This is a genomic window from Pseudoalteromonas sp. NZS100 (assembly GCF_015864815.1).
In the GTDB taxonomy this organism is placed as follows: Bacteria; Pseudomonadota; Gammaproteobacteria; order Enterobacterales; family Alteromonadaceae; genus Pseudoalteromonas; species Pseudoalteromonas distincta.
In genome coordinates, this window is the sequence record NZ_JADYWM010000016.1 from 1 (window position 1) to 57671 (window position 57671).

The following is a 57671-nucleotide window of genomic DNA, read 5'->3' on the forward strand; positions in this document are numbered from 1 at the left end:
ATTGCTTTATATTGTTAAAGAACGTTTTGAGTCGCTTTAGCGTCTCAAGGGATGCGAATAATACACCCTTTATTTTTTGAGTCAATACTTTGTTTTAAATTTTCTTTTGGAAGATTTAAAACCGAAGTTTTATTTAACTCTGTGAGTAGTTCGTGCCTTGCTATGCTTCGGCGTTTCCCGTCTCAGTGGGGTCGCATTATAGGGAGATCCGAAAACAGATCAACCCCTTTTTTGAAGAAAACTTTAAATAATGTGCTGTTCGCTGAGTATTTGAGCTAAACGCTCAAAAACACAACTAAACCACCTGTATTGAGAGGTTTATAGAGCTATTTAAAGTCAAAGTTATGGTAACTAGTGATCAGTAGAGACATATTTGGATCATCAATGCTGAAAAAGCCAACCAATAAGTTAAGAGTCGTGTTACTAAAATCATTTGAAATAGTCAAAAGCTGAGATTTAAATTCATTGGGCTATATTTTTATTTGAGAAGTGAGTTTACTAAGGCCCCAATGGTTAGCTTTACTATGAGGTTCTTAGTACCGGTATATAGATAAGAGAGCGACCCTTATATCTTCTGATCAGCTCTAATCAATAAAAACTTCGTTAGGGATTGCTTAATGGCAGTTAAATTCGAAGTGCTATTATTAATAACTGTAAATCACTATATAAAATAAAAATGCTCTTTAACTAAAACCGGATAGGCTATTTTGGATCGATGGTAAGTAAAGGGTAACTAGGCAGGGCTATTAAAATAACTGTAAAAACAACCTATCGATTCAGAATCTATGAGTCGATGCACATAATAGAAGGTAATTACTGGTTCATATAGTTTGACAAATTTTAGGCAAGAAAAAGCCGAGCATAAGCTCGGCTTTTAGGTTTCTTTAAGACTTACTCTGCAGACTGTGCGTCTTCTTGAACTGCTTCGCTAGTCGCTGGGCGACCAACTAGTTCAATATAAGCCATTGGTGCATTATCACCAGTACGGAAGCCACACTTAAGAATACGAGTGTAACCACCTGGACGATCCGCGTTACGTGGACCGATTTCACTGAATAATTTACCAACAACTTCATTATCACGCGTGCGAGCAAACGCTAAACGGCGATTTGCTACACTGTCAGTCTTAGCCAGTGTGATTAAAGGTTCAATTACACGACGTAACTCTTTCGCTTTTGGCAAAGTAGTTTTGATGATTTCATGTTTCACCAAAGAACCTGCCATATTGCTAAACATCGCTTTACGATGGCTACTGTTACGGTTTAATTGACGACCACTCTTACGATGGCGCATGACCCTATCCTTCTAACTAAACTAATATAGTGATTTAGATTATTCAGCTAAGCTTGCAGGTGGCCAATTTTCTAGGCGCATGCCTAGAGAAAGTCCACGTGAAGCTAGCACGTCTTTAATTTCAGTTAGAGACTTCTTACCTAAATTAGGCGTTTTAAGAAGCTCAACTTCAGTGCGCTGAACTAAATCACCGATATATTGAATTTGCTCGGCTTTCAAACAATTTGCTGAGCGTACTGTTAATTCAAGATCATCAACTGGACGAAGTAGAATAGGATCGAATTCTGGCTTCTCTTCTTTCTCTTCTGGCTCAGTTACATCACGTAAATCTACGAATGCATCTAATTGCTCAGCTAAGATAGTAGACGCACGGCGGATCGCTTCTTCTGGATCTAAAGTGCCGTTTGTTTCCATATCAATGATTAACTTGTCTAAATCTGTACGTTGCTCAACTCGAGCTGATTCAACCGAGTACGCAATACGTTCAACTGGGCTAAATGATGCATCAAGCAACAATCTACCAATTGGACGCTCATCGTCATCAGAGGATAAACGACTAGATGCCGGCACATAACCACGACCACGTTCAACACGAATACGCATGCTGATCTCGCTGTTATTTGTAGTTAAATTACAAATAACGTGATCTGGATTAGCAATTGTTACATCGCCATCGTGCTGAATATCAGCCGCAGTAACAGGGCCTACACCAGATTTAGTCAGGGTCAGAAAAACTTCATCTTTGCCTTCTAACGTTACTGCTAAACCTTTAAGGTTTAATAGTATTTCAATGATGTCTTCTTGAACGCCTTCTTTCGCGCTGTACTCATGTAATACACCGTCGATTTCAACTTCAGTTACTGCACATCCAGGCATAGATGAAAGTAATATACGGCGTAAAGCATTACCCAGAGTATGGCCAAAGCCACGCTCTAATGGTTCTAAAACTATTTTAGAACGCGTTGGGTTGATAGCGTCGATGTCGACTAACCTTGGTTTTAGAAATTCTGTAACAGAACCCTGCATTTTATCCTCTCTTAACTCTTAACTTTACTTAGAGTAAAGTTCGACGATTAGTTGTTCATTAATGTCCGCAGACAGGTCTGAACGCTCAGGTAGACGCTTAAAGCTGCCTTCCAATTTCTTACCGTCAACTTCAACCCAAGTCGGCTTTTCACGTTGCTCAGCCAACTCTAGAGCAGCGATGATACGTGCTTGCGTCTTAGACTTCTCACGGATTACAACAGTATCTTCTGGAGTAATTACGTATGAAGGAATGTTCACAACACGACCATTAACTAAAATCGCTTTATGGCTTACTAACTGACGTGCTTCTGCACGTGTGCTAGCAAAACCCATGCGATATACAACATTGTCTAAACGTTGCTCTAAAAGCTGTAACAAGTTTTCACCTGTGTTGCCTTTAAGGCGAGCAGCTTCTTTGTAGTAGTTACGGAATTGCTTTTCTAATACACCGTAGATACGACGTACTTTTTGCTTTTCACGTAATTGTAAACCGTAATCAGATAAGCGACCTTTACGAGCGCCGTGCTGACCAGGTGCAGTCTCAAGTTTACACTTAGAGTCGATAGCTCTTACGCCGCTCTTAAGGAACAGGTCAGTACCTTCACGACGACTCAGCTTGAGCTTAGGGCCCAAATATCTTGCCATGTTATTTCTCCTAACCTATTGTTAAACGCGACGTTTCTTCGGTGGACGACAACCATTATGTGGTATTGGCGTCACGTCAGTAATGTTGGTAATACGGTAACCAGCAGCATTCAAAGCACGTACAGCAGATTCACGACCTGGACCTGGACCTTTAATGAAAACTTCTAGATTTTTTAAACCGTATTCTTGAGCAGCAGTACCTGCACGCTCTGCAGCAACCTGAGCAGCAAATGGTGTAGATTTACGTGAACCACGGAAACCTGAACCACCGGCAGTAGCCCATGATAGTGCATTACCTTGACGGTCGGTAATCGTTACAATAGTGTTGTTGAAAGACGCATGAACATGAGCCATACCATCAGCAACTTGTTTTTTAACCTTTTTACGACGAATTGGTGTCTTAGCCATAATACTATCCCCTTATCGCTTAATAGGCTTACGAGGACCCTTACGGGTGCGCGCGTTAGTCTTAGTTCTTTGACCACGTAATGGTAAAGAGCGACGGTGACGTAGGCCACGATAACAACCAAGGTCCATTAGGCGCTTGATATTTAAAGTAACTTCACGACGAAGATCACCTTCAACAGTGTACTTGCCAACTGCATCACGCAGTACGTCAAGAATTTCGTCTGAAAGTTCACCGATTTTTGTGGTTTCGGCGATACCAGTCGCTTCTAAGATAGCCTTAGAGCGAGTCTTACCTATGCCATAAATAGCTGTTAAACCAATAACTGCATGTTTATGATCAGGGACGTTAATGCCAGCAATACGGGCCACTAACACATCTCCTATATTCGAATTTGGTAATCAAAAGTTTGAAAAGCCCGTAAGGATACTCAAACGAAGACCAAATCACTACTAAAAACACAGGCCGAGAAAACTCAGCCTGCACGACTGTTTACTTAGCCTTGCCTTTGCTTATGCTTAGGCTCACTGCAAATTACGCGTACTACACCAGCACGTTTAATAACTTTACAGTTACGGCATATTTTCTTAACGGAAGCACGTACTTTCATTGCTCAACTCCGTAAACTGACCTTATCGACCGTAGCCTTTAAGGTTCGCTTTTTTCAGCACAGAATCATACTGATGAGACATCAGGTGAGTCTGTACTTGTGCCATAAAGTCCATGATTACTACAACGATAATCAAAACTGATGTACCGCCGAAGTAGAATGGCGTTTGCCACGCCATCGTCATGAATTCAGGCACCAGACAGATAAAGGTTATATACAAAGCACCTGCCAATGTCAGGCGTGTCATCACTTTATCAATGTATTTAGATGTCTGCTCACCTGGACGAATACCTGGGATAAATGCGCCAGATTTCTTAAGGTTATCTGCTGTTTCACGTGGGTTAAAAACCAACGCTGTGTAGAAAAAGCAGAAGAAGATAATAGCCGCAGCTAAAACAAGCGAGTACAACGGTTGACCTGGAGTCAACGTAGTAGCAACAGCTTGTAATACATCAGCGACTGGACCTTCACCTTGGCCGAACCAGCTAGCAATTGTACCAGGGAACAGAATTATACTGCTAGCGAAGATTGGTGGAATAACACCCGCCATATTTACTTTTAGTGGTAAATGCGTGCTTTGGGCAGCAAATACTTGACGACCTTGTTGGCGTTTAGCGTAGTTAACAACAATACGACGTTGTCCACGTTCGAAAAACACTACAAGATAAGTAACAGCGAATACGATTACCGCAACCATCAACAGTACAAAAACATTCAAATCACCTTGGCGCGCCATTTCGACTGTCGAACCAATAGCAGACGGCAAGTTAGCTACAATACCAACAAATATTAGAACAGAGATACCGTTACCGATACCACGCTCTGTTATTTGTTCACCCAACCACATAAGGAACATAGTACCAGTAACTAAACTCACCACAGCGGTGAAATAGAAACCCATACCAGGGTTAACAACTAACCCCTCCATCATGCCCGGTAAGCTAGTAGCAATACCGATTGATTGAATAGTAGCTAGCACAAGCGTGCCATAGCGTGTGTACTGGCTAATTTTTTTACGCCCTTGCTCACCTTCTTTCTTAAGCTCTATAAACGGAGGATACATATGCGTTAATAGTTGCGTAATAATCGAAGCCGAGATATACGGCATAATACCCAGTGCTAACACTGAAGCTCGCTCAAGTGCACCACCACTGAACATGTTGAACATTTCAACAATGGTGCCCTTTTGTTGCTCGAAGAAATCGGCAAGTACAGCGGCGTCAATCCCAGGGATCGGCACAAATGAACCTAGACGGTAAATTATGATAGCACCCAATACGAAGAGTAATCGGCGCTTCAATTCCGAAAGTCCACCTTGTGCACTTTTTGTATCTTGACCTGGTTTAGCCATTAGTACTTCCTTAGTCTTCTACCTTGCCTCCGGCAGCTTCAATAGCTTCGCGAGCACCTTTAGAGGCTTTAAGGCCTTTAACGGTAACAGCGCGTGAAACTTCGCCAGATTTAACAACTTTAACGAAAAGAACGTTCTTTTTAACTAGACCAGCTGCTTGTAACGCGCTTAGGTCTACCACATCGCCTTCAACTTTAGCGATTTCAAAAAGGTTTATTTCTGCAGATACTAAAGATTTGCGAGAAGTAAAACCAAATTTAGGTAGACGACGTTGCATAGGCATTTGACCGCCTTCAAAACCAACGCGTACTTTGCCGCCAGAACGTGATTTTTGACCTTTGTGACCACGACCACCAGTCTTACCTAGACCAGAACCGATACCACGACCAACACGTTTTGGAGCAGTTTTTGAACCTGCAGCAGGTGAAAGTGTATTCAAATGCATCGAATTAACCCTCTACCTTAACCATGTAAGAAACCTTGTTTATCATACCACGTACACATGCTGTGTCTTCTAACTCAACAGTGTGGTTGATACGACGTAAACCAAGACCGCGTAATGTAGCTTTATGTTTCGGTAAACGACCGATAGAGCTTTTTACTTGTGTTACTTTTACAGTTTGATTTGCCATGGTTACCCCAGTATTTCGTCTACGCGAAGGCCACGTTTTGCAGCGATTGACTGTGGAGAATTCATATTCTCAAGAGCCGAAATCGTTGCACGTACTACGTTGATTGGGTTAGTAGAACCGTAACATTTAGAAAGTACGTTCTGAACACCAGTCACTTCTAGTACTGCACGCATAGCACCACCTGCGATGATACCAGTACCTTCAGAGGCTGGTTTCATGAACACTAGTGAGCCAGCATGACGTCCCTTAACAGGATGCTGTAATGTATTGCCATTTAGGTCTACATTGATCATGTTGCGACGTGCTTTTTCCATTGCTTTTTGAATAGCAGCTGGAACTTCACGTGCTTTACCATAACCAAAACCTACTTTACCTGCGCCGTCACCAACTACAGTTAGTGCAGTAAAGCTAAAGATACGACCACCTTTAACTACTTTAGACACACGGTTCACCGCGATTAGCTTTTCAGCTAGATCAGGCTGTTGTTGCTTTGCTTCTACGTTAGCCATAGTCTACTCCTAGAATTGCAAACCGGCTTCACGCGCAGCATCAGCTAGCGCCTTCACACGGCCGTGATATTTAAAGCCACTGCGATCAAAAGCAATCTTTTCGATGCCTTTGTCAGCCGCACGTTCAGCAACCGCTTTGCCAACTGCTTGCGCAGCTTCAACGTTACCGGTGCCTTTAACTGTTTCGCTAATAGCCTTTTCAACAGTAGAAGCAGCAGCCAGTACATTACCCTCAGCATTTACAACTTGAGCGTATATGTGACGTGGCGTGCGGTGGATAACAAGACGCGTTGTGCCTTGTTCAATATAATTTCTACGAGTGCGTTTAGCACGACGTAGACGAGCTGTTTTTTTATCCATCGTCTTACCTTACTTCTTCTTAGCCTCTTTACGGCGTACATTCTCATCTGAATAACGAACACCCTTACCTTTATAAGGCTCAGGTTTACGGTATGCACGAATGTTAGCAGCTGTTTGACCAACTAACTGCTTGTCTACGCCCTTAACTAGAACTTCTGTTTGGCTTGGAGTTTCAATCGTAATTCCTTCAGGAACTGCGAAATTAACTGGGTGTGAGAAGCCAAGAGTTAAATCTAATGTTTTACCCTTCGCTGCAGCACGGTAACCCACGCCTACTAACTGAAGTTTCTTCTCGTAACCTTCATGCGTACCAACAACCATGTTGTTGATTAGAGCGCGAGCAGTACCTGCTTGAGCCCATGCATTAGCTACGCCATCACGAGGTAAAGTAGTAATAACGTTGTCATTAACTTGTACTTCAACAGCGTTGTTGATTGTACGAGTAAGTTCACCGTTTTTGCCTTTAACTGTGATTTCCTGGCCTTTTAATGTAACTTCTACACCGGCAGGAACAGTAATTGGTGCCTTTGCTATGCGAGACATAGTTCCCCTCCGATTAAGCTACAAAACCAATGATTTCACCACCAACACCAGCACTACGTGCTGCGCGGTCTGTCATTAGGCCTTTAGAAGTTGATACGATAGCGATACCAAGACCACCCATTACCTTAGGTAATTGGTCACGTTTCTTATAGATACGTAAACCAGGGCGACTTACACGCTGGATATTTTCAATTACAGCTTTGCCTTCGAAGTACTTCAACTCGATAGAAAGCTCAGGTTTAGTTTCGCCGTTAACAGCGAAATCTACGATATAACCTTCGTCTTTTAGTACTTTAGCTAATGCTACTTTCAGCTTTGAAGTTGGCATCGTTACAGATACTTTCTTCGCTGATTGACCGTTACGAATTCGTGTGAACAAATCCGCGATAGGATCTTGCAAGCTCATAGTCTTACTCCCATGATTCTATTACCAGCTAGCCTTTTTAAGGCCAGGAATTTCACCGCGCATAGCTGCTTCGCGAACTTTAATACGGCTCATGCCGAATTTGCGAAGGAAACCATGTGGGCGGCCCGTAATGTTACAACGATTACGTTGACGTGCAGGGCTAGAATCACGTGGTAAAGCTTGTAGCTTAAGTACCGCGTCCCAACGATCATCTTCAGATGTGTTAACATCACTGATGATAGCTTTTAGTGCAGCGCGCTTTTCAGCGTACTGAGCAACTAGTTTTGTGCGCTTTGCTTCGCGCGCTTTCATAGAATTCTTTGCCATAACCCTACCCTTATTTCTTAAATGGGAAGTTAAACGCTTCTAACAACGCACGGCCTTCCTCATCAGATTTCGCAGAAGTAGTGATAGTAATATCCATACCGCGTACACGGTCTACTTTATCGTAATCGATTTCTGGGAAGATGATTTGTTCACGTACGCCCATGCTGTAGTTGCCACGTCCATCAAAAGACTTTGCACTTACGCCACGGAAGTCACGAATACGTGGGATAGCGATTGATACCAAACGCTCAAAAAAGTCCCACATACGCTCGCCGCGTAGGGTTACTTTACAACCAATCGGGTAGCCTTCACGCACTTTAAAGCCAGCAACAGATTTGCGTGCTTTAGTGATTAAAGGTTTCTGACCAGAGATTGCTGCTAGATCCGCTACTGCGTTATCTAAAATCTTCTTGTCAGCTAGGGCTTCGCCCACGCCCATATTCAATGTGATCTTTTCGATCTGAGGGACTTGCATGACAGAGCTGAAACCAAACTTCTCTTGAAGCTCAGCAACTACTTTGTCTTTATATACTTCATGCAGTTTCGCCATCATTCTACTCCAACTATTAGATAGTTTTACCAGTAGATTTAAAGATACGTAATTTCTTACCATCTTCAATCTTGAAACCTACACGATCAGCTTTACTCGTTTCCGAGTTGAAGATCGCAACGTTTGATGCATCCATAGATGCTTCTTTCTCAACAATGCCGCCAGCTTGGTTCAATTGTGGAACCGGCTTTTGGTGTTTCTTGATCAAGTTTATGCCTTCGACAAAGATTCGACCAGATTCAGTAACAACTGAAAGCACTTTTCCGCGCTTACCTTTGTCTTTACCTGCTAGTACGATTACTTCGTCATCACGACGTATTTTTGCTGCCATGATTGGCTCCTTACAGTACTTCTGGGGCTAGTGAAACGATTTTCATGAACTTATCATTACGAAGTTCGCGAGTCACAGGGCCGAAAATACGTGTACCAATTGGCTGTAAGTTATCATTTAAGATAACAGCAGCGTTGCTGTCAAAACGGATCAGAGAACCATCTGGACGGCGAACACCTTTTCTGGTACGCACAACTACCGCGTTTTTAACATCACCTTTCTTCACTTTACCGCGAGGAATAGCTTCTTTTACAGAAACTTTAATGATGTCGCCAATCGCTGCGTAGCGACGGTGAGAACCACCAAGGACTTTTATACACTGCACTTTGCGAGCGCCGCTGTTATCAGCAACTTCCAGCTGAGTTTGCATTTGGATCATGTTAATGACCTCCGGTGTAGTAATTACAACGTGTCTTAAATTTGTTTAAAATCAAGACATTTCGATTAAATCCCACTCAAAAACAAACGAGTTGTCTCTTAAGGGCGGGCAATTGTACCAGCATTGAGGGGGTAGCGATAGGTTATTTTTTAATTAATTTGGAGTGATGGGAAATTAAAGCTGAGTAATTCCGGCTATGTAGCTATTTTACAGGTGGTTACAAAACAAACAAGGCACCTGTAATGTGCCTTGTTTGTTTAAAGTGTAATAAATTAACCAAATAAACCTTTTAATTTATCTTTAATTTTATCTTTTGCTTTGTCTTTGGCTTTTTCTTTTGCCTCATCGACCTTCTGCTTAGCTTCATCTTTGAGCGCATCACCAACATCTAGCTTTATACCTACATCGTGGAAAGGCCCTTTTATACGTAGTGGTATTTTAAAGCCAGTGCTGTCATCGGTAGTTCCCTGACCTTCGATAGATCCAACTATACCTGTAACCAAACGATAGTTGACCGTTGTTTGCGGTAAATCAACGTCGCCTTCACCTGATATTCTAATAAGTGGGCTGATAAGTGATAGGTCGGTATTTTTGCCAACGCCATTAGTAAAGTTAAAACTTCCAGTTAATGCTGAAAAATCTGTTTGCTCAGATTCTTCAAATCCGGTATCAAGCCCTTCAGATGCAGCACCAAAGTTACCTGAAATGAGTTCCTTACCTTTACGAACCATCTCAGCTATATTTGCACCTTTTACAGCTCCATCAGCAAACTCAAATCCAAGCTTTCCATTAAGCGCACCAATAAACGACTTTTGACTTTGGCCAGTTGTGTTTAGGTTCCAATTTAAAGACCCCTTACCCATTAGCTTGTCAAAACCTGCCGCATCCGTTAATAAAGGCTGTGCATCTATTCCAGCTAAGTCAAAGTTAGTTGATATTTTATAAGGTACTTGCTGTGCGTTTACATTGATAACGCCTTTACCTGACCCTTCATAAGCAGAAAAGCTATCTAGGCTTAGTTTTGCAACGCTATTTTTTAAAGCAACAGTAAATTGATTTGCGCCTAATTTAATATCATTTGCTTTTAATCCACTTGAACGAATCACTACATTTGCATCTAGTGAATTTAATGCACTTAAATCAATCTTAGTGTCATCCCATACTATTGGCTCTGCAGGTTTATCTTCTTGTTCTTCTGGCTCTTCTTGTTTTGCCACTGCTTCAGGTAGATACGGGTTTAAGTCAAGCATACCTAAATCAATATCAGCATTTACTGCTAAACGCTTACCTAGGTTAAGCTCGCTCTTACCTTTTATTTCTAATGCGTCTAACGTCGCAACTAAATCTTCTAAATTAAATTTCTCACCTAGTAGGTGCATTTTACCGTTTACACTAAATCCGTTAAAAGCATTGTCTTTAGCGTCTAGCTCTACACCTTGCCATTTCGCAATACTTTTAACAGACTCACCGCTTAGTGCTAACTGACCTTTAATATCTTGACCTTGCTTAGCTATGCTCCCTTCGAACGTTAAATCAACTAAACGAGAATCTAAGGTTTGTTTAACATTAAAAGTAGCACCTTCAATTGCTTTAGCAGGAGTATCTAATTTTATATCAAGATCAAAACGCTCTTGCATATAAGTAATACCCCCTTTTACTTCTAATGTTTTACGAAGTGAAGGAAGTAAAATAGCGAGTTCTAAATCGCTAATTTGTTGTTTGGCACCTGTTTGACCATCTAGATAAGTGAATGTGCCGCCATAAATAGCAACCTCACCTAACTCAATATCAAAGTTATCTGGAAGCTTTATCGCTTCACCTGGTTGGCTCTGCTCTTTTGGTTGCTCTGCAACTGCATCAAACAACTGCCAATTGGCTTTACCATTTTTGTCGGTTTCTAATAGGATATTTGGTTCGTTTATAACAAACTTATCTAATTTAAACTCACCACCAAATAATGAAAACCAAGGTATGTGTACAGCAAGCTGTTTCATACTCGCCATATCGGCGCGCGAACCTGATTCCATATTTGCAAAATGCACGTCGTTAAGTTCTAACTTTAATGCAGGGAATACGCTAAGTGTTTTATCACCTTTAATGGTAAGAGTGCGCCCAGTTGTTTGTTCTACCTGCTGCGACACTTTGTTAAAAATAGTATCAGTAGGGATTAAAAACGGTGCGGCAACAATTAGTGCTATACATAGTAAAAGTATTACACCTACAATTTTAAGTAAGGTTTTCATGATCGTCCTTTCAAACGTGCAAATAATGTTCTTATCATAGCGAGTGTTAGCCTTAAAATCATTGTCGTTCTGATAAAAAAGCTTTTTATTAGATATTACATTCTTATCCTGAATCGCCCCTGAAACATTTTGATACCTTTAGGTTACAAATAAGTATTGACCCAATGAAACCTTAAGGTTACATTGATACCTACAGGTTACATATTGTAAAAATTTTAAAAGGAAATGAGCTATGTCTAATTACGATATTAAAAGTGAAGAAAAATTTATGGGCCAAAATGCATGGTTTTCATTATTCATGGGGGTCACTTTATTAATCATTAGTGTTTACCCAATGCTTAATCAAACATCAGCCCCACTATTGTTTTTAGGAACTGCTGCTTTTTTAGGTTCATTCTTTATGTTTGTGATCAGAGGCGGGTTTACATGGAGAATGAAATACCACCTTACATATAAAGATGAGTATTTAAATACCATCGACACTATTGCCTATAAACATGTCGTGCTTGGCTTACTTTTTAGTATGGGTGGCGTGTACTTACTCTCCGATACTCTTGCTTTAGAAGTATCTCACAGCATGATGGCTACATTTTACCTTGCTGTAATGAGTTTAATATACGGCGTATCAATTCTTTGGCAAAGCAAAGATTAGGAGCAAAAGTGCAAAATAAAATTGCAAAATACCGCAAAGAAGCAGGCCTTTCTCAACAAGACTTGGCTGATCTAATTGCGGTTTCACGTAAGACTATTAGTACAGTAGAAACGGCACGATTTACCCCTTCGGTAATAATTGCTCTAAAAATAGCAAAGCATTTTAATACCTCAGTTGAAAGTCTCTTTGTACTAGATAAAAATGATTGATACATGTTAAAACGTTGGTCTCATTCTATTAGCAAAAACGCCGATTTAGCTACTTCAATTACAACGTATGGAGGACAGCGCTGTTGTTATTAGCGTAATTGCGCTAAAATAGACCAGCAAAAAAATATATATCTAAACCGGAGATTCTACAAGGCATGAAAAAACTGCTAATTTCACCGTCAAAAATGACGCTAGGCGAACAAGAAAATCAAATCTATCAGAACATTCTGAAGCAATCTTCAGAATTAAGCCTTAACCTTATGGCCGTGAAAGTAGAAAACCACCCTGATGATTTTTTACCTTGGTGTTACGAATTGCTAAGTGCAAGCAGAGATCGTATGAACTACGATTTACTAGAGCCGCAGCAATTACCAGTACTTAAAAAGCTACACGATCAGCTTATTTCAGCTATCAGCTTTTTACAGGTTAAAACTTTACGTATTGCTCCGTGGCCTGTAGTAAGTGTATTTGTAGAACAACACAAAGACGTTATTGCTCTTGATGAACAGCTTCGCTTAGTAGACTACATTAAAAGCATTCGTGAACAATCTCTTAAAGATATGATTCCTGAAGACTTACTTGCGTTTAGCGGTAAGCACATGGCATCACTTGATCCAAGCACATACAACTTTGACGTTGAATGGTTTGCATCAACAAAAAGTGCGAAGAGCTTTCATCAAATGCTTGGCGATTTACCAGGTGCCTTTGACGATGCACTAGTAAATATTCCACTTGAAGGTGACATTACTCAATACGAATATCAACAATTTATTGCTGCTTATTCAAAAATATTCACCGACAATAATGAAAAACCAACACTTGCGCCTGCAACACGACTGCTTGCAATGCGTCGCCCTGATATATTTACTCCGATCACAAACAATCGATTAGATGCATTATGCGGTGCCCTTGGTGTTTCTAAACTAAAAAATAGTGATTTTGAGCGTTACTGGCAAGATATTGTAAAAGGTATTCAAGCTATGTCATGGTACAAAATGGCTAAACCTAGTAATGAGTTAGAAGAACAATTAGTTGCTATTAAAGCACTAATCCCATGTTTCTTTCACTATGCTGATGCAAAAACACCAGATAACTCTAACTACATCAAACTGTTAAGTAAGCCTAAACGAACTACAACTACGACAGGTAAAACTCAGCGTAGAGGTAAAGAGTCTGCAGAAATTTTAGTAGACCGCGCACTTGCTGCTGACGATATTCCTGAGCACATTCGCAGTAAGCGCGATTCAATTGTGAGTGAAGTTCAAAAAGGTCGTAGTGTAAACGAAACAATTAGCCTTATGCGCACTATATTTGGCTAAAAACTTCTAATTTAGCCGTACTTTTATGGTGCGGCTAGGTTAATTTATGCACCAGCAGTGTGCGCAACATCTTCCTACATGCCATATCTCTTCTCAATCTATAAAATACAAGCCCATGTTTTTAATGTATAAAAATAATTTTTAATAAAAAATAATGAAGCTGGCACATACAGTGCAATTATCCCGTTAGTTAAACAATAAAAAGCCGTCAGCCTAAAGGTTCCGAATACATAATAAAAACCTTGGCGAGCAAAAATCATATAACGGGAAATGGACATGCTAAAACTAAAAAAAACCATTGCTATAGGTGCTATAGCATTAATGGGCGCAACATCTTTAACGTCAACAGCCGTACATGCTGAAGTAACTGCTAATGCAGCGGCAACATCAAACTACTTATGGCGTGGTCAAGAGCAAACTGGGGGCGATGCAGCTATTTCAGGCGGTATTGATTACGCCAATGAATCGGGCTTTTATGCAGGTACTTGGGCTTCAAATGCATCGTGGGCAGATGAAATGACCTATGAGCTTGATTTATATGCAGGCTTTGGTGGCGACATTAACGAAAGCGTTAGCTACGATGTTGGCTATATTTATTACGCTTACCCAGATGCCGCTTCTGAAGCTGACGCAGATTTCTCTGAAATTTACGGTAGCATCAGCGTTGAAGGCTTTACATTTGGTGCTTCAGTACTTGCAACATCAGCTGCAAGTGGTGATGGTACAGACTTTGGTGATTCACTTTACCTGACAGCTGACTACGGTTTTGCTGTTGGCAGTAACGGCACTGAAATGGCACTTCACTTAGGCCACTACTCTGGTGACTTTATTGGCGATGATAATATCTTAGATTATGGTGTATCAATTTCGAAAGATGGGTTCACTTTTGGTTTATCTGATACAGATATGGATGACTCAGATATTAAAGCTTACGTTGCTTATTCTGTAGACTTTAATTTATAAGAAAGAATGTGTTACTTGCTGCGACACGAAGGGCCTTTTGGCCCTTTTCTCGTTTTTGAACAAGACCCCTTACATCTGTTAACAAACCGTTACAATTGAATGAAAACAATACATACATTTTCCTTTATTCTATTACCTAGTCACTGGGCATTTATAACTGCCTAGCCATAAAATAGGTATAAAGGAATAATAATGAAATCACCTAACGCGTTTAGCGCCCTACTCGATATTTATATAAGTCCTAGTAAAGCTTTCAATGGTGTTGAACACGCCAAAGGTTGGTCATGGCTTGCTTTTATAGTCATGTCTTTAGTTTCAATGGCGAGTATTTATATTTTTTATTCCACTGTTGATATGCAGTTTTTGATTAATGAGCAAGTAGCAGCATCAACTATTGATGCGACGATTGGCGAGCAAAAAATGATTCGCCAAAGTATAGAGCAAAATGCAGAAGGCCAAATATGGTTTGGTTTGTTTGGCGGCGTAATTGCGCTGGCTATCATGAATGCATTAATGGCACTTTATTATATGCTTGTGGCTAAACAAGATCCTGAATCAGAACATAGCTACGGAGCTTGGTATGGATTCGCTACCTGGACAATAATGCCAGTTGTTATTTCAAGCCTAGGCACAATTGCTCTTGTACTAAGTGCAAGTACAGATCAAATATCTCAACAAGCCGTATTTAGCTACGCATCTATTAACCAATTAATAATAGGACTTGAAGTTAGCCATCCTTTTTATAGCTTATTAGAATCAATAAACTTATTTAGCTTTTGGAGCATTGCGTTGGGAATGATCGGCTTAAAATGCTGGACTAATTTTTCAACTAACAAAGCACTCCTATTCTCTGCTCTTCCTTCAATTATTATTTTTGGTATTTGGGCAATCATTGCAGCAAGTTAACTCTTAAGTGGAGGTAGATACTAGCTCCACATTACTTAATTCACGGATAGATAAAATGAAAAAAGCAATAATCATCACACTCGCTGTAGGCGCATTTATAGCCCTAATTGTGTCAAAGCAAATTTCTGGCGATAAAAAACAAGCCGAAGTAAATATTGCTCAAGTAGAGCTTGGCGACATTGCTGACTCAATAATGGCTTCAGGTAATTTAGTTTTTAATACACAAGTGCAATTACGCTCTGAAGTGACAGGCCGAGTAGATAAAATATTTGTTCAAGAAGGCCAAGGAGTTAAACAAGGCGATATGTTAATGCGCCTTGATACAACTGCTTTTGAATCAGAAGTCACCCGTAGTAAAGCAATCCTTCGCGCCACAGAAATTGAAATTAAACACAATAAAACACGCCTTGCTAACCTAGAGCGCCAACTTAAAAGACAAAAAGACTTATATGATGTCGGTTTAGGTAATCAAGAGAGCTACGAGAATATTGAAAGCGCACGCGATCTAGCTAAAATCGATATTGAATCACGAATAGAGTCGTACAACCAAGCACAAGCGTCACTACAAATTGCGCAAGATCGCTTAAGTAAAAGTGTATTTAGAGCTCCAATGAGCGGCTTGCTTGCATCTGTAAATATTAAAGAAGGTGAAACCGTTATAGCCGGTACGACTAATATTATTGGCTCTGATTTAATGCTAGTAGCCGATCCTAGCGCTATCTTAGCCGAGCTACGTGTGGATGAAACCGACATTGCGAGCATTAAGCTTAACCAAAAAGCGAATATTTATGCTGCCGCATACCCTAATAAACCATTTAGCGGCACAGTAATCAATATTGGTACTTCAGCTAAAAACCAAGCAGGCTCTCAAGGTTTATCATTTAAAGTAAAAGTATTACTCGACACTACTGAGCGCCAGCTATATGCAGGAATGAGTTGTAGAGCAGAGATCGCAACAAGCATTGCCGAAAACGGTTTAAAACTTCCAATAGAAGCAATCCAAAAAGAGGACGATAAAACATTTGTATGGCGACTAAATAGTGACAACACAGTTAGCAAAATTGCCGTAACTGTTGGAATATCATCTGATATAGAGCAAGCCATTACTGACGGCTTAAATGAGGGCGACAAAATAGTTATTGGCCCTGCGCGCCCAGTAAGTCTTCTGACTGAAGGTGATGTGGTAAAACTTAAATCAGATGCAGACAAGGAAGAAGCCTAATGTCTGCGGTAATCAAGCTAGAGCATATTAATAAACAATACAAAATGGGCTCAGAGGTATTTAAGGCACTTGATGATGTAAACGTACATATAATGCAAAACGAATACGTGGCGATTATAGGACCTTCTGGTTCAGGCAAGTCGACCTTAATGAACTTATTAGGCTGTTTAGATACACCCAGCAGTGGCGAATACTACTTAAAAGATAAACTAGTAAAAAGTATGACCGAGACAGAGCTTGCTCATCAGCGTAATGAAAGTGTCGGGTTTATATTTCAAAGCTTTAACTTAATACCACGTGCAACCGCACTAGAAAATGTAATGCAGCCTTTAGTATATCGCTTTATTCCTAGTAAACAACGCAAGCAACAAGCTCTAGAAGCACTAAAGCGGGTAGGTCTCGGTGATAAAGTTAATCATTTATCTAGCCAGCTATCGGGCGGGCAACGTCAACGTGTTGCTATTGCCCGCGCTTTAGTCACAAAACCACATATATTATTAGGAGATGAACCCACAGGTAATCTTGATAGTAAAACGACCCGCGAAATTATGGATTTGTTTGATGAGCTGCATAACGAAGGTCACACTATTATTTTAGTAACACATGAGCAAGAAATTGCCGATCATTGCCAACGCGTGATTCGTTTAGTGGACGGTAAAGTGGTAAGTGATGTAACTAAAGATGAAGGAATCAAGCAGCATGTTTAAATCAGCTCTTGCCATAATGGAAGGCACTAAAGCCGCTTTTTCAGCTATTAAAGCTAATGCAATGCGCAGCGCACTGACCTGTTTGGGCATTATTATTGGTGTTGCCGCCGTAGTTACTGTCGTTGCAGTAATGCAAGGTTTTACAAAGCAAATAAACGATCAACTTGCTGATATGTCGCCAGATGTAACAACAATAAAACCTTACACCAGTATTGAACTTGAAATGGTTGGTAAAAATGCCAAGCTTACCTACGACGATTTTTTAGCTTTAAAGTCGCGTATAAAAGAAGCTGAAACGCTAACTGCCCTAATGTTTACCTGGCGCTTTTCGGGGGGAGCTGAGTATGGAAATAAAAGCCATTCATCGCGTGTTATCGGTACCGAGCAAGACTATCAAAAAGCGTATCGTACCTATCCTGAACTTGGTCGTTTTATTCGTGCTGAGGACGATGATAAACGAAGAAGGGTCGCATTTATCGGCCCTTCAATCATAGAAAAGCTAAACCTTCCTGAAAACCCAGTAGGTGAATATATAAAGCTAGGTGGTGAATGGTTTAGAATTATTGGCGTTGCTGAAAAACAAGGTAGCTTATTTGGTTTTGACCAAGACGATTACATTAATATTCCAATTAGTACCATGAGTGCTTTAGAAGGCGGAAGTACACAAACTAATGTGCAAATTATGTTTAGGTTAAATGAAGGTACTAACGAAGAACAAGTGCTTGCAAAAATCACTCGTGTATTGCGCCAACTACATAAACTAAAAGAGAAAGATGAAAACGACTTTGAATTTGAAACCGCTGAAAAATCTCGTGCTCAAATAGATAAATTTACCAGCAGTGCTACTGCTATTACTGCTGGTATTGTTGGCATTAGCTTACTTGTTGGCGGTATTGGTGTTATGAACATAATGCTAGTGTCGGTAACTGAACGCACACGCGTTATTGGTACATTAAAAGCACTAGGCGCAACACCTGGTTTTATTATGCTGCAGTTTTTAGTTGAAGCCGTTGTGCTTTCACTTTTTGGTGGTTTAATAGGACTCATTATAGGATATGGCGCCGCAGGGCTTATTTCGTTTTTAGTCCCAAGTATGCCTGATGCATACATACCAGTATGGGCTGTAATACTATCGTTCGGATTTACATCAATGATTGGGATTATATTTGGTTTAGCCCCTGCTATTAAAGCAGCAAGACTAAACCCTATAGATGCACTGCGTTACGAATAACTATTTTAAATAATTATTTAGCTTTAAATGGTACCTTATTACATTGTACTTCTACTGTTTTAGGGTACCAAGCTGGGCCAATTTGATTCACAACCACCTCAGCTAAACCATTAGTAAACGATTTATACGTATGAACGCTTTGCCACTCCCCTTGTGGGCAATGTTTTGTTAAATCTAACGGCTCTGATCCCTCGTACAACGCAAGTGCAAAATTATGATGCCACTGTGAGCTTTTTAGCGTTTTATTGCTTACTTTGCTCTGCATACCGTTATCAAAGTAAATATTTGTACACCCCGTTAAAATAATCAGTGTGCAACCGGCTGCAAATAGCTTGATGCTCATAATGTCTCCCCTAGTACTTGCTCTTGGCACCACACTTTAATGGTATGGGGCGAGTATATTCCAAGCGTAATTAAACTCAGCGCTCCATCACTAAACGTTTGTTGTGACTGCATTTGAATAACCGGTGTATTTGAACATATTTGTTTTACGTCTACCCGCTGCTCACCCACTAATCCCCATAAATAAAATGGGCGGCTATCTTCGTAATTAGCTTGGCTCGTTATTTTTGCTGTTGCCTGTGGCTGAATGGTTACCGCAGAACAAGCACTGAGGCTTAATGCTATCGCGCCTATAATTAATGGTTTCATACTCTTCCTTATAAACTAAATACCAGTAAGGTAACTTTATAAGAGAACATAAAATATTAGCGTAAAAAGCTGTGGGGAATATGTAGAAACGCTATGAAGTTTTATACAGTTTATTACACATAAAGGCCGCATAAATGCGGCCTTTAAAGTAGTCAGTTTAAGTGTTTAGTAAATAAATAGACTTTAAAACTTAGCTAAGTTGTTTTTACTGTCTTTATCGACCAGCTTAATGTAAGGATCAACCCCTGCAAATAATGGTTTTTCTTTTACTTTTAGCTCAATAGTATTATTACCAGATACTATTTGATGCTTTTTCGAGTAAATAACAAAGTCTTCAGCGAGTAAGTTTTCAGGGTCGTCGCTAAATAATGCAATATCAATTAGCTCATCGAGCGGCTGCTCAGTTTCTTCACCTTGTCCATCGGCATGCTGCTTAGTTGCTTCAACGCTCAGTGTTACTGTATAAAAACCTTCGCCATCAACATCATCAGTAACCGACACTTCTTTCATTTCAAGCTCATAAAGCGTTATATATTTAAACTGATCATCAATAAAACGTTGTTCAGCTTGTGTTGCATCTCGCTTTAAATAACTAAGTAAATCAAGCGTAGTTGGGTATGGCGTTGACTGGTACTGAAATTCATTTAAAAATGCTTTGAGAGCATTGTTTAAACGTTTTTCACCTAAACGATCATAAATCGCCATCATCACAACTGATCCTTTATTGTAATGAAGATATTGTTGCGACTGTGTTTTATATAGTGGCATTTCTTCAAAGGCTTCCCCTGTACGCCCTATTAAGTACCTATCAAGCTCATATTTTAAAAACTTACGTAGCTTCTCTGCGCCAAAGCGTTTCTCAAGCACCATAAGCGCACTGTACTGTGAAAGCGTTTCAGAAATAACCGCGCTCCCCTCTACATTAGCCGCCGATACTTGATGCCCCCACCATTGGTGCGCTACTTCATGTGCGGTAACATAGTAAGGGTAGTCAACTTTACTCTCATCTCTTAAGTCTGTAATAAACCCCATGCTTTCGGAGTATGGCACTGTGTTGGCAAAACTTTGTGCAAACGAGCGATACTTAGGAAATTCAATAATACGTAGTTGTTTATGCTGATACGGCCCAAATGCTTGTGTAAAGTAATCTATAGAGTCTTGTACCGACTCAATCATACGGTCAACATTCCATGCATGATTTTTGTGGTAGTACACCTCAACATTTACCCCATTATGCTCAACCTTTTTACTTTCAAGTTCTGCCGAAAGCACCGCGTAAAAGTTTAAAATGGGCGCATCCATTTCATAAACAAAGGTACGGCGCCCCTCTTTTACACTTTCACTTTGTAAATACCCTGGGGTAATAGCAAATTGCGACTCGTCGGTCGTTACCGTCGCCTTAAAGTTAATAAACCCATTAGCTGCACCTAAATCACTTTGTGTATAGTACTGACTGTCCTCTAGCTTATGGGCACGTTCAAGTTCTGGTAAATCATGCTTACGACGTTCAAATTTATCAGCTACCTGTAAACCACGGTTATAACCAAAGCTAGGAAGGAGTTCCCAATTATTAATAAAAGTGCCATTGGCAACTAATTGTGTATCAGAGTCTTTATCGGTAAAGGCTGTATGATCACGAGTAACCGACAGTTGCCCTTCTCTTACTTCGTTTGGCATAAGCGGCTGCTCAAACTCAAACCATGCTGAATAAAACGCTGGTAATTTTTCAACTATCTTTCCGCCAGCCATGGCTACATCCCAACTTTTAGCGTGTTGAGGTGAGGTAATCAAAACTCGCGTAATTGGCTCTTTAGATGTATTGGTAAATTTAATTTTTGCCACAGCACTTAAAGCACGCTTTTTTGGATAAATATCAACAGTTAAGTCAACATCGGTCACCATAGGTAGTGCTAAGTCTTTGTATTGTGCAAACTGCTGCTCATAACTTATTTGCTTGTCTTGAAACTCATCGCTCGTAGTAAACTCATTCAAAACTCGCGTGTTGTTATAAATATTGTAGCCTGCACCAACAAACACTAATGCACTAATAACCGCAACCGCTTGCCCTTTTAACGACATATTATAACGAAGCATAGACAAGCGTGTGCGCAGCGTTTGTGAAGGACCACGATGCCATAACGCAAACCCAACAATCGCTAAAACAAGACTTAACGCACCCCAATATAATGTGTACCAATGCGCGCCTTGTAAAAAGTGCCCATAACCATTTATATCAGAATACGGTACGCTACTGCTTTGCGAAAAGTGATACATATGGTGCTCAAACCCATAAGAACCCATTACTGTTTGCACTATGTAATACAAAATAAACAAGCCCATTCCTACATATTTATTCGGGCTAATAATTTGTAAAAAGAAGGCGAGTACCGTCAGCATAATTAACGGTAAAATCGATAAATAAACAATCCTAAATAAATACTGTCCTAACTCTAAATTAAATTGACCTTTAAATAACTGAACTGTAATTGTGAGTATCATGCCCACGAGGAACAACCCAGAAATAGCGGCGATTAAAGCCAGTATTTTTGACACCCAAAAAACACTGTTATGTACAGGAAAGCTGTCAACAATATCGCCCATGCCACTTTGTCGCTCTCGCCACACAAGCTCAGCACTATAAAAAGCGATAATAACAAACAAAAATAAACCGGAAATACCACTAATAACATTTACCATATTCTGAGTTAAAGGCCAGTTAGTAGTGCCATAAGCACCGATAGGCGCAAACAGAGGGATCATAAGCGTTACAATGCTTACACCCGCTAAAATCATAAAAGGAGCACTAAATATAACTTGTTTAAGTTCGAATATACTGCGCATTATTAGCTGAGATTTAGTACTAACCCCCGCTGATTTATAATTTTTAGCACTATTGATAAGTGCAGCTTGTTTATTTTGTACAAAAGCAGAGACTTTAAATTGCTTCTTCTGTTTTTTAGTTACTATGCGATTGCTTAGCTTTCCAAGGCCAAAAAACAGTGCAACACTGATTGCCACCCACAATATACGGTTAACTAAAAGGTCACCTGTGAGCGTTAGCACTTCTGTGTTTTTATCATTTACAGTCCAATAACGTGTTAAATCAATTAACGAACCAGAGCCAAATGGGTCGGCGTAAACAACAATATTTCTAAATGCTAAATCATCAAAGTAAACGCCGGCAATTTGATAGGCTATAAAAATCACAACAGCTGCTACATACACCGACATCATGGTTTTAAAATAGACCGCTACACTATTAAAAATAGCCGAAAGCACCAGTAAACTTGGCACTGCTAAATAAAGATAAGGCGCAGCGTAGTACATTAGCTTATTAGGACCAATCAATTCGCCATCGAGCCAGCCAACTAATAAACCAAATTGCGACCCTAAAAACACACCCAATGGCACGCTTAAAAACACAATAAGTACAACTAAGTAAGAACCAAAAAAACGCCCTGCTTGATAAGGCACAGGATTAACAGGCTTACTAAAAACCAGCTCATCCATTTTGCTTTCACTGTTGCGAATAGCAGAGCTGGCAACAAAGTTAACCACTAAAAACATAGCGAGTGTACAAAATGTAACGGTTAAAAGCATAATAGAGAAAGGCGAGTTCATATGAACATTCGCCCCACCTAACGGGAACTTACTACTAGAACTTATAAAAAACGCCATAAAAAAGAAGATTAATGAGGTCACATAAAACGAAGGCTGGCGCACAAAGTAGCGCAGCTCAAACGCGAGCATATTAAAAAACATAACGCCTCCTTATGCTACTTGGCTGTTACGATGATTAAGCAACGTAGAAAAATACACATCTTCTAGGTTTGCACTGCTGAGCTCAAAACCTTCAGGGGCTTCATTGGCTAATACATGTAATATGGTTTGCCCTGCAAATAGGCGCTTAGAAATAACCGGTAATTGCGGCTCAAGTTCTTGCGCTTCTTCTTGGCTCATGGCTTTGCGCCAAATTTGTCCTTGGAGCTTATCGGTAAGGGCAATTGGGTTGCCCTCTAATAGTATTTTACCGCCTGCCAGCACCGCCATGTTTGGGCAAAGCTCTGCTACATCTTCAACAATATGGGTCGATAATATAACTACTTTTTGCTCGCCTAAGCTTACTAATAAGTTATGGAAACGATTACGTTCCTCTGGGTCTAGCCCCGCTGTTGGCTCATCAACTATTAGTAAATCAGGGTCACCCAGTAATGCCTGTGCAATACCAAAACGCTGGCGCATACCGCCCGAAAAGCCACTGACCGCTTTTGAGCGATGTTGATATAAATTAGTGTGCGCAAGTAATCCTTCAACCGACTCTTTACGCTCTGCTTTATTATGAATACCCTTTAAAACAGCCATATGGTCCAGTAAGTCGTAAGCACTAACACGCGGGTACACACCAAAATCTTGTGGTAAGTAACCTAAGCGTTGGCGCAGTGCCTGTGGGTCTTTAAATACATCAATGCCATCAAAAGTAATTGAACCTGAATCAGCCGACTGCAGTGTTGCAATGGTACGCATAAGCGATGATTTACCTGCGCCATTTGGCCCAAGTAATCCAAACATCCCTTTGCCGATAGATAAATCAACACCTTGTAGTGCATGTACGCCATTATCGTAGGTTTTAGATAACCCTGTTATTGATAGCATTTTTACTTCCTTGAATATGAGTAATTATTTTTATAATGTTTTATACCACAAGGAAAATAGGAACATAAGTTACTTGATGGTTAAATTTGTAACAACAAATAAACATAATTTAAACTCATAACACTTGCCTGCACTGTATTCACTCGGTATAAAAACCACATATACTTTTTATAAGAAACGAAAAGCCATGCAAGATCACCAAAGCCAGCCGTTAAATGACTTTATAGAATATCCACATGAAGAAATGCTAAATCGCGCTAACGAGTTTTTACAAACCAGCCAACGCCGCCATAGCATTCGCAGCTTTAGCGATCGCCCAGTACCAAAAAATATTATTGAAGCATGTATAAAAGCAGCTGGCACAGCACCAAGTGGAGCGAATCATCAGCCTTGGCATTTTGTGGCTATAAACAGTAGCGATGTAAAAAAACAAATAAGAGAAGCCGCAGAAAAATTAGAGCGTTCTTTTTACGAAGGCAGAGCAGGTGAAGAATGGTTAGATGCGCTAAAACCGTTAGGTACCGACGCCAATAAACCTTATTTAGAGCATGCACCTTGGCTTATAGCTGTATTTAGTCAAAAAAAGGGCGGCGTAAGCACCGATGATAAAAATACGAATTATTATGTGCATGAGTCTGTTGGCTTAGCTACCGGCTTTTTAATTCAAGCTTTGCACCGCAGTGGTTTGGCAACCCTTACTCATACTCCAAAGCCAATGAGTTTTTTAACCGACATATGTAATCGCGATAAAGATAACGAACGTCCATACATGCTACTTATTACAGGCTACCCAAGTGATGATGCAACAATACCTGCTCATGCACTGGATAAAAAATCACTCGATGAAATAGCTACGTTTATTTAGTATTTTCTTGTCGGCAAAACCACTCATATAGTAAAGCAATGATCGACTCAACTTTTGGGTCGGTCAACGAGTAATAAATAGTGTGCCCTTCTCTGCGAGTAGCAACCATATCTGCCTTGCGTAAACTTGCTAAATGCTGAGATAACGCTGACTGTGCTAAAGGCACATTTTTATTTAGCTCACCTACACTTTGCTCACCTTGTAATAAACTACATAAAATCATTAAGCGATTTTTGTTAGCCATTAATTTTAAAAACTGTTCGGCTTGCTCTGCGTTGACAGCTAGTTGTTCAATATTCATTTTTATTGTTTCTCTTTTTGATACCTTTTTAAGTATAGACTTTTACATTAGTAGGTTCTAATATAATTAACATTAGACCTTACTAATATTAAGGCAATCACAAAATTAACGATGCCGTTTTATTAATCGGCGGAAGTGCTGTGGCAGTATCCGCGCTATTAAGTTACTTTGTATAAAGTAACTTTCAGTTTTTAACGTTATTTATAGGTATTAACTTAATTCAACCTACTTATACCAAGTGGTGCACATTAATACCTTTTTTTTAGAACAAGAGGATTTACAAACTAATGCTTACATCAATCCCTGACTTACTAAAAATTATCACACCTAACCAACGCCGTATTGACGCAGCGCAAGCAAAACTCGAGCTTGAACAAAATAAAGGTTTACTTATTGATGTACGAGAACCTGCAGAGCACGCTACAAAAGCAGCTACTGGCGCTATAAATATTCCGCGTGGATTACTCGAGATGAAACTGATGGAAATAGAAAAAGACGCAGCTCGCCCTATTTACGTGCACTGCGCAAGTGGTGCACGCGCAACGTTGGGAGCAGAAGCGTTAACGCGTGTGGGTTATGAAAACGTAACCGTTATTACCTGTGACGCAAACCAAATATGTAGTGTGTTTTAAACATCAACTGAATACTTATAATGATGCGCCTAGTAAAGGTAGGCGTTTAACTTTGTGATAAGTCAGTGCTAATTTAATACACTCTTTAACTGGGTACTCTGGTAATGGCTTTTCACTATTAAATACAATTGCCCGGTTACCTTCGAAAGTGAGAGTGTGGGAATACAACTCTCTAAATGTGCTTACTAGCTTTGATTGGCAATGAAAAAACAAATAACACGAGGAGCCCTTAAAGCCTACGCGAATGGGGCTGCCATTTATTGTGTTATAACTTGGCTCTCCCCACTTTAAAGACTCTTCAACAGCTCCTAAGTTTTGCTCTTGTGCTACGGTATAAATTAACTCTCGTAATTTTATAAGCTTACTTTTTACTATCTCAGGATAATTATTAAATATATTTTCTATTTCCGTATTCATAAAAATATCCTTATAAACTTTACAATTTTAAAGCAGGCTACTTTTGCTGCCTTTCATCAAGTAAAACAAGTAGCATCTGCTCAATATTTTTAACACTATAAGTAAGTGCTCTCAGTAGCTCTTTCTCACTTTGCTCTGTTGCCTGCTGCGACGCTTTACCTTGATTAGCCAATACATCTTTTTGCTCAAGTATCGCCTCTCTAAACTCACTCGCATTAACTACACCAAGCAAAGACACTAAAGCACCATTTCCTGACTGCCCAGCTGTTTCAAAACTTAAACGATATAATCCAAAAATTCGCATAAGCGGCCCTTGGCTTAACCCTACATCTGTTATTTTTTCAAGCGGAATAGATTTTTCTTCTTTAAATAATATGCCACGTTTAACTACCAATTTTTGTGGTAATAAGTCAGCCGACATAGCTGCGAGTATTCGTCCGCCCACCAGCCATACAATCAGTAAAATGATAGGTATAAGCGGTATAGTAACAAGAGCCAACATTGCAAATAGCGAGGCAGTAACCATCCAGTATTGTTTTACTTTAGGATCAAAATTAGCACTTTTTAAGGTTAAGTTACTCATTAGCTTTCTTTTGTATGGTTGGGGATTTATAAAAGTACGCCAATCTAATATTGAATGCAATTTAGTCCAAACATTTATAATTAGCATTCAAATATGCTTTCACACACTTATGTACATACAAAAAAGCCGAGCATACAGGGCTATGCTCGGCTTAGGTCTGGGAAAATAAACTGCTATTACTTATTAATAAGTATGCTTACATTTTCTCTATCTGGGCCTATTACATTAAACGTGTAAGTACCTTGTTCGGTAATATTTAGTGCTATATTGGCACCTACAGCTTCAAGTGGTGTTAGTTCATCAATTGCCACTACCGGCGTATCGCCTGCTCCACCGTAATCAACGGTACTCCAATCTTCAGACGCTACTTTAAATTCGTAGTCACCTGCTTCTAACTCTATTGATGTAGAGTAAATTGCATCACCCTCGTACATAAGCGGGTTATCAGTACTCCAGTCATTTAAGCTGCCACGAATAAACACTGTCGTTTGTGCAAACATTTCAGCGTTGAGCACTTTTAGCGATACGTTATTTAAATCACTGGCGTCAAATATAAACTGGTATTCACCTTCTTCTGCAATGTTTATGGTCATATTCGCGCCCGCAACCGACAACTGCTCTGCAGTGCCAACCATAACACTGGCATCTCCCTCAGCCGATCCATAATCAACCGTGCTCCAATCTTCTGACGCTACTTTAAATTCATAACTTGCAGCGCTCAGTGTTTTAGTAAAGGTGTAAATACCTTTACCTTTATAACTTAACTCATCGGTTACTCCCCAGTTATTAAGCGTACCGCGCATATAAATAGCAGTGCCTATAAATGGCTCTTCGTTGTATAAAGTAAGCGTTGGATTTTCAGGGTTTGAAGCATCAAGCGAAAATACATAGGTTGCATCAATAGCAGCGCTGAAGGTCATGTTTGCACCTGAGCGAGTTAATGCCTCGCTTTGGTTTTCAACTACATCTTTATCAGCGTCAGTAAGCGCGCCAAAATCAACTGTAGACCAATCTTCAGAGGCAATTTTAAATTCGTAATCGCCAGCGCTCAGTGCAATTGCTATACGGTATTCACCCTCGCCAATATATTCAAATGCATCGCGTGTGCCCCAGTCGTTTAAAGTCCCGCGCACAAACACAGCGGTGCTGCCATAAGGTACTACATCAGGTGCACCCACTGTCGCATTTGCACTTAAACCAGCACCTTGGCTCTCACCTTGGTTTTTAGTAAATACAGCTAATGTGTAAGGCGGTACAGTAAATGTGCCTTCGTTATCGCCTGCGGCAAAATTGGCGCTAGCCATACTTGCATCAACACTGTTTTTTAATACATTGTGTAATTCAAAATCCGCTGCGGTGGCAATAGTATGGCTAAGGGTTTGCTCGGTTGCGTTAATCACGACAACAAGCGCATCAAATGCAGGGTCTAAGTCTGTTAGCCCTTCGCCATCATCAATGCTCATTACTATTAAGCCATGTTGCTGCGCTTTACCTACGTTATGAAAACCCACCCGCTCAATAACATCTTGCTCTGTGGTTAATCTAAAGAGTGGGCTGCTACTACGTATTTGTAAAAATTCATTAAATACATCATGTGCAAAGGTAATATCTTGTGGCTGTGCAGCCGCTTGGGTATTAGCAGAAATAGGCATAATTTCTTGCCATTTCACTTCGTTGTCTTGCGCGGGTGGCAAGCCAATATTCCAGTTATTGGTATTTTGGGTAAAATCCACAAAGTTAAACCAGTCGCCCGAGTCGTAGCTGTTACGATCCATCGATTTTGAACGTAGCAAATCGGCGCCCATTTGCATAAATGGAATACCTTGGCTCATAAGCGGAAGTGCTAACGCCATATTATGAGCACGAACGCGCTGCTCAATACTCATATTAGTGCTGTGTTTATATTGCAGCTGATCCCATAGTGTTTCGTTATCGTGTTTAGATACGTAATGAATGCTATCGGCAGGGTCTAGTGCATACGCCGTTGGCTGAGTATTCCAAGTAAAGCTATTACCCTTTGCTGAGTTACCTTTAAAGTCTTTTAAAATGTAGTTTTGTAAATTACCCGCAAGTGACAAACGTAAAGTATCTTGCTCTGCTAAATTGCCATCTGTTGAGCTATTACTAAATAATGCACCACCGCGAACGGCTTCACGAATACGGTCGTTAAAGGTACCTACTTCGCTACCGGCCATATCGGCTTGTTTGGCTTGCACAAATAAGCGGTTATTTGCCACCTCACCAAAGTCCCAACCTTCGCCATAAAAGTAGTTATCTTCATCAACAGCTTGCACTGCATCACGTGCTGCAAGAATTGACGATTTTGGCATGTGCCCCATTACATCAAATCTAAAGCTGTCATAGCCAAATTCACGTGCCAAAATAACTAATGAATCACTAACAAACTTATCCATCATTACATGCTCTGTGGCTGTATTTTCACAACACGTTGAGCGCTCTATTTCACCACTTACTTCGTTATAACGGTGATAGTAACCCGGCACTAGTTTATCAAATACCGACTTATCCCAAATACCCGACGACGTTGTATGGTTATAAACCACATCAAGCACTACGCGCAGACCAATAGATTGCAGTGATTGCACCATAGCGCGGGTTTCTTTAACGCGGGCAATGCCCTCTGGGCTTGAGGCGTACGAGCCTTCAGGCGCAATAAAGTAATGCGGATCGTAACCCCAGTTAAAGCTATCTAAGCTGCGCATAGCATTAGCAAGTGCTTGTGCGTCATCTGAGCCTGATAAATAACCGCCCATTAAATCAATAATGGTGCTGTTTTTATCTTGGGTTTTACACGCATCGGCTTCATCATTAATTTGCTCACATAAATCACCTAGCGTATCGCTAATATCTACACGCTTGCTGACGTCTTCATCTATGGTGCCAATATCAGTAATAGGTAATAAATGAAAATGCGTTAAGCCATTTTGAGCCAAAGTTTGTAAGTGCTGCATAGGAGCACTATTTAGCTCAGTAAACGCAAGGTACTTACCACGGTTAGCCTCTGTTACGCTGTTATCGCGTGCGCTAAAATCACGTACATGGCCCTCGTAAATAATCGCATCTTCTGGATTTTCTACCGTAGGAATAAGGCGTGTATCCCACCCTTCTGGTTTAGTGTCTTCATCGGCTAAATTAATCAACTGGCTGTATAAACCATTGGTAGATACATTTAGTGAGTAAGGGTCTGTGCTCCAAAGCGACTCTATTTGCTGAGTCAGTGGGTGGTAAACATCAAAATTAAAGCGGTAGTAGTGGCGGTCGTATTGCATATCTAAACTTGCTTGCCAAATACCTGTCTGTGTATTTAATGTCATTGGCGTAGAGTGCACTTGTGTTTTTGCATCATCAAACACGTTTAGCATCATGTTATTAGCGGTGGGTGCCCACACAGTTACATCAATCGCGTTATTGCCATAATTTACACCCAGCACAGCTTCATTAGCATCGTCTTCGCCTTGCGTATAAAGGGCATCGAGTGCTTTAGCGGTTTGCACATAGCTTGCTTCTAGAAGCGTGCCTTCACTATCGTAACCTGCAATAACAAGCTGCGATTTAATAAGTGTTTTAGCCGTGCTTGTATCCCAACTTCCTTCGTATGCGTTCCAGGTGGTTAAATGCGGTACTTTTGACACTTGCTCATCAGTTATATTGCTTGATTGCAGCGTAACAGTATCGCCGTTTAAACCAGTATCAATATCCACTTCAAGCTCAGCCGTAGCTGATGAATGTAACTTAATCAGGCTTGTAAGCTCGTTACTTGGTTTATACAAAATAGTATTTAAATCAATCCAATGCGCTGAAGCACCTGTTATAGCAACTGCGCGTTCGCCTAAACTTAATATAGGGTATTCAAACACCGAAGGCTCGCCATGAATGGTAAAGTTCATACGCTGAAAGGTTTCATCGTCTTGCATCAGCGGCATGGTTAAATCAACATCACCAAACGCCTTACCTGATCCTTCTGTACCAATATGAATAATAAAATTGGCACATTCGTTATAACCCTCTTTAAGGTTAATTATCCAGTACGCACCGTAGTTAGGGTCAATACCATCGTATTCATGGCCGTTAGCCCAATCGCTGGTATCAAATGGTGGTGCATAAGCATCACACACATCGTTATTCCACGAATGTAATCGGTAGCCTTCGTAATTGTCATCGCCTAAGCGGTTATAAAATAAAACCGCCTCTCCCTCCCCTGCAAATACAACAGGGTCTGGCAGGGTTGGGTCGGCGCCAACCACGCAACTTTCGTTATTTTCATCAGGTACTGTAGGTGCAGGGCACGATATAGGTTCGGGATCGACACATTGTGTCCCCGCTTCATTAGGGACTTGTGGCACATTACAGGTAAGTAATGGTTCACCAGATTCAACATCATCTGTTCCACCACACGCTGCTAATAGCATTAACGCTAACGTTATTAGCAAATATTTAGGCATAGTTATAATTTTCATTTTTAAACGCTCCGTTTGCTAATTAATGACTGTATGTAAAACCAAGGTAGAACTGACGACCAAAGTACTGAGTCGTCCCTGTTCGTTGCTCTGAGCCAAAGTAACTTTGGGTTGGTTCATCGGTTAAGTTATTAACTTGCAAAAGCATTGTTAGCGAGTCGCTAAAGCGATAAGAGGTTTGAAAGTCGACTACGGTTTCGGCATCAAAATTAACCACTTGCTCGTTAATGGCAACCTGCTCCGATACAAATTCATCGCGGTAACGCACATTAAGGCGGGTTTCAAAATCATCCATTGAGTAAAACACCGTGGCATTAAGCACGTTATTAGACAGCCCAGGTAAAGATTGCGCTAATGTATCGCCCCCTAAACTGGTAATCGATTCAATTTCACTTTCGGTGTATGAGTAACTTGCGTTAGCGCCTAAGCCATTAAATGGCGAAGGTAAAAAGGTAAACACTTGCGTATACGCAAGCTCTAGCCCTCTAATGTAGCCACCTTCACCGTTATTAACTGCCGTGGTGTAAATACCGTTAGTTGTGGCAACTTGCTCGCCACTAACGGGGTCTTCTATAAAGTCGGGTACATTAAAGCCATTACCTTTAAAGTCGAAGTTTTCGATTGATAAGGTTTCAACAAACGAGTCTATATTTTTATAAAATAACGCCGCAGCGATAGTGCCATTACCTTCTTCAAAATAATATTCGTAAGATAAGTCGTATTGGTCGGCATAAAAGGGTTTTAAAAATGGGTTATTAGTACTTGAACCATTAATAACACCATCATCACTCACATTTGCACTGGCATCGCCCGCTAAGCGGTTAATTGGCGCACGCGACATTACTTTAGCCGCAGCAAAGCGTACAAGTGAATTATCGTTAAGTTGCAGGTTTAAATTTAATGATGGTAAGTAGCCGGTGTATTTAGTGCCTAATACATTAGGTGCGTATAAATTATTTACAATGCCGTTCTCATCAACAATATTTTGCGCACCTAAGCGCGCATCGCCTGCTACGTTCTCTAGTACCGTTGCAGATTGGTCGGTTTCAACGCGGCGCACACCCACATTACCCGATAGGTCGAGCCCGGCAATTTGCGTGTTAATGTTTACCATAACGTACGCAGCTAGCACATCTTCAAACACCGAGCCGCTTTGCAGCACTGACCACGAATAGTTAGTTGTGTAACCTTGCGCGTCGTCTACGCCATCGGCGTTGCCCCATGTTTGAACAGGCTCTGGCGTACCATCTGGAAACCATGCGTTAAGTGCTTTGTCTAAATCAATGGCTAAATACGATGGGAAATAACTAAACTCGCCCTGCCAGTCAACCACTGACGCCATATCGTCGGTTAAACGCAAAGGCGGTTGCGTTGTTGAAAACGCCCCGTCATTACCGTACTCAAATACCGAGCGTTTACGGCTGTATTCTCTATCTGAGTAGCGCGCACCAAACTCTACTGAGCTAAATATGTCGTTTTCTAGCTCGTATTTAAAGTCGAGCCTAAATGCGGTTACTTCATCTTCTGTTTGATCTGGGTAAATACCGTATTTACTGACCATTACACGGTCTATATCACTAAAGGCGGCCGCCTGATTAAACCCAACGTCAGGTAAATTTAAGCCGTTTAATTGATAGTTAATTGCTACGTTGTTATCAAATACTGGCGTTTCTGCATTGGCATCTTCTGCTACTAAGCTCCACAGTAAGCCATTTCTAAAATTACTTTTTGCGCGAGAAAGCGACACATCGGCATTTACGTTTAGTCTATCGGTTACCTGCCAATCGGCATTCACGCCAAAGCTGTCTACTTCGTCAAAGTCTTGGTTGTCGTCGTTCACTATTTCAACGCGGGTATAACTTTGCGAAGTGCGGTTAACCGCTGCGCCTATTACGGCATTACCATCAAGCTGAGCGTTAGCATATGCAGCTGTTGGCCCGCCTAATTTAACCCTCAGGCCGCGAGCAAATGACTCTTTATCAAAGCGCGATAAAAACGCATCACCTTTTAATTTAAAGTTATCTACCGGCGCCCACTCTATAGCTGCTAAGTAACCATTACGGGTTTCTTCGCCGCCTAAATGCTGTAGCTCAAAACCTTCGCTAATGTATTCGTTTTCTGGATTAGCTAAAGGGCCATTGGTGTCGTTAACTGCGCCATCAACGTCTTTTGTGTCGTTGTACGCAAGGCCAATAAACTGCGTTGCTACACTTGGCTGAAACAAACGCGCATAGCCCAGCGCCACGCCTAATGTGTCGTCTAGGTATTTGCCTTGATACGAAAAACTAATTCGATCGCCAAATTCAGTGGCATCCGATACCTCTGAGGCGCGGTCGTTATACATACCGCGCACATTAGCTACAAATTTATGCGTTTGATCATTATTAAGTGGACTGGCGGTTTCAAGCTCTACCGTACCGGCCACGCCACCTTCAATAAGCGATGCCTTTGGCGATTTGTATACCGCCGCAGAGCTAATTAATTCTGACGGGTATTGGTCAAACTCAATACTGCGGCTGCCACTTGTAGATACTTGCTCGCGGCCATTAAGTGTTGAAAATACAAACCCGCCCGACAGCCCGCGTATATTAATTTGCGCCGCTTGCCCACCCGTTCGCACCGCTGAAATACCAGGTAATCGTGTAAGTGCATCGGCCATTGAAATATCAGGCAGTGCCCCTAAATCATCGGCAGAAATTTGTTCTGACACCGTATCGCTAAAACGCTTTTGATTTAAAGATTGAATTAAACTGCGACTAAAGCCTCGCACTTCAATAATTTCTAAATCTTCAGCTTGTGTGCTGGGTGATTGATTTGTTGAGTCTTCGTTTGCAGCCAATGCACTATTAGCGGCAAATAAAGCCAGCATAAGTGCACTTAGTTTAAACTTGTCCATGTGTGTGAACCTTTGAGTTATTGTTGTCAGGTGTTGCTGTGTTGTTTAAAACACAACCAACAAATTGTAACCAAAAGGTAAAATTAATGTGATGAATACGTATGCAGGGCATGAGGGTTAGGCTGCAGGGGCATATAGGCACGCGCCCCTGCATCGGGAACGCGATTTAAAGGCTTAGCACCACTTTTATCGCAAGGGCAATAAATAAGACTCCCAGTATTTTATCAAGCCACGGACTTTGCTTGGTAAAGCCAAAGCGATTTTTTGAAACCTCTGTCAGCAACGCCACCAGCAAATACCAGCCGGTATCAATTACAAACACGGTTAAACACATAATTATACCCACGCTGAAAGTAAGTAGCTGAGGGTCAATAAACTGCGAGAACAAGGCTAAAAAGAAAATAGCGAGCTTGGGGTTTAAAAAAGCAATGGCAAAACCATCTTGTAATGCTTTAGCTGCACTTACCTCACTTTTTTGTACTTCAAGTTCGTCATTACTTGGTTTTGCTAGCAATATTTTTATGCCTAAATACGCCAAATAGGCCGCACCTAAGTAAACGAGTATTTGATAAACAGTTGGAAACTGCGTCATTAAAGCGCCTAGCCCTAATAACGATGCACCTGCGTATAACCCAACACCAGTACCATGGCTGAGCGCGGCAAGCATTCCGTTTTTCATACTGCCGTTAAGTGAGTGCTTTAAAACCACCGCTAAACTTGGCCCTGGCGACATTGCGCCCATCATACAAATAGCCGCTAGGCTTAACCATACTGTAAATGTCATTTAAAGCTCGTCAGTTTCAATAAGTAATGTATAACCGTGCACTTGCCCATAAAAACCTGCCAAGGGCACTGCGTTTATTACTTTCCAGCCATCTTGGTTTAATTCCTGTATGCGGTCATTCAGTGCGACTATATCTACCCCACCCAAAAAACGGGTCTTTCTAAATTCGATTACTTTTTGCATTTTAATCCTTGAGTATCTTATAAAGTGTATTCAAAATCGTAGTAGTGAATCCCTTGCTCAATACGTATTTTCATACTGCCCGTTAACCCTTCTAGCTCATTAGTGCCTGAGTCGGGAATTACATTTAAAATTAGGCTGTCTTGGCCTTTATCCATAGTGCCAAAATGCTGCAGTACAAAACTGCCTTTTTTACCTTCAAGCTCGCCTATTACTTGCTCTATGGCAACATAACCGGCACTGCCTTGTGTGGGTGTCATGGCGCTTAGCATTTCGCCTTGGCTGGTGGCATTTAAGCTACCTTTAAATGTTTTATCTATCGACATACGCCCTAAATTAACGCCGTTTTGGCCGCTTGCGTAACCTTCAATTGGGGCTAGATTTACATTAAATTCTCCACTTACGGTTGCAGTAGTCATAACGTTTCCTTATTGGCTAATATTTAATAGTATTGATTTTTATTATCTTAGTGCCATATCTATACCTTAACCTTTAAAAAGAATCCACTATGTCAAAAACAAGCCCTAAGCCCGAAAAAGCCGCTTTTAGTAGTTTATTACCTATTTTTGCGTTTATTAAACCGTATAAATGGATGGTAGTAGCGGCGCTTGCTGCCCTTTTAGTCACCGCTGGTGTTAACTTATCATTAGGTCAAGGGGTTAAGTTTGTCATAGATCATGGCTTTATTGCTGGCTCTAAAGATCAGCTACAACAAGCTGTATTAGTGCTTATTGGTTTAATTAGTTTATTGGCCGTGGGCACCTTTAGCCGCTTTTATTTAATGTCGTGGATTGGCGAGCGAGTCAGTAACGATATTCGCAAAGCCGTGTTTAATCGCATTGTTACTTTGCACCCAAGCTACTTTGAAGAAAACCGCAGTGGCGAGCTTATGTCGCGTTTAACAACCGACACAACATTACTGCAATCAATTATTGGTTCATCATTTTCTATGGCGCTTCGCAGTGTACTTATGCTGGTTGGTGGACTTGCTATGCTGTTGTTTACTAATTTAAAACTTACTTTAGTGGTTGTTGCTTGTGTGCCGTTGGTACTTGTTCCTATGATGATATTTGGTAAAAAGGTGCGCAAACTTGCAAGCTCCAGCCAAGATGCCATAGCCGATATAAGTACCTACGCCGGCGAGATCATTCAAAATATTAAAGTAGTGCAAAGCTATAGCCACGAAGAGCAAGAGCAGCACGCTTTTGCACTTGAAACAGAAAAAGCCTTTAATGTGGCTAAAAGCCGCATTAAACAACGCTCGTTTTTAATTGCAGCGGTAATATTTTTAACTTTTAGCGCTATTAGCGCAATGCTGTGGGTCGGCGGCAGCGACGTATTAGCAGGTACCATGACTGGCGGTGAGCTAGGAGCCTTTGTGTTTTACGCTATTATGGTGGCAATGTCGGTGGCAACCGTTGCTGAAGTATATGGCGAACTACAACGCGCAGCAGGCGCAGCTGCAAGATTACTTGAGTTACTTGCTGTTAAAAGTGAGATAGAAAACCCACTAAATCCACAAGATAGTAACTTACTAAAAAATAGTAACAGCCCTGCTATTACGCTTGAGAATATAAGCTTTAACTACCCTTCTCGCCCAGACGTAAGCGCACTTAATAAAATAAGTTTAAATATACTTCAAGGCCAAACTGTGGCTATTGTTGGCCCTTCTGGCGCAGGTAAAACAACCTTATTTGAATTACTACAGCGCTTTTACGATCCGGCTAGCGGAGCCATTAAATTTAAAGATATAAATATTAAAGAATTATCGCTTAATACCCTCAGAGGTAAAATGGGTATGGTCGCGCAAAACCCTATCTTGTTTAGCTCCGATGTAATGCATAACATTCGCTACGGCAACCCAAATGCAAGTGACGAGCAAGTATATGCCGCTGCCAAACATGCTCATGCAGATGAATTTATTAAACAATTACCGCAAGGTTATAACAGTTTTTTAGGTGAGCAAGGTGTGAGGTTATCGGGTGGGCAAAAGCAACGTATTGTGCTTGCGCGTGCCATACTAAAAGACCCTGAAATACTGCTTTTAGATGAAGCAACCAGTGCACTCGATGCGCAAAGTGAGCACCACGTGCAAGCTGCGCTTGAGCATTTAATGCAAAATAGAACAACGCTTATTATTGCCCATAGGCTGGCAACGGTTAAACATGCCGATGTGATTGTGGTAATGGAAAATGGAGAGATTATAGCAACGGGCACCCACCAAGAATTAGTGGCAAGTAACCCGTTGTATCAAAAACTGTGTGAATTACAGTTTAATAAGGACTAATTATTCTTCAGTGTTTGGTACTATTTGAATTTCTACACGGCGGTTTTGAGCACGGCCATTTGCACTATCGTTAGTCGCAATTGGACGTGTTTCGCCATAACCCATAGTACTTACACGCTCAGCCATGATTTGCTGGTTCACTAAGTAGTTTTTAACGCTTTGAGCACGTTCACGCGATAGGTTCATGTTGTAGCTGTCTTTACCTGTGCTATCTGTGTGGCCTTCAATACTTAGGTACGTTTTTTCGTATTTGTTCATCACTTTAGCAATAGCATCTAAGGTATCGTTAAAGCCAGACGAAATATAAGATTGGTCGGTCGCAAACGTAATATTAGATGGCATAACTAAACGCAAGTTATCGCCTTCACGTACAACTTCAACACCAGAGCCTGCAAGTTCATCACGAAATGCTTCTTCTTGCTTATCCATGTAGTTACCCACTGCAGCGCCAGCTAGTGCGCCGATAGCAGCGCCTATAAAAATACGCTTATCTTTATGGTTACTTGTTGCTTTACCTAATACGCCACCCGCTGCTGCGCCAATAGCCGCACCTTTGCCGGTGTTATTCATTTCACAACCAGAAAGTAATACAGCTACTACGGTTACGCTTAAAAGTGATTTAGTTAAAGTCATGGTGATACCCTATTCATTAAGAATTTAGCAAGAGTATGCAAATACATGTATGAACAAACTATGAAGAGAGTGTTAAAAGCAGCGCATCTTGCTTGATTGTTAAACAGACCTCAAACTAATGTGCCGTTTTAATAAAAATGTCATACTACGCTGTGACAATTTAATGAATTTTACAAAGGATATTGGCGCAATGTTAATTGCTATTTTTAGACAATTTTTTTTACTAGGGTGCATGAGTTTTGGTGGCCCCGCTGCGCATTTAGGCTATTTTAAGCGCCACTTTGTAGATTCGTTAAATTGGCTAACTAACACCCGTTACGCACAACTTATTAGTTTAAGCCAAGCATTACCAGGGCCAGGCTCTAGCCAAGTTAGTTTTGCTATTGGTGTTGAGCGTGCAGGAGTACTGGGTGGTATAGCTGCTTTTGTAGGCTTTACCTTGCCTTCGTTTTTAATAATGGTGCTGCTTGCGGTTAGTGCCCATCAGTTTGACGCTGTTTACTTTGCAATTATTGCAGGCTTAAAGTTATTTGCCGTTGTTATAGTCGCGGATGCAACACTTAGTATGGCTAAAAGCTTTTGTACAAGTGCTGCGCTTAAGTTACTTGCGATAATGAGTACACTTGCCTTGGTGTTATTTCCAATGATGGGAACTCAAATAGCGATTTTAATCACTGCAGCAACAGTAGGTGCTATATGGCCTTTATTAAAACTTGGCACAGTAGCAGACGATGTTAGCAGTAAAAACAGTAATATTAATTGGATTGCACTGGGATTATTTGCGCTCTTACTTGGGGTTAGCTTTATTCCACTAGAACATGAGTTTGCTTTGTTTACCCCTTTTTACCAAGCGGGTGCAATGGTGTTTGGCGGCGGACACGTAGTACTGCCGGTACTTCAAGCTGGCGTACCAGCATTGAGTGATGATCAGTTTTTAAGTGCTTACGCGAGTGCACAGGCAGTGCCAGGGCCAATGTTTACTATTGCTACTTACTTAGGCGCACAACTTACTACTGAGCAACCTTTAGTGGGTGCCCTTATAGCTACACTGCTTATATTTATGCCTGGTTTTTTACTTATACTCGCATTCCAAAAGAGCTGGATTAACTTGGCAAGTAAGCCTCGTTTTGCAAGTTCAATAGCGGCGCTTAATGCAGCGGTAGTCGGTTTTTTAGCGGCTGCATTGTATTCACCAATTTGGACATCGGCTGTGCATAACCTTTGGCAGGTTGCGTTAGTAATAATTACATTTGCATGGCTGCGATTTAAAAAGCCACCTATTTGGTGGCTCTTAGCTTTATTTATTGCTGTGGGTCTTTTGCAGCACTATTTGCCATCACTCTAAATGTTGGCTTATCTGTTTGTTGCTCGTTAGGAGGGCTTAATTGCCCACTAACACTTTGATATGCCCTAAGCCCAAACACTGGCAATACTGCAAGTAAATGGTCCATTATTTCGGCTTGTAGATGCTCGTACGAAATCCAGCGTTTGTCTTCACTAAAGCAATAAAACTCAATCGGTAACCCGTGGTTCATTGGTTGTAGCTCTCGTACCATTAACGTAAGCGACGTATTAATTTTACTGTGCTGCTTTAAATAGCCCTCAGCATAACGACGAAACAGCCCTAAATTAGAAACTTGAGCGGGTAATGTCGTCACTCGGATATAGTCATGAAGCGGAATAGCCGCATCTATTTGCTTTCTAAATTCATCACTTACTAAACAAATACTGTGCATATCTATATTAAGTGAGCGCTTAATACGCCTACCGCCCGACTCTTGCATACCGCGCCAGTTTTTAAACGAACCCGCAACTAGCATATAAGTTGGAATAGTTGTAATGGTGTTATCCCAGTTACGTACCTTTACAGTGTTTAAACCCAAATCAATTACTTCACCATCGGCGCCGTAGTTTTCTACTTGAATCCAATCACCATAAGTTACTAGGCGATTTGCTGCGATTTGAATACTCGCTACAAAGCCTAAAATAGTGTCTTTAAATACTAATAACGTAACAGCAGCAATAGCACCAAAGCCAGAGAGAATATAAGTGGGTGACTTCTCAAGGAAAATACTTACAATTAAAATAGCACACACAATAAAGGTGATTAGCTTAACAACCTGAATTAAGCCCTGAATAGGGACTTCGCGTGCAAACTCCAATTGGTTATAAATAGAACCCGCAATACTTACAATACTGCTAAAAATAAAACCTACATGAATAATTAGTATAGCTTGGCCAACCGTTTTCAAAATTTCAGCGGTCAGCTCATTAACCGGATAAACACTGTCAAAGGTCGCCAAAAATAATACGCTGCAAAGCATACCTGCAATACGTCTATTAAGCTTATTAAGCATAGGCGACAACGAACCAATACGTTGAGGCGAAAGCTTAGTTACCACTTTTTGAATGCCTGGTAACATTAACCTACGAGTAAATAAGTAAACAATTAATAAAGAAAAAATCCCTATTGAAACTGCGGTAATAGAACTAAGAAAATCCGCATCGGGTACTTTTTCAAACCAAGGAGCTATTAACTCCTGTAGGTGGGTGTTGGTCATAATGTTTCAATTTCCTTACTGATTTGTGGTTCAGGTAAATCTTGTTGAGCATAAATATCGGCAAGCTGCTGATCTTTCGCAACCCATAGCTCATTCACATAATGTTGAAAATTAGCTTTAAATACGTCATCGGTTTGATAGCTGCCCTGCATATTGTCATTAATGGGCGTTACGTCTATTGAAACATAAATAGAATCTAGCTCGCCTTTGAGTAAGTTCCGACAAACGTGATCTGTTTTACCGCTATACACTAAACTTGTATTTAGCATGGCATCAAATTGGTTGGCTAGCACTTCAAGCGCAAAAGCAATGCCACCCGCTTTGGGTTTTAATAAGTGCTTAAAAGGACTTTGCTGCAGATTATGCTTAGCTGGCGTAAAGCGTGTGCCTTCAACAAAATTAACGATGGTAGTAGGATAGTGACGAAAATTGCGACAGCTGTGCTTTGTGCGCTCTACATCCAACCCTTTCAACTTTGGGTTTTTAGCAAGCTGTGCTTTGCTTACCCGTTTCATAAACGGCATACCCATAGCCCACGCACCAGTGCCAATAAAAGGCACGTATTTTAATTCATCTTTTAAAAAAAACTTAGGGGCTGGCAATGCATGTAATGAGCTAAGCACGGTTATATCTAACCAACTCGTGTGATTACATATAAGTAAATACCAACTTTTTGAATTTAAATCGCCACTTATATTAACCACAATATTAGGACAACCTAGCCACAAGCCAAACCGATTGCCATTACACCATCCTCGATAAGCGCTGTGCAATAAAGAGTTAACAACAGGCAAAGGCAGTAATAACTTAATAAGCCCTAGTACAAATACTAGTGAGCCAAAAAGCATTACATTAGAAAACAATACGCAGCCCACAATTAAGCCGTTAAGCCAATTTGGTAACCACTTTTTTAGCATAACTGTAAGCTCATATTTTTGCCTTTTATTTGGGATGTTTTTCGAGCGATTGTAATGTTTGCTCTTTATTTTCCCATAAACGATTTAGCTCGCTTTGAAAGCGCACTCTAAATTCAGAATCGCCGGTGTAGTCACCAATAAGCTCTTCGCTTACCGGCCTTACATCCACATGTACGTTGATATTTTTTACCTTACCACCTGCAAAATCCATGAATGTAGGAATGCCATCAGGGTAATGAATTGTAACGTTAACCACTTTAGTAATTTGCTCGCCCATTGCTTGCATTACAAAGGCAATACCGCCCGCTTTTGGTTTTAATAAATGTGGAAACGGGCTATTTTGGCGCGCGTGCTTTTGTGTAGTAAAACGAGTGCCTTCTACAAAGTTAACCACACTTACTGGCATTTCTTTAAATTTTTCGCAGGCTTTACGCGTGGTTTCTAAGTCTTTGCCACGCAGCTTTGGATTCTTTTTTAGTTGGCTTTTACTCGTGCGGGTCATAAACGGAAAATCAAGCGCCCACCAACACAAACCTAGAATAGGCACGTAAATAAGCTCTTTTTTCAAAAAGAAGTTTAAAAATGGAATTTTACGGTTAAACACGCGCTGCAATACTAAAATATCGACCCAGCTTTGGTGATTTGCAATTACTAGGTACCAATCCTTCAGTTTAAGTTCTTCAAGGCCAGTTACATTAAGTTTAGTTGGCGTAAATAACTTTTGATTTAAGCTATTAAAAGTCACCCAAATAGTTGCAAATTTCTTTGCAGCCCAGCTCATAATCTTTTGTAGAGGCTTAATAGGTATAAGCTTTATAAGCCCACAAACAAAAATAGGTACAAACCAAAAAAGTGTGTTTATTGTGTAAAAAATAATACTAAATACACCGCGAATAACTGACATTACTTCCATTCCTTTAAACATTGCGCAGCCACTAATACTGCGCTTTCAGTTGCTTACAAATTAATCTTCAAAATAGGTATAGCCTTCAAGGCCTGCATTAAGCTCAGCCAAGTAACCTTCTTTACACTGCGCTGATACATCAAGTTTATTAACTTGGTACGCAAAGTTGTCAGCTAAAATGGCGCTATCATAGTCAACAAACTTTAATACATCCTTAACGCTATCACCTTTTATGGCATTGGTTAACACATAACCTTCATCGTTAAGCTCTACATGCACTGAATCAGTGTCACCGAATAAGTTGTGTAAATCGCCTAAAATTTCTTGATATGCACCCACCATAAACATAGCAATGTGGTATTGCTCGCCGTGCTTATATTCTGGTATTGGTAGACTGGTTTCGATACCAGCGCCTTCAACGTATTCGCGGATTTGACCGTCAGAGTCACAGGTAATATCTTGAATAATCGCGCGCTGAGTCAATGGTTGAGTTAAGTTTTCGATTGGCATAACCGGAAACAACTGCTGAATACCCCATACATCAGGCAATGACTGAAATAATGAAAAGTTAACAAACAATTTATCGGCAAGCTTTTCGTTTAAATCGTCGAGGACTTCACGGTGCGCGCGCGCGTTATTACTAAGCGATGCACGTACACGATGTAAAATAGTAAAGTAAAGCTGCTCTATTTTCGCCCACTCTAGCATGCTTACTAAGCCATGCACGTACTGATCGTGCGCTTCGCTAAATAAGTGCATAGCGTCGTGATAAATCTCAAGTGCCATACGCGGGTTTAAACGCTGTAAACACTGCCACATTTCATCAAGCACTAACGCGCTATTTTCAAGCGGTGGCTCTGGATTTAAATGATTGGGCGCTTTTTCTACGTCAATTACATCGGTAATTAATACCGCATGGTGAGCGGTTAAAGCGCGCCCCGATTCGGTGATAATGGCCGGATGCGTAAGGTTATGCTGATCGCACACCTCTGCAAATGCATTCACTACATTACGCGCGTACTCTTCTACTGTGTAGTTCATTGAACACGCGCTGCGCGAGCCAGAGCCCTCGTAATCAACGCCTAAGCCGCCGCCTACATCAACGGTATTTAACGGTACGTTTAATTGCGTAAGCTCAGCAAAGTGGCGTGCGCATTCACGCAAAGCACGGTGAATATCACGAATGTTGGCAATTTGAGAACCAATATGAAAATGCACCATTTGCATTAAGTGCAGCTTATTATGCTTTTTCAGCACTTCAACAGCACTTAGTACTTGGCCTGCCGTTAAACCAAACTTGCCTTTTTCGCCACCCGTGTTTTGCCACTTGCCTTTGCCTACTGAGTTTAGGCGAATACGAATACCAATAGCAGGTTCAATGCCTAGGTTGTCTATTTCTTCAAGTAGTGTGGTCAGTTCTGAAAGCTTCTCTACCACAATTTTTACGCTGTGGCCCATGGCTTGACCAATACATGCTAAGCGTAAAAATTCACTGTCTTTATAGCCGTTACACACTATTGTGATTGGCTCTTTTGCTACGCCCAAAATAGCCATAAGTTCTGGCTTTGAGCCTGCTTCTAGGCCAACAAGCCCGCTTGGATGCGCTAATAGCTTACTTACTACAGAACGTTGCTGATTTACTTTTATTGGGTAAACACAGGTGTATTTACCGTTATATTCACGATTTGCTCGCGCTTGCGTAAACGCATTAGTAAGGGTGTCTACACGATTTTTTAAAATATCGGTAAAGCGTACTAAAACCGGCAACGTTAAACCTTGTTGTTTAAACTGCTCTGTTAATTGCGTTAAAGAAATGGCCGGTTTTGTTTGGTCGCCATCTGGGTAAGCCACCAGTTCGCCTTGTGCGTTAATATCAAAATAACCATCACTCCAATGAGCAACGTTATAAGTGGCGCGTGCTGTTTCTAAACCCCAGGTCATGGCAACTCTTCTTTAGTCAATTAGGTATAAAGGCGCATTTTAATACGTCACTATCCACTAGGCTAACAAAAATTGAACTTTCACTCACTCCTAACTAACTTTATTCGTCAAATCAGTTAAAATGTCATTGAGCAAAACGCCAAGCACTGGCAGAATTGCCCCTTTTTCATACTCAACCTAAAAAGTGTAATAGTAACTATGGCAAATTTAGATCAAAGTAAGTGGTTTACTGAAATTAGCGACCGCGATGGCAGCGCATTTTCATTACGTATTAATAAAAAGTTAGATGAAAAACAGTCTCCTTTTCAAAAGGTAGAAATGTTTGAAACCACAGACTTTGGTAATTTAATGATCATCGACGGGTGTACTATGGTAACAACCCGCGAAAACTTCTTTTATCATGAGATGATCAGCCACCCTGCACTTTTAGCGCACCCAAACCCTAAAAACGTCGTTATTATTGGCGGCGGCGACTGCGGTACTTTACGCGAAGTATTAAAACACCCAGGCGTAGAAACTGTAACGCAAATAGATATAGACGAAGTAGTAACGCAAATGTCGTTAAAATACTTCCCAGAGCTTTGTGAATCTAACAACGACGCCCGTGCAACGGTTATGTTTGACGACGGTATTAAATACATGCGCGAAGCCGCTGGCGAATCTATCGACGTGGTTATTGTTGATGGCACCGATCCGGTGGGTCCAGGTGAAGGTTTATTTAATCATGCGTTTTACACAAGCTGTTTAGATGCACTGCGCCCAGGTGGTGTTTTAGTACAACAAAGCGAATCACCACTTATGCATATGCCATTATTAGTTGAAATGCGCGAAGCAATGCTAAGCGTAGGATTTAATGATTTACAAACACTGCCATTCCCGCAACCAATTTACCCAAGCGGTTTATGGTCGGTAACACTTGCACGTAAATCACAAGCATTTGACGGTTTTAGAGAAGACGGCGCAGCACAAATAGCCGAGCAAAGTGAATACTACAACAGCGGTATTCACCATGGTGCACTCGCTACACCTAACTACATGAAACGCGCTTTTGATAAAAAATAATACTAATTCACTTTAGGCTTTGTTGACTTCTCAAGGTTAAAATTGCATTAAAAAAGGGACTTTTAAAGTCCCTTTTTATTTTTATAATGACGATTCAAACTGAACTCGAGCTAGCAAACAACATAAGTACAGTCATATTTCAAAACCTTAAAGAGCTATCTAACCAAATAATGAGTTTATTTAAACTTTAAATCGATGCACTAAGTGATTTAGCTCATCAGTCAATTGTTCCATTTTTTTAGATACATCCTCAGTAGTTCGAGCAAGCGCCCCCCCTTCTAAAGTTTGATCGTTTAATGATGATAGGTTTTGACTTATTTCATCTGCAACCGTTGTCTGCTCTTCAGTCGCTTGCGCTGTTTGCATCGCCATATCATTTACTTTAGTAGACGAGCTTTGCATTGCATTAAGCACATCATTAGTTTGACTAAACGAACCAACCGCATCATCTGCAAATTGCTTACCTTCATCTATCGCTTTAATTGATTGTTCTACGCTCGTTGCAAATTGCTCTATCATTTTTTGAATATCGTTTGTGCTTACTTGCGTGCGTGTAGCCAATGTTCTTACTTCATCTGCTACCACAGCAAAACCTCTGCCATATTCACCAGCTCGCGCGGCTTCAATAGCAGCATTAAGCGCCAGCAGATTTGTTTGCTCTGCAATTGCACGAATAACCTCAAGTACTTTGGCAATGTTATCAGAACTTTGTTGTAGCTCTGTAGAGCGCGCCATAGCTTGCTCCATATTTTGCGACAAAGAAATAATACGAGAACTAGAGTGCGCAACCGCTGTTAGTCCTTGCTGAGCTAAATTTAACGATTTATCAGCTTCTGTTGATGATTGCTGAGCAACACCTGCAACTTCTCTACTTGCTACACTCATCTCATGCACTGCACTTACTATTGACTCAGAGGCTTGGCTGAGCGTTTGATTTACAGCATTGTTTTTATTTGCAACCTGACTTAACTCACCTCCTAATTCACTTAGCTCTTTTGATTGCTCTAAAATATCGCGAATTAATTGCTGTAAGTTGTCGAGAAAACGATTGAACTGCGTTGCAAGTTCAGAAAACTCATCTTTAGACGTTATAGCGATCCTGCCAGTTAAATCGCCATCACCAGAGGCTATATCGTTAATACGAGAAGTTACATAGTTAATTTGCTCTGTTAATTGCTTAGGAATAAGGTAACTAAACCAACACGCCACTAATAAAATTAATATGACAAAAATAAGCATAGTTAACTTAGTTGAAGCAATTGTGTCTGATAGTTTTTGAACTTCTTCGACCGATGTTTGCTCTGCTAATTCACCAGCTTGATCAAGCGTAGATCTTAATTCGTCAAATGCTTTTTCTGATTGAGACTGTTTTTTTAGATTTGTTTTATCATTCATATAGGCCAGTGAAGCGTTTAACCAAGTATTATAAGCACCATCAAAACCGCGAAGCCCATTTATAGCTTTTGGATAATCCGATAACAAAGCTAAGTACTGCTCTAACCTTTGCGTTACTTGCTCAGCATTTTCTTTATGCTCTTGCAAATAAGCTTCTTTATTGTCGTTATGTGCGACTAAATTTAACTCAGCAACCTTTGCTTGATACAAATCCCTGTCGGCACTCAAAGCAAGAGACACAGCCTTAATAAATTTATCGGATTGCACATCTAATGCATTTTTTTGTAAGTTAATTAAGTATGAATACCCAATAATTAACGACAAGATAGCAATACCTAAAATAACAATAGGAAAAGAGACTTTGACGCGGATACTATTCAAATTCATTACTTACTCCAAAAAAAATCACATTTAATACCTACCTTTTTGATAATAAATCTAGTTTATAAAACCTAAAATCGCCATTGAGCGTTTAGCATTATTTGCTGCTGCGAGATTCGTTCATTAAATCCAATTGGCTCTCTATTTTTTGCAACACTTTTAAGTGCAGAACCTTCAACCCCTATTTGTAGTTTATTAGTGAGCTGGTAGCGCCATGTTGCGGTTAAGCCTTCCCCATTACTTGCATTAGGGTCAAACGCGGTTGTGTCGTTATCTGTCACTTTAAAGTAATCGTAGCGTACAGAAACTCGATGCTTGCCTTCTTTATGGCTTAACATTAAATAATGGCTGTAAAAGGCATTATCTATTAAAGCATTAGCGCCCATTTCGGTTTTACCATTAAGTACCTGTGCTATTAAACGTGTTTTATTATTAAACTTATAAAGCCAAGCGGCGCTTGTAAAGCGAGTATCCCAAGCATATTGCCCTGTACTAATATTAAGCGTGGTTGGGTCACCGTTATTGTTGTAATAATAAATTCGAAATTGTGATTTTTTTAAGTAATCCCAATGTACGCCAGCGTAATAGCCAAAACGCCCGTCTACTTCTTCAAACGGTAAAACCTGATTAGCTTGCCAGCGTAATTCATACGCATTTAATGCCGCTACAGGCGCAAATTTAACACTTTCGTTAAATGTAGTTTGCCTATCGTGTAATGCAAAACCACGCCAAGCAAGTAAAGTACCGGCAGGGTCATTGCCTTTAAATGTAGCACCTACAAAACTAAAGCTATGAGCGCTGTTAAAACGTTTTGCTGGGCGCTTAATAGTTATCTCTGCGCCAACAGTGCGTACTTCCTCGCCAATCCAGCTATTAATAGCTGAGTTTGTATAGTTATAAGGAGAAGTCCATCCTATATCAGGGTTTTCAAGCGACATAAGTGGATAAAAACCCCCTACACGCACATGCCATTTATAGTTGCTGTTAGATAGCGGCTGATACTTTATATAAGCCTGTGTAAAACCAAGGCCAACATCAGGATCTTGATTCGCATTTAACACCCCATGAGCCGACCAACTAGATGCTAAATCAACATTAAAATCTAAAATACCTTGGGATAAAATAAGTTCGTCGCTTTTAGTATCGTGCCGATATAGCCCAAGGCCGCCCTCTTGGAAGCTACGTATATCGTCCCCCTGCACGGCTCTAATTTGTATCAAGCCTTTTACTTGTGCATACAATGCATTACTAAAACATAAAGCACCGGCTAAAAATGCCAGCCTCATTAAGCGATTAATAGTCATCAAATTCATCCGTAGCAAAGTCAATTTGCTCCGCAATTTCCTGCTTTACTTTATAAGTGATCGGGTTAGTAGCCACAGTAATAGTTTGAGATTCAACCTTACTAATATCACTAAACCCAGAATGCCAAACACTTAACGTGTATTCGCCTACATTGGCATTTAGATCAACATGACCATTTTCATCAGTGATTGCAAAAATAGTACTATCGACCACCACAATATAACCTAACATCCAATCATGAATGTTACAGCCAAGCTCAACAACACCTGTTTGATCAAAAGTAATGGGCGCTTTTGGGTGCTCCTTATATAGCTTTAATTCAAATGTTTTAGCTTTAGAAAATGAATAAACGTGATGCATGATTGAGTCCGCATTCGGAAACTCTACCTTTGCATTTTGTGGGACAACTAAAATACGCGGCTTAAATTCTCGATTTTGCTGGGTCATCGCATAAGGTGCTTCTGGCGGAATAACGCTAGAGGAATCACCTGCAGTTAACCACACAACAGCATTAGGTAATGGGTCATTATTAGCATTTTTAATTGTAATATTTGCTGCAAAAACTCCAGTACTAACACTTAGTAAAAATACACAAAGTAAGCTTTTTATCATTTTCTTGTCGCTATTATCAATTTGTTTACATTATAGACCGATTAAGCCACCAAATTCTTTCTATTTTTTAAAACATTGAATACGTATGTAGGCAGTCGTATTAATCATCAACAGTCATTATCCTTAAATGTCACCACCGACTCATCTAAGGACACACCATGAGAATCCCTGCACTTGTGCTTTTAGCCTTTGCTAGTAATAGCTACGGACAAACCGTAGAGCTAAAATCGCCAGACACACAAATAACAGTAAGCATCTCTGACGAAAACAACACGCCAAGCTACGCAATAAAATTTAAAAACAAAGCGGTTATAAACAAATCTTTACTGGGGTTTGAATTTAAAACACAAGCGGCCTTTAGCGACGGTTTTAAAATTAAAAACATTGAACAACAAAGCGTTAACTCGCAGTGGCAACAACCTTGGGGCGAACGCCAAAACGTTGTTGACGAATATAACGAAGTAGCCGTTACCTTTACAAAAAACGAGCCAAATAAAGGCGCCTACACTATTCGATTTAAAGCATTTGATAGTGGTGTAGGTTTTCGATACGAAGTACCACAACAAGCCGGGTTCGAACATACAGAAATAACCAAAGAGCTGACTGAATTTGCAATAAACAATAGCCATAATGCAACAGCATGGTGGATACCTGCTCGTGGCTGGAACCGCTACGAATATGTTTACAACACCACCGCGCTTAACGAAGCTCCACTAGCTCACACACCATTTACGTTTAAAACAAGTGACGGTACTCATATTAGTATTCATGAAGCCGCTCTTGTTGATTACGCGGGTATGGTGCTTAATCAGCGCCGTCCAGGCACATTTACAGCCGACTTAACCCCTTGGTCAGATGGTATTGCCGTTAAAAAGCAAGGCGCTTTTAAAACACCATGGCGCACCATTCAAATAGCCGACAGCGCTGTTGGCTTAGTTAATTCAGATATAATACTAAACCTAAACGAGCCTAATAAACTCGGTGACGTGTCGTGGGTTAAACCTGGCAAATACGTCGGTATTTGGTGGGGTATGCATATAAACACGCAAACTTGGGGTAGCGGTAAAAAACACGGCGCCACTACGCAAACCACAAAATACTATATGGATTTTGCAGCGCAGTATGGTTTTGATGGCGTACTCGTTGAAGGCTGGAATATTGGCTGGGATGGCGATTGGTACTTTAATGGCGATGTATTTAACTTTACCAAACCGTACGATGATTTTGATATAGCAGCGCTGACTCAATACGGCAAAGAAAAAGGCGTACAGCTCATTGGCCACCATGAAACATCAGGCAATGTAAGCAACTACCGTGACCAAATGGAAGATGCTTTTGCCCTTTACGAAAAATCAAACATCAGCCAAGTAAAAACAGGTTATGTAGCCGATGGCGGAAATATAAAACGTATAGACAAAAACGGTATTGCGCGCCATGAATGGCATGACGGCCAATTTATGGTTAACGAATACCTTTATAACGTAAAGCTTGCGGCTAAGCATAAAATTAGCATTAATACTCACGAGCCAATTAAAGATACAGGCCTGCGCCGTACTTACCCAAACTGGATCGCGCGCGAAGGTGCACGCGGACAAGAATATAATGCATGGGGTTCGCCTCCTAACCCACCAGAACACGTACCAATGCTTGCCTTTACCCGCATGCTCTCTGGCCCTATGGACTTTACGCCAGGTATTTTTGATATGAGCTTTAATGGTTTAGGAGGCGATACAAACCGCCCACAAACTACACTTGCCAAACAACTTGCACTTTATGTTGTGTTGTATAGCCCAATTCAAATGGCTGCCGACTTACCTAAAAACTATTTGGCTAAGCCCGACGCATTTCAATTTATTCAAGACGTACCAACAGATTGGCAGCAAAGTATTGCCCTTGATGGCGAAGTAGGCGACTTTATTGTATTTGCCCGTAAAGAACGTAAAAGCACTAAATACTCAGGAAATGATTGGTACCTAGGTGCTGTTACTGACGAGAAAGCCAGAACTATTGAGGTGAAACTCGACTTTTTAGAGCAAGGCAAAAAGTTTGAAGTACAAATTTATAAAGATGGTAAAAACGCAGAGTGGAAAAACAATCCGTACGATCTAGCTATCGAAAAACGTATTGTAACTGCAAGCGATAAACTAACGCTTAAATTAGCCACTAGTGGCGGTACAGCTATTCGTTTTAAAGCACTTTAATACAATAAAACCCCTGCATTTATTGTGCAGGGGTTGATACCTTGATTGGCAAATATACTTGTGCACTTAAACCGCCTTCTGGGCGGTTTTCTAGTTTTACTTTACCGTCGTGCATATCAACAATGCGTTTAATAATGGCAAGGCCTAAGCCACTACCTTCACTGCCACGTGCAGCATCGCCTTGCTTAAAGGGCTCAAACACAGACTCTAATTCGTTTTCAGGGATCCCAGGACCACTATCGTTTACAGCGATAACTACATATTTTTTGTTTGAATTAAAGTAACTAAGTACTTCAACATCGCCCTCAGAATAACGCAGCGCATTACCAATCATGTTGGTAATTACACGTTTAATAGCCACAGAGCTTAAGGGTATATTGCCTATATTTGGATTACTTTTAAACGTAATAGTACGTTGATGCTGAAGCTCAGAATTAACAACCTCGGCAACTAAAGCATTTATATCTTCGCAGCTTAGTTCTTCACGTTTATGGTGGCGTAAATACTCAATAAACTGATCGATAATCCCGTTCATATCTTCTATATCGTAAATAATACCTTCACGAAGATAGTCGTCTTCATCAACCATCATTTCGGTGGCTAAACGAATACGCGTAAGCGGCGTACGTAAATCATGCGATACACCAGCCATTAGTAAACGGCGGTCGTTTTCAAGTGCGGCAATTCCGCGCGACATTTGATTAAACGCACGCGTTACTTCTATTACTTCTGTTGAGCCTTCTTCTTCTAATTTGGTAGAAAAATCGCCTTTACCTACTTTCACTGCAGCTTGTTGCAGTGCTTTTAATGGCCTATTAAGGTGCCTTGCAAACAACCACCCACCCAGCACACTTAAAAAGCCAATACTTGATAAGTAAAAAGTTAAAAACTCTAAGTTGTTCTCTTTAAAGCCTTTAAGCGGTACTTTTACCCAATAACCTGGCGCTTGCGGTGCTTCAACCCAATAAATCAACGGATCAGTTTGGCTAATACGTACACGAGAATAACCACCAAGTTGCTCAGTCATGCTACGCGATAGCATAGAATATTCGCGGCTTTGCCCAAGCCCTTGGCGCATTGCTTCGCGCTGCGTCATGACTTCAATGCCGGTAATTTCAAAAAACTTCGCAGATACTTCGTCGTTTATTTCAACGCCATCTTCCCAGTCAATAAATACTGTTTTAATTTGCTTAGCAAGCATCAAGTTAACTTGCTCAATGGTTGGTTTTACAACATAAAAACTAACCGTAACATAAGACACTATTTGATTTATGAGCAGCAGAGCCGCCACTAAAAAAACAGTTTGTCCAAAAGCACTGCGCGGAAACATGCCCATAAATATTACTTTTCACCATCGGGAACAAACACATACCCCAAACCCCAAACGGTTTGAATATATCGCGGATTAGCGGCATCTACTTCAATCATGCGGCGAAGTCGCGATACTTGCACATCAATACTTCGCTCAAGCGCACTGTAATCACGTCCACGCGCCAAGTTCATTAGCTTATCGCGGCTAAGTGGCTCACGCGGATGCGAAACAAGCGCTTTAAGCACTGCAAACTCACCACTGGTAAGCGATATTGTTTTATCCCCTTCACTCATTTCGCGCGTTGCTAAATTAAGCGTAAATTTACCAAAAGCGATTAAGTTTTCTTCAGCAGCTGGAGCTCCTGGCACTTCTTTTGCGCGGCGGCGTAAAATTGCTTTTATGCGAGCAAGTAGCTCACGTGGATTAAATGGTTTTGGAATGTAATCGTCAGCGCCAAGTTCAAGACCAATAATACGGTCTACTTCGTCGCCCTTTGCAGTAAGCATAACAATAGGAATTTCATTTTCTTTTTGGCGTAGTCGGCGGCAAATAGATAAACCATCCTCGCCTGGGAGCATTAAATCGAGAACCATTAAGTGAAAGTTTTCTCGCTCTAGGAGTCTATCCATTTGCTCCGAGTTTCCTGCGGTTCTAACAATAAAGCCTTGCTCTACTAAATAACGTTCAAGCAAACTGCGTAAGCGCATATCGTCATCAACAACTAATACTTTTGTGGTCTCGTGTCCCATAATCTCTTTCTTATTTTTATATCCAATTACTAGTTAATATAAATGAAAAACTTAATAATCAAAAACTAATTACTTGCTTAGATTGTTACTGAACATTTCAAAGCTTCCTTACTCGTACTTTATTACATTTTACGCTCGACAAGTTTTGGCAAATTTAATAACGTGCACACCATTAGAGTTAATAAAGAATTGGCCATGAAAACAAATTTAGTTACCCGCGAAGGTTACTTGCAATTACAACAAGAACACGATCAACTATGGAACGTAAAACGCCCAGAAGTAACAAAAATAGTTAGCTGGGCAGCCAGCCTCGGAGATCGCTCTGAGAACGCAGACTATCAGTATAACAAGCGATTGCTGCGTCAAATTGACCGCCGGGTACGCTACTTACGCAAGCGCATACCTGATTTAAAAATTATTGACTACTCTCCCGTGCAAGATGGAAAAGTATTTTTTGGTGCATGGGTTGAAATTGAAAACGAAGAAGGTGAAGTTAAAAAGTTCAGAATTGTAGGTCCTGATGAAATTTACGACCGTAAAGATTACATATCAATAGACTCACCTATGGCGCGTGCGTTGATTAAAAAACAAGTAGATGACGAATTTGAAGTGACCACTCCTCAGGGAAAAAAGCAGTGGTATGTAAACAGTATCGACTACCAAAAAAAGAAATAAAAAGTTTTGATTCAGATCATGTTAACTTTTGATTGTGTAAATTAAAGCAATAAGCTATAACTGAATTATTCAAGTTGATTTGTTTAATTTGAAAGCAGTTAATTAAGGTCGTGATTATGTCAAACATGGTACAGCGCATATTTAGTAATGCCGTATTGTTTGCACTTTTAATGAGTGTAAGTTTGACGCTGCATGCCAGCAACACTGACGTAAACCTTGATAACGCTAAACTATCTAATCACTTTATTACTTGTGATATTCCTGACCAAGCAAACCTCGATTTTGACGTGGACTCTCACGTTAACACTATTACCTTTAGGTCGCCTCAACCACTTCCTAATGTCGTAGATTCTTTTTATAAGAGCACTAATCTAAACAGACCTTTTAGCACTGCATACCAACGCGGACCACCTAGCTATTTAATTTAATTCATTATTTTACAACTTAATTAAATTTTATAACTACTAAGGTGACTACTATGTCTAACTTTAAAGAATTACGTACCCAAAATATTTCTCATGGCGTTATTGCTAGCACATTTGCAGATGATCAACCATTAATCGATTTATCTTCTCCAGCGCTAAAAATGGTGAATAACTTTACTCAAAAAACACCTATTCGTGCAGAGCATGGAACAACGATTACAGATGCACTTAAACAAGTAAGTGCACAACAATCTGACTTTGTTTTAGTAACAGACGAACACCAAAAATTAATTGGCCTAGTTTCTAGTGCCGATTTACAAAGCTCTAAAATTACTATCATTGCAGAGCGCTTAAATATGCAACGAAGCGAAGTAAGCTTACGTGACATTATGACACCAGTTAGCCGCCTTACAGGTGTAAGTATGCAAAGCTTAAGCTACGCATGCATTGGTGATGCGCTGCAAACGATGGAGCATCAGGGCACAATGTTTTTATTAGTTACAACAGCGAGTAACGAAATTTGTGGTTTAATTTCAGCTCGCCAAATAGCTAAAACATTACATATTCCTGTACATATCTCACCTATTGCTCACTCTTTCAGTGAAGTATTAGAAAACATTGAGCACCCTCACTAGGGCGCTCTTTTAGTTGAATTGATTTACTCCCGACCCAACCATCTTAAAGCAAGTAAAATAGCTTGCTTTAAGAGCTTTTCATTACTACCTCCTGTGATATTATTCAAGCAATTAACAGCGCCAGTAACACGCTTCTGGTCTTATTTTATTGTATAAAAAGGTTTTTGCATGAGCGATATCTCTGCACGTTTAGCCGGTGAGTTAAACGCACAGCAGCAACAGGTTGTTGCTGCAACAAAGTTACTTGATGAAGGCGCAACTGTTCCTTTTATTGCCCGCTACAGAAAAGAAGTTACAGGCGGCCTAGACGACACCCAATTACGCCTTTTAGAGCAGCGTTTATCGTATTTACGTGAACTAGAAGAGCGCCGTAGTTTTATTTTATCGACAATCGAATCGCAAAATAAATTAACGCCAGAGCTAAGTGCCGATATAACTAATGCACAAAGTAAAACAGAACTTGAAGATTTATACCTACCATATAAAGCTAAGCGCCGCACTAAAGGTCAAATAGCAATTGAAGCTGGTTTAGAGCCTCTTGCGGATGCACTATTTAAAGATGCTAACCTTGACCCAGAGCAACAAGCAGAGCAGTTTGTAAATGCTGAAAAAGGTTTTGCAGATACAAAAGCGGTACTTGAAGGCGCTAAATTCATCTTAATGGAACGCTTTGCTGAAGACGCAAAATTACTTGCTAAATTTAGAAGCCACATTAGCCAAAATGGCGCAATTGAAAGTACTGTGATTAAAGGCCAAGAGCAAGCCGGTGCAAAATACCGTGATTACTTTGAGCATCAAGAACTTCTTAAAAAAGTACCTTCTCACCGTGCGCTTGCAATGCTTAGAGCTCGAAATGAAGGTGTACTTCAGTTAAATATAAACCCAGAGCCTAGTGCTGAAAATTCAGCACAATTATGTACAAACATGATTGCTGAGCATTACCGTTTAGATATTAAATATAAAGCGGCAAGTCCTTGGTTATTAAACGTTGTTCAATGGGCGTGGAAAGTTAAGCTAGGGTTACACCTAGAGAATGAGTTTTTTGCAGCAATGCGCGAAAAAGCAGAAGCCGGTGCAATAGATGTATTTGCTAAAAACTTAAAAGATTTATTAATGGCTGCACCTGCAGGCCCTCGTACTACTTTAGGTCTTGATCCAGGCCTTCGTACTGGCTGTAAGATTGCCGTTGTTGATAGCACAGGTAAATTACTAGCTACACAAACTATTTTCCCTCATGCACCACAAAATCATTGGGATAAATCAGTGCGTACGTTAGAGCAACTTTGCCGTCAGCATAAAGTTGAGCTAATTGCGATTGGTAACGGTACTGCATCACGCGAATCAGATAAGTTGGTTGCTGAGCTTATCAAAGCAAACAGCGAACTTAAACTTAGTAAAATTATGGTTAGCGAAGCAGGTGCATCTGTTTACTCAGCTTCTGAATTTGCAGCTAACGAATTTCCAGATTTAGATGTTTCTATACGAGGGGCTGTCTCTATTGCACGCCGCCTTCAAGATCCTCTTGCTGAACTTGTTAAAATTGAGCCAAAATCAATTGGTGTTGGCCAATACCAACATGATGTATCGCAAAGCCAATTAGGCCAGAGCCTTATTTCAGTAGTTGAAGACTGTGTAAACTCAGTAGGCGTAGATTTAAACATGGCCTCGGTACCGTTACTTACACGCGTATCTGGTTTAAACAAAACATTAGCGCAAAATATCGTTAATTATCGCGATGCTAACGGCACATTTACTAAACGTAGTGAGCTTAAAAAGGTTGAACGTTTAGGGCCAAAAGCATTTGAACAAGCGGCTGGTTTTTTACGTATTAACAATGGTAGCGATCCACTAGATAACTCATCAGTTCACCCTGAAGCTTATCCTGTTGTTAAACGCATTTGTGAACGCAATAGCGTAGATGTCAGTAACCTAATTGGTAACAGCGACTTTTTAACTAAACTTGCTGCTAACGATTACACTGACGAAAAGTTTGGCTTACCAACCGTTACCGACATTATTACTGAGCTTGATAAACCTGGTCGAGATCCTCGACCTGAATTTAAAACAGCTGAGTTTAAAGCCGGTGTTGAAAAAATTAGTGATCTAAAACCAGGTATGATTTTAGAAGGCGTGGTTTCAAACGTTGCTAATTTTGGTGCGTTTGTTGATGTAGGTGTTCACCAAGATGGTTTAGTGCATATTTCAGCAATCACGAATAAATTTATATCAGATCCGCGTGAAGTTGTTAAAGCTGGTGATATTGTGAAGGTTAAAGTTGTTGAAGTAGACGCTGCACGTAAACGCATAAGCTTTACTATGCGCTTAGATGACGATATTGACACAAGTAATAAGTCAGCAGCTCCAGCTACGCAAAAGCCACAAGCACGTGCTAATAATTCGCAACCTCGCGCTGCAA

58 protein-coding genes (1 of these 58 running past the window's edge) are annotated in these 57671 nt (G+C 40.5%); 18 read left to right on the top strand and 40 right to left on the bottom strand.

What is annotated here, in order from left to right:
- Window positions 1–891: 891 nt before the first annotated feature.
- The 18 genes from rplQ to I6E69_RS15220 all read right to left on the bottom strand — a co-directional run bounded on the left by rplQ (window position 892) and on the right by I6E69_RS15220 (window position 11611).
- Window positions 892–1293 carry a 50S ribosomal protein L17 gene (rplQ, locus tag I6E69_RS15135; protein ID WP_002959450.1) on the bottom strand — a complete coding sequence of 134 codons (402 nt, stop codon included), beginning with the start codon at window positions 1291–1293 and terminating at the stop codon, window positions 892–894.
- Window positions 1294–1332: 39 nt separating this feature from the next.
- Window positions 1333–2319 (bottom strand): DNA-directed RNA polymerase subunit alpha, encoded by a 987-nt coding sequence (gene rpoA, locus I6E69_RS15140; protein WP_002959452.1) that lies wholly within the window; start codon window positions 2317–2319, stop codon window positions 1333–1335.
- 24 nt (window positions 2320–2343) lie between these two features.
- Window positions 2344–2964 (bottom strand): 30S ribosomal protein S4, encoded by a 621-nt coding sequence (gene rpsD / locus I6E69_RS15145; protein WP_002959461.1) that lies wholly within the window; start codon window positions 2962–2964, stop codon window positions 2344–2346.
- Between the two features lie 21 nt (window positions 2965–2985).
- A complete protein-coding gene (gene rpsK, locus I6E69_RS15150) occupies window positions 2986–3372 on the bottom strand; it encodes a 30S ribosomal protein S11 (RefSeq protein WP_002959471.1) in 387 nt (128 codons plus the stop codon).
- A 12-nt stretch (window positions 3373–3384) separates the two neighbouring features.
- Window positions 3385–3741, bottom strand: a complete 357-nt coding sequence (gene rpsM, locus I6E69_RS15155) for a 30S ribosomal protein S13 (RefSeq protein WP_002959473.1) — start codon at window positions 3739–3741, stop codon at window positions 3385–3387.
- Window positions 3742–3866: 125 nt separating this feature from the next.
- Window positions 3867–3980, bottom strand: coding sequence for a 50S ribosomal protein L36 (gene rpmJ, locus I6E69_RS15160; RefSeq protein WP_002959476.1), 114 nt, complete (start codon window positions 3978–3980; stop codon window positions 3867–3869).
- Window positions 3981–4002: 22 nt separating this feature from the next.
- Window positions 4003–5331: a preprotein translocase subunit SecY gene (secY, locus tag I6E69_RS15165; protein ID WP_002959478.1), complete on the bottom strand. Its 1329-nt coding sequence runs from the start codon at window positions 5329–5331 to the stop codon at window positions 4003–4005.
- 10 nt (window positions 5332–5341) lie between these two features.
- Window positions 5342–5776, bottom strand: a complete 435-nt coding sequence (rplO, locus tag I6E69_RS15170) for a 50S ribosomal protein L15 (protein WP_002959480.1) — start codon at window positions 5774–5776, stop codon at window positions 5342–5344.
- A gap of 4 nt (window positions 5777–5780) precedes the next feature.
- The gene (gene rpmD / locus I6E69_RS15175) at window positions 5781–5963 is read right to left on the bottom strand and encodes a 50S ribosomal protein L30 (protein ID WP_002959482.1); all 183 of its coding nucleotides are present in this window, start codon (window positions 5961–5963) and stop codon (window positions 5781–5783) included.
- A 2-nt stretch (window positions 5964–5965) separates the two neighbouring features.
- A complete protein-coding gene (gene rpsE / locus I6E69_RS15180; RefSeq protein ID WP_002959485.1) occupies window positions 5966–6472 on the bottom strand; it encodes a 30S ribosomal protein S5 in 507 nt (168 codons plus the stop codon).
- 9 nt (window positions 6473–6481) lie between these two features.
- A complete protein-coding gene (rplR, locus tag I6E69_RS15185; RefSeq protein ID WP_002959486.1) occupies window positions 6482–6832 on the bottom strand; it encodes a 50S ribosomal protein L18 in 351 nt (116 codons plus the stop codon).
- A 9-nt stretch (window positions 6833–6841) separates the two neighbouring features.
- A complete protein-coding gene (gene rplF / locus I6E69_RS15190) occupies window positions 6842–7375 on the bottom strand; it encodes a 50S ribosomal protein L6 (RefSeq protein WP_002959488.1) in 534 nt (177 codons plus the stop codon).
- Window positions 7376–7388: 13 nt separating this feature from the next.
- Window positions 7389–7781 (bottom strand): 30S ribosomal protein S8, encoded by a 393-nt coding sequence (gene rpsH / locus I6E69_RS15195; RefSeq protein ID WP_002959491.1) that lies wholly within the window; start codon window positions 7779–7781, stop codon window positions 7389–7391.
- 21 nt (window positions 7782–7802) lie between these two features.
- Entirely contained in the window at window positions 7803–8108 is a 306-nt protein-coding gene (gene rpsN, locus I6E69_RS15200) for a 30S ribosomal protein S14 (RefSeq protein ID WP_006794245.1), read from the bottom strand.
- A gap of 10 nt (window positions 8109–8118) precedes the next feature.
- Window positions 8119–8658, bottom strand: a complete 540-nt coding sequence (rplE, locus tag I6E69_RS15205; protein WP_010554915.1) for a 50S ribosomal protein L5 — start codon at window positions 8656–8658, stop codon at window positions 8119–8121.
- 16 nt (window positions 8659–8674) lie between these two features.
- Window positions 8675–8989 carry a 50S ribosomal protein L24 gene (gene rplX / locus I6E69_RS15210; RefSeq protein WP_002959496.1) on the bottom strand — a complete coding sequence of 105 codons (315 nt, stop codon included), beginning with the start codon at window positions 8987–8989 and terminating at the stop codon, window positions 8675–8677.
- A 10-nt stretch (window positions 8990–8999) separates the two neighbouring features.
- Complete coding sequence (gene rplN, locus I6E69_RS15215; RefSeq protein ID WP_002959498.1) at window positions 9000–9368, bottom strand: 50S ribosomal protein L14; 369 nt, start codon at window positions 9366–9368, stop codon at window positions 9000–9002.
- A 272-nt stretch (window positions 9369–9640) separates the two neighbouring features.
- Complete coding sequence (locus I6E69_RS15220) at window positions 9641–11611, bottom strand: AsmA family protein (RefSeq protein ID WP_197121590.1); 1971 nt, start codon at window positions 11609–11611, stop codon at window positions 9641–9643.
- Window positions 11612–11843: 232 nt separating this feature from the next.
- Between I6E69_RS15220 and I6E69_RS15225 the strand changes: the two genes are divergently transcribed.
- The 8 genes from I6E69_RS15225 (at window position 11844) to I6E69_RS15260 (ending at window position 18820) form a co-directional block, all read left to right on the top strand.
- On the top strand, window positions 11844–12263 hold the full coding sequence (locus I6E69_RS15225; RefSeq protein ID WP_002959502.1) for a hypothetical protein: 420 nt from the start codon (window positions 11844–11846) through the stop codon (window positions 12261–12263).
- Between the two features lie 8 nt (window positions 12264–12271).
- A complete protein-coding gene (locus I6E69_RS15230) occupies window positions 12272–12472 on the top strand; it encodes a helix-turn-helix transcriptional regulator (protein WP_002959505.1) in 201 nt (66 codons plus the stop codon).
- 155 nt (window positions 12473–12627) lie between these two features.
- Window positions 12628–13791: a hypothetical protein gene (locus I6E69_RS15235; protein WP_197121591.1), complete on the top strand. Its 1164-nt coding sequence runs from the start codon at window positions 12628–12630 to the stop codon at window positions 13789–13791.
- Window positions 13792–14067: 276 nt separating this feature from the next.
- On the top strand, window positions 14068–14754 hold the full coding sequence (locus I6E69_RS15240; protein WP_033020855.1) for a TorF family putative porin: 687 nt from the start codon (window positions 14068–14070) through the stop codon (window positions 14752–14754).
- A gap of 192 nt (window positions 14755–14946) precedes the next feature.
- Window positions 14947–15660: a YIP1 family protein gene (locus I6E69_RS15245; protein ID WP_197121592.1), complete on the top strand. Its 714-nt coding sequence runs from the start codon at window positions 14947–14949 to the stop codon at window positions 15658–15660.
- A 55-nt stretch (window positions 15661–15715) separates the two neighbouring features.
- Complete coding sequence (locus I6E69_RS15250) at window positions 15716–16882, top strand: efflux RND transporter periplasmic adaptor subunit (RefSeq protein WP_138489763.1); 1167 nt, start codon at window positions 15716–15718, stop codon at window positions 16880–16882.
- Window positions 16882–17589, top strand: a complete 708-nt coding sequence (locus I6E69_RS15255; protein WP_024594267.1) for an ABC transporter ATP-binding protein — start codon at window positions 16882–16884, stop codon at window positions 17587–17589. The genes I6E69_RS15250 and I6E69_RS15255 overlap by 1 nt, the downstream gene beginning before the upstream one ends.
- Window positions 17582–18820 (top strand): ABC transporter permease, encoded by a 1239-nt coding sequence (locus I6E69_RS15260; RefSeq protein WP_039490486.1) that lies wholly within the window; start codon window positions 17582–17584, stop codon window positions 18818–18820. The genes I6E69_RS15255 and I6E69_RS15260 overlap by 8 nt, the downstream gene beginning before the upstream one ends.
- Before the next feature lie 13 nt (window positions 18821–18833).
- On the opposite strand, the gene I6E69_RS15265 is transcribed toward I6E69_RS15260, so the two are convergent.
- From I6E69_RS15265 to I6E69_RS15280, 4 genes are all read right to left on the bottom strand, one after another.
- On the bottom strand, window positions 18834–19163 hold the full coding sequence (locus tag I6E69_RS15265) for a hypothetical protein (RefSeq protein ID WP_039490488.1): 330 nt from the start codon (window positions 19161–19163) through the stop codon (window positions 18834–18836).
- Window positions 19160–19471, bottom strand: coding sequence for a Bor family protein (locus I6E69_RS15270; RefSeq protein ID WP_002959514.1), 312 nt, complete (start codon window positions 19469–19471; stop codon window positions 19160–19162). Before I6E69_RS15270 ends, I6E69_RS15265 begins: the two co-directional genes overlap by 4 nt.
- A 183-nt stretch (window positions 19472–19654) precedes the next feature.
- The gene (locus tag I6E69_RS15275) at window positions 19655–23233 is read right to left on the bottom strand and encodes a M1 family aminopeptidase (protein ID WP_197121593.1); all 3579 of its coding nucleotides are present in this window, start codon (window positions 23231–23233) and stop codon (window positions 19655–19657) included.
- Between the two features lie 9 nt (window positions 23234–23242).
- On the bottom strand, window positions 23243–24124 hold the full coding sequence (locus I6E69_RS15280) for an ABC transporter ATP-binding protein (RefSeq protein WP_193225508.1): 882 nt from the start codon (window positions 24122–24124) through the stop codon (window positions 23243–23245).
- Between the two features lie 187 nt (window positions 24125–24311).
- On the opposite strand from I6E69_RS15280, the gene I6E69_RS15285 reads away from it, so the two are divergent.
- The gene (locus tag I6E69_RS15285; protein WP_024594835.1) at window positions 24312–24989 is read left to right on the top strand and encodes a nitroreductase family protein; all 678 of its coding nucleotides are present in this window, start codon (window positions 24312–24314) and stop codon (window positions 24987–24989) included.
- Here I6E69_RS15285 and I6E69_RS15290 read toward each other — a convergent pair.
- Window positions 24982–25290 carry a helix-turn-helix transcriptional regulator gene (locus I6E69_RS15290; protein ID WP_010554926.1) on the bottom strand — a complete coding sequence of 103 codons (309 nt, stop codon included), beginning with the start codon at window positions 25288–25290 and terminating at the stop codon, window positions 24982–24984. The two genes, I6E69_RS15285 and I6E69_RS15290, sit on opposite strands and share 8 nt — an antisense overlap.
- A gap of 287 nt (window positions 25291–25577) precedes the next feature.
- Here I6E69_RS15290 and I6E69_RS15295 point away from each other — a divergent pair, with 287 nt between their 5' ends.
- Window positions 25578–25922 (top strand): rhodanese-like domain-containing protein, encoded by a 345-nt coding sequence (locus I6E69_RS15295; protein ID WP_002959525.1) that lies wholly within the window; start codon window positions 25578–25580, stop codon window positions 25920–25922.
- 15 nt (window positions 25923–25937) lie between these two features.
- On the opposite strand, the gene I6E69_RS15300 is transcribed toward I6E69_RS15295, so the two are convergent.
- The 7 genes from I6E69_RS15300 to I6E69_RS15330 form a co-directional block, all read right to left on the bottom strand.
- The gene (locus I6E69_RS15300) at window positions 25938–26339 is read right to left on the bottom strand and encodes a DUF1801 domain-containing protein (protein WP_193225507.1); all 402 of its coding nucleotides are present in this window, start codon (window positions 26337–26339) and stop codon (window positions 25938–25940) included.
- A 37-nt stretch (window positions 26340–26376) separates the two neighbouring features.
- Window positions 26377–26922: a PH domain-containing protein gene (locus I6E69_RS15305; RefSeq protein WP_039490497.1), complete on the bottom strand. Its 546-nt coding sequence runs from the start codon at window positions 26920–26922 to the stop codon at window positions 26377–26379.
- Window positions 26923–27098: 176 nt separating this feature from the next.
- Window positions 27099–31400 carry an alpha-1,6-glucosidase domain-containing protein gene (locus I6E69_RS15310; RefSeq protein ID WP_197121594.1) on the bottom strand — a complete coding sequence of 1434 codons (4302 nt, stop codon included), beginning with the start codon at window positions 31398–31400 and terminating at the stop codon, window positions 27099–27101.
- Window positions 31401–31422: 22 nt separating this feature from the next.
- Complete coding sequence (locus I6E69_RS15315; protein ID WP_197121595.1) at window positions 31423–34296, bottom strand: TonB-dependent receptor; 2874 nt, start codon at window positions 34294–34296, stop codon at window positions 31423–31425.
- A 166-nt stretch (window positions 34297–34462) separates the two neighbouring features.
- The gene (locus I6E69_RS15320; RefSeq protein WP_197121596.1) at window positions 34463–35080 is read right to left on the bottom strand and encodes a LysE family translocator; all 618 of its coding nucleotides are present in this window, start codon (window positions 35078–35080) and stop codon (window positions 34463–34465) included.
- Window positions 35081–35263, bottom strand: coding sequence for a hypothetical protein (locus tag I6E69_RS15325; RefSeq protein WP_024604488.1), 183 nt, complete (start codon window positions 35261–35263; stop codon window positions 35081–35083). It lies immediately after the preceding gene.
- Window positions 35264–35280: 17 nt separating this feature from the next.
- Entirely contained in the window at window positions 35281–35679 is a 399-nt protein-coding gene (locus tag I6E69_RS15330; protein ID WP_002959535.1) for a DUF3224 domain-containing protein, read from the bottom strand.
- Window positions 35680–35768: 89 nt separating this feature from the next.
- Between I6E69_RS15330 and I6E69_RS15335 the strand changes: the two genes are divergently transcribed.
- On the top strand, window positions 35769–37547 hold the full coding sequence (locus I6E69_RS15335) for an ABC transporter transmembrane domain-containing protein (RefSeq protein WP_197121597.1): 1779 nt from the start codon (window positions 35769–35771) through the stop codon (window positions 37545–37547).
- On the opposite strand, the gene I6E69_RS15340 is transcribed toward I6E69_RS15335, so the two are convergent.
- A complete protein-coding gene (locus I6E69_RS15340) occupies window positions 37548–38180 on the bottom strand; it encodes an OmpA family protein (protein ID WP_002959537.1) in 633 nt (210 codons plus the stop codon).
- Window positions 38181–38370: 190 nt separating this feature from the next.
- On the opposite strand from I6E69_RS15340, the gene chrA reads away from it, so the two are divergent.
- On the top strand, window positions 38371–39525 hold the full coding sequence (gene chrA / locus I6E69_RS15345) for a chromate efflux transporter (RefSeq protein WP_024596782.1): 1155 nt from the start codon (window positions 38371–38373) through the stop codon (window positions 39523–39525).
- On the opposite strand, the gene I6E69_RS15350 is transcribed toward chrA, so the two are convergent.
- From I6E69_RS15350 to speA, 4 genes are read right to left on the bottom strand one after another with little or no spacing between them, the layout of a single operon-like run.
- Entirely contained in the window at window positions 39482–40741 is a 1260-nt protein-coding gene (locus tag I6E69_RS15350; RefSeq protein WP_039490513.1) for a mechanosensitive ion channel family protein, read from the bottom strand. The genes chrA and I6E69_RS15350 overlap by 44 nt on opposite strands.
- Entirely contained in the window at window positions 40738–41658 is a 921-nt protein-coding gene (locus tag I6E69_RS15355) for an acetyltransferase (protein WP_197121598.1), read from the bottom strand. The genes I6E69_RS15350 and I6E69_RS15355 overlap by 4 nt, the downstream gene beginning before the upstream one ends.
- A 25-nt stretch (window positions 41659–41683) precedes the next feature.
- Window positions 41684–42562: an acyltransferase gene (locus I6E69_RS15360; protein ID WP_002959542.1), complete on the bottom strand. Its 879-nt coding sequence runs from the start codon at window positions 42560–42562 to the stop codon at window positions 41684–41686.
- Between the two features lie 60 nt (window positions 42563–42622).
- Window positions 42623–44503, bottom strand: a complete 1881-nt coding sequence (gene speA / locus I6E69_RS15365; protein WP_002959544.1) for a biosynthetic arginine decarboxylase — start codon at window positions 44501–44503, stop codon at window positions 42623–42625.
- 198 nt (window positions 44504–44701) lie between these two features.
- On the opposite strand from speA, the gene speE reads away from it, so the two are divergent.
- Window positions 44702–45565 (top strand): polyamine aminopropyltransferase, encoded by an 864-nt coding sequence (gene speE, locus I6E69_RS15370; RefSeq protein ID WP_182712831.1) that lies wholly within the window; start codon window positions 44702–44704, stop codon window positions 45563–45565.
- A gap of 180 nt (window positions 45566–45745) precedes the next feature.
- Here speE and I6E69_RS15375 read toward each other — a convergent pair whose 3' ends face one another.
- The 3 genes from I6E69_RS15375 to I6E69_RS15385 form a co-directional block, all read right to left on the bottom strand.
- Window positions 45746–47347, bottom strand: coding sequence for a methyl-accepting chemotaxis protein (locus tag I6E69_RS15375; RefSeq protein WP_197121599.1), 1602 nt, complete (start codon window positions 47345–47347; stop codon window positions 45746–45748).
- Window positions 47348–47412: 65 nt separating this feature from the next.
- Window positions 47413–48645 carry a hypothetical protein gene (locus I6E69_RS15380; protein ID WP_197121600.1) on the bottom strand — a complete coding sequence of 411 codons (1233 nt, stop codon included), beginning with the start codon at window positions 48643–48645 and terminating at the stop codon, window positions 47413–47415.
- Window positions 48635–49258, bottom strand: coding sequence for a plastocyanin (locus I6E69_RS15385; RefSeq protein ID WP_039490518.1), 624 nt, complete (start codon window positions 49256–49258; stop codon window positions 48635–48637). Before I6E69_RS15385 ends, I6E69_RS15380 begins: the two co-directional genes overlap by 11 nt.
- A 158-nt stretch (window positions 49259–49416) precedes the next feature.
- On the opposite strand from I6E69_RS15385, the gene I6E69_RS15390 reads away from it, so the two are divergent.
- Window positions 49417–51459, top strand: a complete 2043-nt coding sequence (locus I6E69_RS15390) for a glycoside hydrolase family 97 protein (RefSeq protein WP_197121601.1) — start codon at window positions 49417–49419, stop codon at window positions 51457–51459.
- A 19-nt stretch (window positions 51460–51478) separates the two neighbouring features.
- On the opposite strand, the gene envZ is transcribed toward I6E69_RS15390, so the two are convergent.
- Both envZ and ompR read right to left on the bottom strand, forming a co-directional pair.
- Window positions 51479–52795 carry a two-component system sensor histidine kinase EnvZ gene (envZ, locus tag I6E69_RS15395; protein WP_182749576.1) on the bottom strand — a complete coding sequence of 439 codons (1317 nt, stop codon included), beginning with the start codon at window positions 52793–52795 and terminating at the stop codon, window positions 51479–51481.
- Between the two features lie 5 nt (window positions 52796–52800).
- Window positions 52801–53520 (bottom strand): two-component system response regulator OmpR, encoded by a 720-nt coding sequence (ompR, locus tag I6E69_RS15400; RefSeq protein ID WP_002959552.1) that lies wholly within the window; start codon window positions 53518–53520, stop codon window positions 52801–52803.
- Between the two features lie 195 nt (window positions 53521–53715).
- On the opposite strand from ompR, the gene greB reads away from it, so the two are divergent.
- From greB to I6E69_RS15420, 4 genes are all read left to right on the top strand, one after another.
- On the top strand, window positions 53716–54195 hold the full coding sequence (gene greB, locus I6E69_RS15405) for a transcription elongation factor GreB (protein WP_002959554.1): 480 nt from the start codon (window positions 53716–53718) through the stop codon (window positions 54193–54195).
- Between the two features lie 116 nt (window positions 54196–54311).
- Window positions 54312–54623, top strand: a complete 312-nt coding sequence (locus tag I6E69_RS15410) for a hypothetical protein (protein ID WP_138489777.1) — start codon at window positions 54312–54314, stop codon at window positions 54621–54623.
- Between the two features lie 50 nt (window positions 54624–54673).
- Entirely contained in the window at window positions 54674–55255 is a 582-nt protein-coding gene (locus tag I6E69_RS15415; protein WP_024595749.1) for a CBS domain-containing protein, read from the top strand.
- 168 nt (window positions 55256–55423) lie between these two features.
- A protein-coding gene (locus I6E69_RS15420; protein WP_197121602.1) for a Tex family protein crosses the window boundary here: on the top strand, window positions 55424–57671 show its 5' portion. Its footprint extends 80 nt past the window's final position; only the first 2248 of its 2328 coding nucleotides appear in the window; it begins with the start codon at window positions 55424–55426; the stop codon falls past the right edge of the window.

What these genes read in the sequence shown, in the direction of transcription:
- rplQ (WP_002959450.1), bottom strand. Translation starts at nt 1,293, where the DNA reads ATGCGCCATCGTAAGAGTGGTCGTCAATTAAACCGTAACAGTAGCCAT.
- rpoA (WP_002959452.1), bottom strand. Translation starts at nt 2,319, where the DNA reads ATGCAGGGTTCTGTTACAGAATTTCTAAAACCAAGGTTAGTCGACATC.
- rpsD (WP_002959461.1), bottom strand. Translation starts at nt 2,964, where the DNA reads ATGGCAAGATATTTGGGCCCTAAGCTCAAGCTGAGTCGTCGTGAAGGT.
- rpsK (WP_002959471.1), bottom strand. Translation starts at nt 3,372, where the DNA reads ATGGCTAAGACACCAATTCGTCGTAAAAAGGTTAAAAAACAAGTTGCT.
- rpmJ (WP_002959476.1), bottom strand. Translation starts at nt 3,980, where the DNA reads ATGAAAGTACGTGCTTCCGTTAAGAAAATATGCCGTAACTGTAAAGTT.
- secY (WP_002959478.1), bottom strand. Translation starts at nt 5,331, where the DNA reads ATGGCTAAACCAGGTCAAGATACAAAAAGTGCACAAGGTGGACTTTCG.
- rplO (WP_002959480.1), bottom strand. Translation starts at nt 5,776, where the DNA reads ATGCATTTGAATACACTTTCACCTGCTGCAGGTTCAAAAACTGCTCCA.
- rpmD (WP_002959482.1), bottom strand. Translation starts at nt 5,963, where the DNA reads ATGGCAAATCAAACTGTAAAAGTAACACAAGTAAAAAGCTCTATCGGT.
- rpsE (WP_002959485.1), bottom strand. Translation starts at nt 6,472, where the DNA reads ATGGCTAACGTAGAAGCAAAGCAACAACAGCCTGATCTAGCTGAAAAG.
- rplR (WP_002959486.1), bottom strand. Translation starts at nt 6,832, where the DNA reads ATGGATAAAAAAACAGCTCGTCTACGTCGTGCTAAACGCACTCGTAGA.
- rplF (WP_002959488.1), bottom strand. Translation starts at nt 7,375, where the DNA reads ATGTCTCGCATAGCAAAGGCACCAATTACTGTTCCTGCCGGTGTAGAA.
- rpsH (WP_002959491.1), bottom strand. Translation starts at nt 7,781, where the DNA reads ATGAGCTTGCAAGATCCTATCGCGGATTTGTTCACACGAATTCGTAAC.
- rpsN (WP_006794245.1), bottom strand. Translation starts at nt 8,108, where the DNA reads ATGGCAAAGAATTCTATGAAAGCGCGCGAAGCAAAGCGCACAAAACTA.
- rplE (WP_010554915.1), bottom strand. Translation starts at nt 8,658, where the DNA reads ATGGCGAAACTGCATGAAGTATATAAAGACAAAGTAGTTGCTGAGCTT.
- rplX (WP_002959496.1), bottom strand. Translation starts at nt 8,989, where the DNA reads ATGGCAGCAAAAATACGTCGTGATGACGAAGTAATCGTACTAGCAGGT.
- rplN (WP_002959498.1), bottom strand. Translation starts at nt 9,368, where the DNA reads ATGATCCAAATGCAAACTCAGCTGGAAGTTGCTGATAACAGCGGCGCT.
- I6E69_RS15220 (WP_197121590.1), bottom strand. Translation starts at nt 11,611, where the DNA reads ATGAAAACCTTACTTAAAATTGTAGGTGTAATACTTTTACTATGTATA.
- I6E69_RS15225 (WP_002959502.1), top strand. Translation starts at nt 11,844, where the DNA reads ATGTCTAATTACGATATTAAAAGTGAAGAAAAATTTATGGGCCAAAAT.
- I6E69_RS15235 (WP_197121591.1), top strand. Translation starts at nt 12,628, where the DNA reads ATGAAAAAACTGCTAATTTCACCGTCAAAAATGACGCTAGGCGAACAA.
- I6E69_RS15240 (WP_033020855.1), top strand. Translation starts at nt 14,068, where the DNA reads ATGCTAAAACTAAAAAAAACCATTGCTATAGGTGCTATAGCATTAATG.
- I6E69_RS15245 (WP_197121592.1), top strand. Translation starts at nt 14,947, where the DNA reads ATGAAATCACCTAACGCGTTTAGCGCCCTACTCGATATTTATATAAGT.
- I6E69_RS15250 (WP_138489763.1), top strand. Translation starts at nt 15,716, where the DNA reads ATGAAAAAAGCAATAATCATCACACTCGCTGTAGGCGCATTTATAGCC.
- I6E69_RS15255 (WP_024594267.1), top strand. Translation starts at nt 16,882, where the DNA reads ATGTCTGCGGTAATCAAGCTAGAGCATATTAATAAACAATACAAAATG.
- I6E69_RS15260 (WP_039490486.1), top strand. Translation starts at nt 17,582, where the DNA reads ATGTTTAAATCAGCTCTTGCCATAATGGAAGGCACTAAAGCCGCTTTT.
- I6E69_RS15265 (WP_039490488.1), bottom strand. Translation starts at nt 19,163, where the DNA reads ATGAGCATCAAGCTATTTGCAGCCGGTTGCACACTGATTATTTTAACG.
- I6E69_RS15270 (WP_002959514.1), bottom strand. Translation starts at nt 19,471, where the DNA reads ATGAAACCATTAATTATAGGCGCGATAGCATTAAGCCTCAGTGCTTGT.
- I6E69_RS15275 (WP_197121593.1), bottom strand. Translation starts at nt 23,233, where the DNA reads ATGTTTTTTAATATGCTCGCGTTTGAGCTGCGCTACTTTGTGCGCCAG.
- I6E69_RS15280 (WP_193225508.1), bottom strand. Translation starts at nt 24,124, where the DNA reads ATGCTATCAATAACAGGGTTATCTAAAACCTACGATAATGGCGTACAT.
- I6E69_RS15285 (WP_024594835.1), top strand. Translation starts at nt 24,312, where the DNA reads ATGCAAGATCACCAAAGCCAGCCGTTAAATGACTTTATAGAATATCCA.
- I6E69_RS15290 (WP_010554926.1), bottom strand. Translation starts at nt 25,290, where the DNA reads ATGAATATTGAACAACTAGCTGTCAACGCAGAGCAAGCCGAACAGTTT.
- I6E69_RS15295 (WP_002959525.1), top strand. Translation starts at nt 25,578, where the DNA reads ATGCTTACATCAATCCCTGACTTACTAAAAATTATCACACCTAACCAA.
- I6E69_RS15300 (WP_193225507.1), bottom strand. Translation starts at nt 26,339, where the DNA reads ATGAATACGGAAATAGAAAATATATTTAATAATTATCCTGAGATAGTA.
- I6E69_RS15305 (WP_039490497.1), bottom strand. Translation starts at nt 26,922, where the DNA reads ATGAGTAACTTAACCTTAAAAAGTGCTAATTTTGATCCTAAAGTAAAA.
- I6E69_RS15310 (WP_197121594.1), bottom strand. Translation starts at nt 31,400, where the DNA reads ATGAAAATTATAACTATGCCTAAATATTTGCTAATAACGTTAGCGTTA.
- I6E69_RS15315 (WP_197121595.1), bottom strand. Translation starts at nt 34,296, where the DNA reads ATGGACAAGTTTAAACTAAGTGCACTTATGCTGGCTTTATTTGCCGCT.
- I6E69_RS15320 (WP_197121596.1), bottom strand. Translation starts at nt 35,080, where the DNA reads ATGACATTTACAGTATGGTTAAGCCTAGCGGCTATTTGTATGATGGGC.
- I6E69_RS15325 (WP_024604488.1), bottom strand. Translation starts at nt 35,263, where the DNA reads ATGCAAAAAGTAATCGAATTTAGAAAGACCCGTTTTTTGGGTGGGGTA.
- I6E69_RS15330 (WP_002959535.1), bottom strand. Translation starts at nt 35,679, where the DNA reads ATGACTACTGCAACCGTAAGTGGAGAATTTAATGTAAATCTAGCCCCA.
- I6E69_RS15335 (WP_197121597.1), top strand. Translation starts at nt 35,769, where the DNA reads ATGTCAAAAACAAGCCCTAAGCCCGAAAAAGCCGCTTTTAGTAGTTTA.
- I6E69_RS15340 (WP_002959537.1), bottom strand. Translation starts at nt 38,180, where the DNA reads ATGACTTTAACTAAATCACTTTTAAGCGTAACCGTAGTAGCTGTATTA.
- chrA (WP_024596782.1), top strand. Translation starts at nt 38,371, where the DNA reads ATGTTAATTGCTATTTTTAGACAATTTTTTTTACTAGGGTGCATGAGT.
- I6E69_RS15350 (WP_039490513.1), bottom strand. Translation starts at nt 40,741, where the DNA reads ATGACCAACACCCACCTACAGGAGTTAATAGCTCCTTGGTTTGAAAAA.
- I6E69_RS15355 (WP_197121598.1), bottom strand. Translation starts at nt 41,658, where the DNA reads ATGCTAAAAAAGTGGTTACCAAATTGGCTTAACGGCTTAATTGTGGGC.
- I6E69_RS15360 (WP_002959542.1), bottom strand. Translation starts at nt 42,562, where the DNA reads ATGTCAGTTATTCGCGGTGTATTTAGTATTATTTTTTACACAATAAAC.
- speA (WP_002959544.1), bottom strand. Translation starts at nt 44,503, where the DNA reads ATGACCTGGGGTTTAGAAACAGCACGCGCCACTTATAACGTTGCTCAT.
- speE (WP_182712831.1), top strand. Translation starts at nt 44,702, where the DNA reads ATGGCAAATTTAGATCAAAGTAAGTGGTTTACTGAAATTAGCGACCGC.
- I6E69_RS15375 (WP_197121599.1), bottom strand. Translation starts at nt 47,347, where the DNA reads ATGAATTTGAATAGTATCCGCGTCAAAGTCTCTTTTCCTATTGTTATT.
- I6E69_RS15380 (WP_197121600.1), bottom strand. Translation starts at nt 48,645, where the DNA reads ATGACTATTAATCGCTTAATGAGGCTGGCATTTTTAGCCGGTGCTTTA.
- I6E69_RS15385 (WP_039490518.1), bottom strand. Translation starts at nt 49,258, where the DNA reads ATGATAAAAAGCTTACTTTGTGTATTTTTACTAAGTGTTAGTACTGGA.
- I6E69_RS15390 (WP_197121601.1), top strand. Translation starts at nt 49,417, where the DNA reads ATGAGAATCCCTGCACTTGTGCTTTTAGCCTTTGCTAGTAATAGCTAC.
- envZ (WP_182749576.1), bottom strand. Translation starts at nt 52,795, where the DNA reads ATGGGCATGTTTCCGCGCAGTGCTTTTGGACAAACTGTTTTTTTAGTG.
- ompR (WP_002959552.1), bottom strand. Translation starts at nt 53,520, where the DNA reads ATGGGACACGAGACCACAAAAGTATTAGTTGTTGATGACGATATGCGC.
- greB (WP_002959554.1), top strand. Translation starts at nt 53,716, where the DNA reads ATGAAAACAAATTTAGTTACCCGCGAAGGTTACTTGCAATTACAACAA.
- I6E69_RS15410 (WP_138489777.1), top strand. Translation starts at nt 54,312, where the DNA reads ATGTCAAACATGGTACAGCGCATATTTAGTAATGCCGTATTGTTTGCA.
- I6E69_RS15415 (WP_024595749.1), top strand. Translation starts at nt 54,674, where the DNA reads ATGTCTAACTTTAAAGAATTACGTACCCAAAATATTTCTCATGGCGTT.